Origin of the sequence: Shewanella sp. AC34-MNA-CIBAN-0136, from assembly GCF_040309945.1 — a bacterium.
Classification (GTDB): domain Bacteria; phylum Pseudomonadota; class Gammaproteobacteria; order Enterobacterales; family Shewanellaceae; genus Shewanella.
The window spans coordinates 346,028-403,698 of sequence record NZ_JBEOPJ010000001.1; the positions used below are offsets into that span (position 1 = coordinate 346,028).

Annotated in this window: 51 protein-coding genes and 1 other RNA gene (2 of these 52 running past the window's edge); 19 read left to right on the forward strand and 33 right to left on the reverse strand. The window is 41.1% G+C overall.

Annotated features, from left to right (window positions below; all coding sequences use genetic code 11):
- From AAEY94_RS01485 to AAEY94_RS01495, 3 genes are all read left to right on the forward strand, one after another.
- Window positions 1–1,159 carry the 3' portion of a bifunctional metallophosphatase/5'-nucleotidase gene (locus tag AAEY94_RS01485; protein ID WP_101085525.1) on the forward strand. It extends 578 nt beyond the left edge of the window, so the window shows 1,159 of its 1,737 coding nt (coding positions 579–1,737); the start codon falls outside the window, past its left edge; the stop codon is at window positions 1,157–1,159.
- 174 nt (window positions 1,160–1,333) lie between these two features.
- Window positions 1,334–1,636, forward strand: coding sequence for a hypothetical protein (locus tag AAEY94_RS01490; protein WP_059747853.1), 303 nt, complete (start codon window positions 1,334–1,336; stop codon window positions 1,634–1,636).
- Window positions 1,637–1,693: 57 nt separating this feature from the next.
- A complete protein-coding gene (locus AAEY94_RS01495; protein ID WP_350976739.1) occupies window positions 1,694–2,251 on the forward strand; it encodes a GNAT family N-acetyltransferase in 558 nt (185 codons plus the stop codon).
- 226 nt (window positions 2,252–2,477) lie between these two features.
- On the opposite strand, the gene AAEY94_RS01500 is transcribed toward AAEY94_RS01495, so the two are convergent.
- Window positions 2,478–2,690, reverse strand: a complete 213-nt coding sequence (locus AAEY94_RS01500; RefSeq protein ID WP_041413444.1) for a DUF3820 family protein — start codon at window positions 2,688–2,690, stop codon at window positions 2,478–2,480.
- A 747-nt stretch (window positions 2,691–3,437) separates the two neighbouring features.
- Between AAEY94_RS01500 and AAEY94_RS01505 the strand changes: the two genes are divergently transcribed.
- The 4 genes from AAEY94_RS01505 (at window position 3,438) to AAEY94_RS01520 (ending at window position 6,439) form a co-directional block, all read left to right on the forward strand.
- Window positions 3,438–4,184 carry an AAA family ATPase gene (locus tag AAEY94_RS01505; RefSeq protein ID WP_162022602.1) on the forward strand — a complete coding sequence of 249 codons (747 nt, stop codon included), beginning with the start codon at window positions 3,438–3,440 and terminating at the stop codon, window positions 4,182–4,184.
- On the forward strand, window positions 4,144–4,530 hold the full coding sequence (locus AAEY94_RS01510; protein ID WP_350976744.1) for a hypothetical protein: 387 nt from the start codon (window positions 4,144–4,146) through the stop codon (window positions 4,528–4,530). Before AAEY94_RS01505 ends, AAEY94_RS01510 begins: the two co-directional genes overlap by 41 nt.
- Window positions 4,531–4,926: 396 nt before the next feature.
- Window positions 4,927–5,751: a M90 family metallopeptidase gene (locus tag AAEY94_RS01515; protein ID WP_162022600.1), complete on the forward strand. Its 825-nt coding sequence runs from the start codon at window positions 4,927–4,929 to the stop codon at window positions 5,749–5,751.
- Between the two features lie 82 nt (window positions 5,752–5,833).
- Entirely contained in the window at window positions 5,834–6,439 is a 606-nt protein-coding gene (locus AAEY94_RS01520) for a nuclear transport factor 2 family protein (RefSeq protein WP_101085535.1), read from the forward strand.
- Between the two features lie 145 nt (window positions 6,440–6,584).
- On the opposite strand, the gene AAEY94_RS01525 is transcribed toward AAEY94_RS01520, so the two are convergent.
- From AAEY94_RS01525 to AAEY94_RS01550, 6 genes are all read right to left on the reverse strand, one after another.
- A complete protein-coding gene (locus tag AAEY94_RS01525) occupies window positions 6,585–8,039 on the reverse strand; it encodes an HDOD domain-containing protein (RefSeq protein ID WP_162024296.1) in 1,455 nt (484 codons plus the stop codon).
- 523 nt (window positions 8,040–8,562) lie between these two features.
- Window positions 8,563–9,879, reverse strand: a complete 1,317-nt coding sequence (aceA, locus tag AAEY94_RS01530) for an isocitrate lyase (protein ID WP_192114485.1) — start codon at window positions 9,877–9,879, stop codon at window positions 8,563–8,565.
- Window positions 9,880–9,969: 90 nt separating this feature from the next.
- On the reverse strand, window positions 9,970–11,622 hold the full coding sequence (gene aceB, locus AAEY94_RS01535) for a malate synthase A (RefSeq protein WP_350976748.1): 1,653 nt from the start codon (window positions 11,620–11,622) through the stop codon (window positions 9,970–9,972).
- A 1,331-nt stretch (window positions 11,623–12,953) separates the two neighbouring features.
- Window positions 12,954–14,699 carry a GGDEF domain-containing protein gene (locus tag AAEY94_RS01540; protein ID WP_350976751.1) on the reverse strand — a complete coding sequence of 582 codons (1,746 nt, stop codon included), beginning with the start codon at window positions 14,697–14,699 and terminating at the stop codon, window positions 12,954–12,956.
- A gap of 7 nt (window positions 14,700–14,706) precedes the next feature.
- Complete coding sequence (locus tag AAEY94_RS01545) at window positions 14,707–14,919, reverse strand: hypothetical protein (protein ID WP_101085543.1); 213 nt, start codon at window positions 14,917–14,919, stop codon at window positions 14,707–14,709.
- Window positions 14,920–15,232: 313 nt separating this feature from the next.
- Complete coding sequence (locus AAEY94_RS01550) at window positions 15,233–16,069, reverse strand: SAM-dependent methyltransferase (RefSeq protein WP_350976754.1); 837 nt, start codon at window positions 16,067–16,069, stop codon at window positions 15,233–15,235.
- Between the two features lie 318 nt (window positions 16,070–16,387).
- Between AAEY94_RS01550 and AAEY94_RS01555 the strand changes: the two genes are divergently transcribed.
- A complete protein-coding gene (locus AAEY94_RS01555) occupies window positions 16,388–16,897 on the forward strand; it encodes an outer membrane protein assembly factor BamE (protein WP_101085547.1) in 510 nt (169 codons plus the stop codon).
- A 115-nt stretch (window positions 16,898–17,012) separates the two neighbouring features.
- Here AAEY94_RS01555 and AAEY94_RS01560 read toward each other — a convergent pair whose 3' ends face one another.
- Entirely contained in the window at window positions 17,013–17,348 is a 336-nt protein-coding gene (locus AAEY94_RS01560; RefSeq protein WP_101085549.1) for an RnfH family protein, read from the reverse strand.
- Window positions 17,341–17,775, reverse strand: coding sequence for an SRPBCC family protein (locus AAEY94_RS01565; protein ID WP_162022595.1), 435 nt, complete (start codon window positions 17,773–17,775; stop codon window positions 17,341–17,343). Before AAEY94_RS01565 ends, AAEY94_RS01560 begins: the two co-directional genes overlap by 8 nt.
- A 252-nt stretch (window positions 17,776–18,027) precedes the next feature.
- Here AAEY94_RS01565 and smpB point away from each other — a divergent pair, with 252 nt between their 5' ends.
- From smpB to AAEY94_RS01580, 3 genes are all read left to right on the forward strand, one after another.
- The gene (gene smpB, locus AAEY94_RS01570) at window positions 18,028–18,516 is read left to right on the forward strand and encodes an SsrA-binding protein SmpB (protein WP_011636568.1); all 489 of its coding nucleotides are present in this window, start codon (window positions 18,028–18,030) and stop codon (window positions 18,514–18,516) included.
- Window positions 18,517–18,661: 145 nt separating this feature from the next.
- Window positions 18,662–19,017: a transfer-messenger RNA gene (gene ssrA, locus AAEY94_RS01575) on the forward strand.
- Between the two features lie 593 nt (window positions 19,018–19,610).
- Complete coding sequence (locus AAEY94_RS01580; RefSeq protein WP_335690106.1) at window positions 19,611–20,378, forward strand: hypothetical protein; 768 nt, start codon at window positions 19,611–19,613, stop codon at window positions 20,376–20,378.
- 289 nt (window positions 20,379–20,667) lie between these two features.
- Here AAEY94_RS01580 and AAEY94_RS01585 read toward each other — a convergent pair whose 3' ends face one another.
- The 4 genes from AAEY94_RS01585 to AAEY94_RS01600 all read right to left on the reverse strand — a co-directional run bounded on the left by AAEY94_RS01585 (window position 20,668) and on the right by AAEY94_RS01600 (window position 24,292).
- Entirely contained in the window at window positions 20,668–21,012 is a 345-nt protein-coding gene (locus AAEY94_RS01585; RefSeq protein ID WP_011636566.1) for a zinc ribbon domain-containing protein YjdM, read from the reverse strand.
- 285 nt (window positions 21,013–21,297) lie between these two features.
- A complete protein-coding gene (locus AAEY94_RS01590) occupies window positions 21,298–21,489 on the reverse strand; it encodes a ribbon-helix-helix protein (RefSeq protein WP_101085561.1) in 192 nt (63 codons plus the stop codon).
- 196 nt (window positions 21,490–21,685) lie between these two features.
- Window positions 21,686–23,008 carry a leucine-rich repeat-containing protein kinase family protein gene (locus AAEY94_RS01595; protein ID WP_350976810.1) on the reverse strand — a complete coding sequence of 441 codons (1,323 nt, stop codon included), beginning with the start codon at window positions 23,006–23,008 and terminating at the stop codon, window positions 21,686–21,688.
- Window positions 23,009–23,248: 240 nt separating this feature from the next.
- Window positions 23,249–24,292: an alkene reductase gene (locus AAEY94_RS01600; protein WP_162022573.1), complete on the reverse strand. Its 1,044-nt coding sequence runs from the start codon at window positions 24,290–24,292 to the stop codon at window positions 23,249–23,251.
- Window positions 24,293–24,437: 145 nt separating this feature from the next.
- Here AAEY94_RS01600 and AAEY94_RS01605 point away from each other — a divergent pair, with 145 nt between their 5' ends.
- On the forward strand, window positions 24,438–25,034 hold the full coding sequence (locus AAEY94_RS01605; RefSeq protein WP_350976760.1) for a TetR/AcrR family transcriptional regulator: 597 nt from the start codon (window positions 24,438–24,440) through the stop codon (window positions 25,032–25,034).
- Between the two features lie 100 nt (window positions 25,035–25,134).
- On the opposite strand, the gene AAEY94_RS01610 is transcribed toward AAEY94_RS01605, so the two are convergent.
- Window positions 25,135–25,392 carry a TIGR02922 family protein gene (locus AAEY94_RS01610; protein ID WP_101085570.1) on the reverse strand — a complete coding sequence of 86 codons (258 nt, stop codon included), beginning with the start codon at window positions 25,390–25,392 and terminating at the stop codon, window positions 25,135–25,137.
- Window positions 25,393–25,999: 607 nt separating this feature from the next.
- On the opposite strand from AAEY94_RS01610, the gene AAEY94_RS01615 reads away from it, so the two are divergent.
- Both AAEY94_RS01615 and AAEY94_RS01620 read left to right on the forward strand, forming a co-directional pair.
- A complete protein-coding gene (locus AAEY94_RS01615) occupies window positions 26,000–26,725 on the forward strand; it encodes a YebC/PmpR family DNA-binding transcriptional regulator (RefSeq protein ID WP_350976762.1) in 726 nt (241 codons plus the stop codon).
- 506 nt (window positions 26,726–27,231) lie between these two features.
- Window positions 27,232–28,284, forward strand: coding sequence for a GGDEF domain-containing protein (locus AAEY94_RS01620; RefSeq protein ID WP_350976764.1), 1,053 nt, complete (start codon window positions 27,232–27,234; stop codon window positions 28,282–28,284).
- A 339-nt stretch (window positions 28,285–28,623) separates the two neighbouring features.
- Here AAEY94_RS01620 and hpf read toward each other — a convergent pair whose 3' ends face one another.
- Window positions 28,624–28,980, reverse strand: a complete 357-nt coding sequence (gene hpf, locus AAEY94_RS01625; RefSeq protein WP_011636558.1) for a ribosome hibernation-promoting factor, HPF/YfiA family — start codon at window positions 28,978–28,980, stop codon at window positions 28,624–28,626.
- A gap of 425 nt (window positions 28,981–29,405) precedes the next feature.
- Between hpf and AAEY94_RS01630 the strand changes: the two genes are divergently transcribed.
- A complete protein-coding gene (locus tag AAEY94_RS01630) occupies window positions 29,406–30,056 on the forward strand; it encodes a DsbA family oxidoreductase (protein ID WP_162022571.1) in 651 nt (216 codons plus the stop codon).
- A gap of 69 nt (window positions 30,057–30,125) precedes the next feature.
- Here the strand turns inward: AAEY94_RS01630 and AAEY94_RS01635 are convergent, their stop codons facing one another.
- Entirely contained in the window at window positions 30,126–30,404 is a 279-nt protein-coding gene (locus tag AAEY94_RS01635) for an early set domain-containing protein (RefSeq protein ID WP_350976767.1), read from the reverse strand.
- Window positions 30,405–30,710: 306 nt separating this feature from the next.
- Here AAEY94_RS01635 and AAEY94_RS01640 point away from each other — a divergent pair, with 306 nt between their 5' ends.
- The gene (locus AAEY94_RS01640) at window positions 30,711–31,148 is read left to right on the forward strand and encodes an OsmC family protein (protein ID WP_101085578.1); all 438 of its coding nucleotides are present in this window, start codon (window positions 30,711–30,713) and stop codon (window positions 31,146–31,148) included.
- A gap of 147 nt (window positions 31,149–31,295) precedes the next feature.
- Here AAEY94_RS01640 and AAEY94_RS01645 read toward each other — a convergent pair whose 3' ends face one another.
- The 4 genes from AAEY94_RS01645 to AAEY94_RS01660 all read right to left on the reverse strand — a co-directional run bounded on the left by AAEY94_RS01645 (window position 31,296) and on the right by AAEY94_RS01660 (window position 38,112).
- A complete protein-coding gene (locus AAEY94_RS01645; RefSeq protein ID WP_350976770.1) occupies window positions 31,296–34,592 on the reverse strand; it encodes a S41 family peptidase in 3,297 nt (1,098 codons plus the stop codon).
- A 203-nt stretch (window positions 34,593–34,795) separates the two neighbouring features.
- The gene (locus tag AAEY94_RS01650; protein ID WP_350976773.1) at window positions 34,796–35,644 is read right to left on the reverse strand and encodes a hypothetical protein; all 849 of its coding nucleotides are present in this window, start codon (window positions 35,642–35,644) and stop codon (window positions 34,796–34,798) included.
- Entirely contained in the window at window positions 35,641–36,258 is a 618-nt protein-coding gene (locus AAEY94_RS01655; RefSeq protein WP_350976813.1) for a sigma-70 family RNA polymerase sigma factor, read from the reverse strand. Before AAEY94_RS01655 ends, AAEY94_RS01650 begins: the two co-directional genes overlap by 4 nt.
- A 21-nt stretch (window positions 36,259–36,279) precedes the next feature.
- Complete coding sequence (locus AAEY94_RS01660; RefSeq protein ID WP_350976775.1) at window positions 36,280–38,112, reverse strand: vWA domain-containing protein; 1,833 nt, start codon at window positions 38,110–38,112, stop codon at window positions 36,280–36,282.
- Window positions 38,113–38,416: 304 nt separating this feature from the next.
- Here AAEY94_RS01660 and purE point away from each other — a divergent pair, with 304 nt between their 5' ends.
- Together purE and purK are read left to right on the forward strand one after the other, a co-directional pair.
- Window positions 38,417–38,908 (forward strand): 5-(carboxyamino)imidazole ribonucleotide mutase, encoded by a 492-nt coding sequence (purE, locus tag AAEY94_RS01665; protein ID WP_101085588.1) that lies wholly within the window; start codon window positions 38,417–38,419, stop codon window positions 38,906–38,908.
- Entirely contained in the window at window positions 38,908–39,993 is a 1,086-nt protein-coding gene (gene purK, locus AAEY94_RS01670) for a 5-(carboxyamino)imidazole ribonucleotide synthase (protein ID WP_350976778.1), read from the forward strand. The genes purE and purK overlap by 1 nt, the downstream gene beginning before the upstream one ends.
- A gap of 298 nt (window positions 39,994–40,291) precedes the next feature.
- On the opposite strand, the gene AAEY94_RS01675 is transcribed toward purK, so the two are convergent.
- The 5 genes from AAEY94_RS01675 to AAEY94_RS01695 form a co-directional block, all read right to left on the reverse strand.
- Window positions 40,292–40,909, reverse strand: a complete 618-nt coding sequence (locus AAEY94_RS01675) for a transglycosylase SLT domain-containing protein (protein ID WP_350976781.1) — start codon at window positions 40,907–40,909, stop codon at window positions 40,292–40,294.
- Window positions 40,910–41,095: 186 nt separating this feature from the next.
- On the reverse strand, window positions 41,096–41,530 hold the full coding sequence (locus AAEY94_RS01680; protein ID WP_162022563.1) for a hypothetical protein: 435 nt from the start codon (window positions 41,528–41,530) through the stop codon (window positions 41,096–41,098).
- A gap of 2 nt (window positions 41,531–41,532) precedes the next feature.
- Window positions 41,533–43,170, reverse strand: coding sequence for a glutamate--cysteine ligase (gene gshA, locus AAEY94_RS01685; RefSeq protein WP_409085809.1), 1,638 nt, complete (start codon window positions 43,168–43,170; stop codon window positions 41,533–41,535).
- A gap of 327 nt (window positions 43,171–43,497) precedes the next feature.
- Complete coding sequence (locus AAEY94_RS01690; RefSeq protein ID WP_350976816.1) at window positions 43,498–46,341, reverse strand: M16 family metallopeptidase; 2,844 nt, start codon at window positions 46,339–46,341, stop codon at window positions 43,498–43,500.
- 65 nt (window positions 46,342–46,406) lie between these two features.
- Entirely contained in the window at window positions 46,407–46,835 is a 429-nt protein-coding gene (locus tag AAEY94_RS01695) for a YqaA family protein (RefSeq protein ID WP_101085598.1), read from the reverse strand.
- 577 nt (window positions 46,836–47,412) lie between these two features.
- Here AAEY94_RS01695 and AAEY94_RS01700 point away from each other — a divergent pair.
- Window positions 47,413–48,660 (forward strand): dicarboxylate/amino acid:cation symporter, encoded by a 1,248-nt coding sequence (locus AAEY94_RS01700; RefSeq protein WP_101085600.1) that lies wholly within the window; start codon window positions 47,413–47,415, stop codon window positions 48,658–48,660.
- 213 nt (window positions 48,661–48,873) lie between these two features.
- On the opposite strand, the gene sugE is transcribed toward AAEY94_RS01700, so the two are convergent.
- The 8 genes from sugE to oadA all read right to left on the reverse strand — a co-directional run.
- On the reverse strand, window positions 48,874–49,194 hold the full coding sequence (gene sugE / locus AAEY94_RS01705) for a quaternary ammonium compound efflux SMR transporter SugE (RefSeq protein ID WP_101085602.1): 321 nt from the start codon (window positions 49,192–49,194) through the stop codon (window positions 48,874–48,876).
- 144 nt (window positions 49,195–49,338) lie between these two features.
- Entirely contained in the window at window positions 49,339–49,821 is a 483-nt protein-coding gene (locus AAEY94_RS01710) for a DUF3465 domain-containing protein (RefSeq protein ID WP_350976788.1), read from the reverse strand.
- A 358-nt stretch (window positions 49,822–50,179) separates the two neighbouring features.
- Window positions 50,180–51,343, reverse strand: a complete 1,164-nt coding sequence (locus AAEY94_RS01715; protein ID WP_162024291.1) for an alginate export family protein — start codon at window positions 51,341–51,343, stop codon at window positions 50,180–50,182.
- A 179-nt stretch (window positions 51,344–51,522) separates the two neighbouring features.
- The gene (locus AAEY94_RS01720; protein WP_192114462.1) at window positions 51,523–52,395 is read right to left on the reverse strand and encodes an ABC transporter ATP-binding protein; all 873 of its coding nucleotides are present in this window, start codon (window positions 52,393–52,395) and stop codon (window positions 51,523–51,525) included.
- A gap of 10 nt (window positions 52,396–52,405) precedes the next feature.
- Window positions 52,406–53,338, reverse strand: a complete 933-nt coding sequence (locus AAEY94_RS01725; RefSeq protein ID WP_197708419.1) for an ABC transporter permease — start codon at window positions 53,336–53,338, stop codon at window positions 52,406–52,408.
- Window positions 53,339–53,410: 72 nt separating this feature from the next.
- Window positions 53,411–54,796, reverse strand: a complete 1,386-nt coding sequence (locus AAEY94_RS01730) for a CmpA/NrtA family ABC transporter substrate-binding protein (RefSeq protein ID WP_101085610.1) — start codon at window positions 54,794–54,796, stop codon at window positions 53,411–53,413.
- Window positions 54,797–55,189: 393 nt separating this feature from the next.
- Complete coding sequence (locus tag AAEY94_RS01735; RefSeq protein ID WP_101085612.1) at window positions 55,190–56,320, reverse strand: sodium ion-translocating decarboxylase subunit beta; 1,131 nt, start codon at window positions 56,318–56,320, stop codon at window positions 55,190–55,192.
- A 9-nt stretch (window positions 56,321–56,329) separates the two neighbouring features.
- Window positions 56,330–57,671, reverse strand: partial view of a sodium-extruding oxaloacetate decarboxylase subunit alpha gene (gene oadA, locus AAEY94_RS01740; protein ID WP_101085614.1) — the 3' portion only. 437 nt of this gene lie beyond the right edge of the window; only the last 1,342 of its 1,779 coding nucleotides appear in the window; its start codon lies off the right edge, out of view; it ends in the stop codon at window positions 56,330–56,332.

Genomic DNA, 57,671 nt, shown 5'->3' on the forward strand with positions numbered 1-57,671 from the left:
TGTTAATGCTATCGACACTACCCGTAAAACAGTTCAAAAACTGAAACAGCAAGGCATTAATCATATTATTGTACTAAGCCACCTAGGTTTAGACCAAGACCAAGAACTTGCTGCCTGTGTCGACGGCATAAGTCTAATTGTCGGCGGACATTCTCATACTCTCCAAGGTAATATGAGCAACATTGGCTTAAGCGATATTCCTTACGCAGAAACCATAAACTCAACGCCTATTTTGCATGCCGGAAAATATGCAGAAACGCTGGGTATTGCCCAAATCAATTTTGATTCAAATGGCAAAGTAACCGAACTTATCGGTAATAACTATTTTATGCTTGATGACAATATTCATGTCAGCACCAAAGACGGACAGCCTGCCGATAGTGCTATTGCCGCAGATTTAATCGAGCAGTTGTTCAATCACCCAAGCATAAAAGACGCTAAGCATGATGATGCTATTCATCAGGTGATTCACAGCCAATACCGCCCATCATTAGATGCGCTAGAAAACCAAATACTGGCTCATATACCTCGAAACTTTGTCCACACTAGGTTGCCCAGCAAACAGCTGCCTCATGGCAGTGAAATAGCCCCTTGGGTGAGTCGTAGCATGTATAAAGCGGCTAAATACATTGAGCCAAATATCGATTTTGCACTCCATAATGCGGGAGGTGTAAGGCAATCACTCAATAAAGGGCAATTATCACTTGCCGATGTTATTGGCCGCATTTTGCCATTCGAATTACCCCTAACCTTGTATCAAATTATGGGTAAACATATTATTGAAGCTTTAGAATCGTCCATCAATAGCGCTACCAATAATGGTATTGTCGGCACAGGTGCGGGCAGTTTCCCCTACCCCTATGGATTACGCTACTTCTATGATGGTAAGCGAGTTAAAGGCCAGCGGATCACTCAAATTGATATCTACAAGCAGGATCAATGGCAAACTCTTGAATCTAATAAGTTGTATATTGGCGTATCAAGTTCTTATACCGCAGCGGGTAAGGAAGGTTATGATGCGTTATTGCATGCCCACTGGCAGCAACCGATGAGCAATCAAACGCTGCCAGAAGCCTTTATCGATTTTGTTAGTCAACATGGCCATCTCATTACGGGACAACTGTTTACAAATGTACATTACATTAGCCATCGCGATTAAACGGCAACTTCATATATTTAGAAGACAATACCTAAAAGAAACCACCTAACAGCAGATAGAAGACAATAATTCGCGGTAGATCACAGACCATAATGAGCAGAGATGGTTAAATAGTTCAAAGGTTGAATTAATATCCTCATTAATTATCATTTTTGGCAAAATAGGAATACATACATGAAAGCTAAATTAATTGCATTTGCTGCCGCTGCCACTTTGGCTATGGGTGTTTCTTCTGTATGGGCACAAGGTGCTTTGCATCAAGGCGAAGTACTCGACACCATGAATGGTGGCGGTTATACCTACGTTCAACTAAAAGAAGCTGACAAAACATATTGGGCTGCGGGTCCGCAAACTGAAGTGGCTAAAGGCGATAAGGTAGAAGTGTCGGAACAAATGTGGATGAGCGACTTTAAAAGCTCAAGCCTAAACAGAACCTTTGATAAAATCATGTTTGTTGGCAATATTAATAAAAAATAGTACGTTTTATCGTAAAAAACTTACATAATTGGCCAATCTTATCGATTGGTCTTTTTTATGAAAAACTCAATAAATCAACCTCATCAAATCGTTGATTTTTCTGCATCCTATGCAACTCAAATAAGTGAATTATACCATACGGCTGTACAAGGCATTATTCATCCAAGATACCCGACCTTAAAACTCAATGCGTGGTCATCAGTGCCCCGTTCGGCCAAATTTTGGCAACTACGATACAAACGAAATAAAGCCTGGTTAGCACTTGATAACCAACAGGTCATTGGTTTTATTAGTCTAGAAACTCATTTTAAACACCAGGGGTATATTGACTGCTTATATGTTCACCCCGACTATCAGCAGCAAGGCATCGCCCGCGCACTCTATAAACACTTACAACATTGGGCTCTTCAGCAACCATATCCTTATCTCAGTGTTGATGCGTCATACTTATCTAAACCGTTGTTTGAAGCTATGGGATTTGTTTTGCAACAAACAAGCTATCAACAAAAGTGTGGCCAAACGTTTACCGGCTTTTACATGAAAAAACGGTTAATAGACTCGCTACTAGGGCAGGACTTAGTCCTGCGAGAACGCTATAAAAGCGATAAAAAGTGATAAAAAACGATAACGAGCGTTAAAGCCTAGGTGCTAGGACGCTTCGCGGCTAGATTCTATAACAGCGGTAGAGCTAGGACGATAACGAGCGAACGCTTCGACCGCTTTATTTAGCAGCGTAGCGATCTAGCAGGACGCAGTCCGCGCTAGCCTCTAGGCTCTAGGCTGTTACGTTCGTTATCGCTTGTCATCGCTTGTTACCAGCCTCATCGCTTACTACCTAGCTTCACCGCTTTAACAGAGGTTGTAGCATTTCTTCCAATCCGTTGAGCTTCACTTCATACATTAATGCTAGTTGCTCACCAAGTTTGCCTTCAGGAAAACCTTTAGAGTGAAACCAAACCAAATAAGGTTCTGGTAACTGCAGTAATTTACGACCAGCATATTTACCAAATGGCATGGTTTGATTAATCGCTTCTAACAATTGCTGCTCATTCATCACTTATGGCTCCACGCCTTTGTTTATCGATTAGGTTAATGTAATACCGATTACATTAACTATTTTATCAGTTCAAAGCCTTTATCAAAACTGCTTTAAGTTAAGCAAAGTGAACTGACAATGCACGCGATTGACATTACGGGCCATCCAAAAAGTACAACGAGTGAAATGCACAATGATTGATACTGGGTTAATTAATGAGAGGTTAGCGGCTCATTAATCAACCAACCCTGAGTAAACTCATGCTGAATGAATCGTCGCCTCTATTCAAACTCACCCCAGGCTCAGTTCAAAAGCGATTGTAACTGACTATATCGGACAATAATAAGACCACTGGTTAGCGTAAAATAACCGATTGAATCAAATTTAAGCTTAAAATAACTCGTTTTGCTGCATCCCTAAAATATATCAATTAGCTATATCAAAATAGATTTATAGTCATTTAAAGCATATGAAACACGTATTCATATTTTATATGCATTGAAAACACCTCATAAAACAACGATGTTATTTGCACATAACAGCTGCAAGTCATTATTAAATTTAACCTTTCACTAACATTGGCGGATGCAAACCTTTGCTGTCAATTTTCTGCCTTTATGGTCAAAACAGTCAAATTATCGCCTCAAAGACATTAATAAAAAACCGTCAAAAATCAGCTAATTGACTAAATCTATAACCATTATTACAGTGTAGTATCAATTACATTTAACGGTGTAAGTTAGTCATATTGAGAGGGCAACATCCATGATCATATTAGTTGGTGGTGAAAAAGGGGGGAGTGGTAAAAGCTGCCTTGCGCAAAATATTGCAGTCTTCCTAACCAATGAAGTTCAAGCCAGCGTGATTATGGTCGACTGCGATCCGCAAAGAACCACATCAGACTGGATCCAAGCTCGGAACAACAACCCAAAACTGCCGGCCATTAACTGCGTGCAGCTGTATGGCAAAATTCGTAATGACTTGCTCAGCTTAGAGCAACATTATGACTATGTTATTGTCGATTGTGGTGGCCAAGATAATCTAGCGCTTAGAGCAACCATGTCAGTTGCATCCTATGTATTAATGCCATTGCGCCCAAAACGACGAGATTTAAAAACCGTCAGCCATATGGACGATATCGTCTCAACTTGTTTGATGATAAACCCAAAAATGAAAGCATCATTTGTGATCACTCAATGCCCAAGTTTACCGAACCAGGCAAGCAGAATTACTGAAGCAAAAGATGTCTGTCGTACCTATGACATTAATGTATTAGATGCCGTTAACTACAGTCGCAATATTTACGACGACAGTGAAGAATCTGGCTTATCAGTATTTGAGTTAGAACCCCAAGGTAAAGCTGCAGAAGAAATGCGCAGTATTGCCTGTGAATTACTCGACATTACTGATGCAAAGCAACTCATTGAACAGCGCAATACTGCATCGAACGTGACCACGATGAGAGGAAATTATGGGACTAGCCGATCTCAAGAAAAACGCTTCGTTATGTAAAAGCACCAATAACATTGCAGTATCAATTGATGACTTTATTGCAGCAGCCGATTTATATGCTGCTGGTCAAGACCGTCCTCAACATGAGGAAAAGCAAACGCTAATGACAAGCGATGCAAGTAAGCAAAACAATATAATCGATTTTTTACAACGAAAATATCCACAGCATGTAGAGCCAATAAAATCGGTCAATAAAAGTAAACAGCAACCTTTTAGACGTTGTACCTATACCTTAAGTGAAACGGCAATAAGCCAGCTCGCATTACTCAGTCAGCAGGGAGGAATAGCAAAATCAAAACTTATCAGGCAGTTGATTTCACAATATTTTAGTCTATCTCCACAATAACAAAAACGGTTAGATGTTAGCTTTACAGACCAATAGTTAATTTTGCAGACAAATAGTTAATTGAACATAAATTTAACCAAACACAACGACGACCACTTTATCCCCGCCCTTTCACTGGCAGTAAATATGAGACTAATATTTGCTAGCCAGTGCTTTTATTTAACCAAAATCCCAACCTACACGTTAAGCAAACTACGTTATCACTTATGGCTCCCATTGCTATTTAGTTTTTCCTAAAGCTTGAATTTGCTAACAAACTGCCCCATTAAATACTCATGGAATTAAACAGCGACTAGCGAATGAATTAAATGAGTCATGCTAAAAATTGCAAGCTCAGATAATACATAAGCTTAAAATAACAATCTTAACGCCCTCTTCGACTACCAGGACACTTCTATGATCGCGATTGTAATATTACTCGTTATATCAATAACAGCTGTGGCATGGATTGTCAGTAGCCAATGGCGCCTCAACCGTCAACGTAGCATTGTCGCCAGCAAACCATTTCCCACTCAATGGCGTCATATATTAAAAAAGCGTTTTCCTTATTTCAAAGCCATGCCGACGGATTTGCAACTTCAACTCAAAAAGCATATTCAGATATTTATTGATGAGAAACAATTTATCGGTTGTGACGGATTCGAAATCAATGACGAAGTAAAAGTGACGATTGCAGCCCAAGCGTGTTTATTATTACTCAACCGTAAAACTGACTATTACCCAAAACTTAAACAAATCTTAGTCTATCCAAGCGCATTTATCGTTGAGAAAAACCGCACGGATCTCGCAGGGGTACAATCAAGCCAACGCAATGTGTTGCTGGGAGAATCTTGGGAATATGGCAAAGTCGTATTGTCATGGAACAGCACTATAGAAGGCGCTGCCGATCCGTTTGATGGTAGCAATGTTGTTATACACGAATTCGCTCACCAGCTTGATCAAGAAGATGGAACAGCTAATGGTGCACCACCACTGCGCGATATCACTTCATATCGTTCATGGTCTAGCACATTGGGGCAAGAATTTAAGCAACTTCAGTATTGCGCTCAACACCATATCCCGTCATTATTTAACTATTACGGCGCGACCAATCCGGCGGAGTTTTTTGCAGTGATAAGTGAAACGTTTTTTGAACGACCCGTGGAGTTTTACCAACAGCATCAACAATTGTATAAAGAATTGAGCCAGTTTTATCAGCTAGATCCAATAAATTGGCATTAAAAAAGTATTAAAAAAGTATTAAAAAAGTATTAAAAAAGTATTAAAACACATAATAATAATTTACTAGGTTAACAGGAATACTATGCAATCAATCATTCACCGACTCGGTTTTATTGCCGTGTTAATGACGACAGTGGCAGCCTTCGATCTACACGCAAGTGAAGCCGAAGAATCAACACTTGAACAGAGCCAAACTGAGCCTAAAAACAAACAAGTTAGTCAGCAAGTGAGCTCCGAAAGTGAAGCTGTTATAAAAGACATTAGCCAAAAAAATGAGTTAATTGATAGCCAAGGCTTATCAGAAAAAGACAACCAAGAAGTCAGCGCCTTGCTAAATTTATTACATGAAAGTGCAGCTGCTGCTGACTGGACCACTTATTTTAGCCTTTATCATCCACAAGCGGTGTTTATTGGTACCGATGATTCAGAGCGTTGGAATATGGTTGAATTTGAGCATTATGCCAAACCCACTAAAGGCTGGCGTTATGATTTAAAGTCACGTCACTTGTTACAAATTGACGATACCATTGTATTTGACGAGCAGCTCTATAGCCCGGCGTATGGCATCAGTCGGGGTACTGGTGCGTTGGTACAAACTTCTGAAGGATGGAAGATAGCGCAATATCATTTGAGTTTTCCAATTCCAAACGATAAAGCCAAACGTATTACCAGCTTAATTATGCAATAGCCATTAAACAATATGGTGGCCATTGTCGAGTATGATGACCGCCATAATAGTGAATAGTTAACGCTTCACTATTCACTATTCACTATTCACTATTCACTAGACACTAGACAGATTGTAGCGAATTGGAAACTATTCAATAGCCACCTTATGTCATCGACACCCCAAAACACACGTTAGCGAGTTCACTAAAGTGAGTAAAACTGTCGAAATCCTCTTGCTCAAAACAACGTCCAGATCCCTGCCTATCCGCATAAAATAATCCCAACACTTTATGGCCAACAAAGAGTGGTGCTAATAAAAAGCCATTTTGAGAAAAGCGTTCAACTAGCACATCATCAATTTGTACTTTGCATTCTTTACTGGTGGGAGCATTGACCCACACACTCTTTTTTTGCCCAATACATTGAGTGAAAACCGATCGAGGATCGTCTAGTTCAATCACAAAGGCTTGTTTCAACAATTCAGCGCCATCCCCCATCATCACCCTAGGTTGTAATAATTTACGGCTTGGAGAGAGTAACAGTACACCACAACGGTCTAGGCCAACTCCGGTTAACATCCCTTCTAATGTGGTTTGCATTATTTGATTAAAATCAGTTTTAACCACTGCATAGTGGGTTAATTGTCTCAATTTACTTAACTGATAACCTTGATTGGTTAGCCGAATTTCAGTGGGCTCAACAGGAGAGTCGACATGTTCTAATACGTCTGCGGTATTCGGTAAATAAGACACTATGGCTTTGGCACCATATTCAATGGCTAATTTATGGGTTATTTTACTGCAATCGATAAATTTTTCAGTAAATTCATCCACACTGATGTCTAGCATTTCTGCGGCTTGAGATAGGCGCTTATGCAGTTCTTCAGGGTTAACTTTAGGCTGCGACACAATTTCTGATAACTTATCGGCTAAAAAAATACAACGGATCTCAGGCATGCGCTCATCGGGTTGTGCTAAAGACTTAATCAGCACTTCACCTAAGCCCCAGCTTCTGGCAATACTTTGGGTCAGCTGGGTAAAAGAGGTGCCTAGTTCAGCTCGAATCAATGAGTTTTGTTCAATTTTATTGTCAATGGCTAACAGCTTATTATCAAGCTGTTCGGTCAATTCACCGCCCATACTCCAAAAAGCGCTTTCGCCTATTCGATACAATAACGAGGCAATAAACACCTCTTCACGTAGCGATTCTCCACGGTCGCTCATCATCATTCTGGCGAGCATCGCCGCTTGAAAAGATTGCGCCATCAGTTTTAATAAACGTTGATAGACACCTTCACTCAGGTGCTTATTTTCAAGTAAACTGGTGAGTAGTTTTGCGGTAATGCATATGTTGCGGATAGTATCAAAACCTAATACTACCGCTGCACGGCTAACGGTCGAAACAGGATTAATACCTTTATTGTAAGTGGCGCTGTTTGCCACTCGTAAAATACGCGAGGTGAGTGCATTGTCGTGCATGACACTTCGACCTAACAAAGATAACGAAGACACATCGTCTTTTGCCAACTTTTCTAAATCACGCACAGTTGAACATAATGCAGGCATTTCTTGATCACTAATCCGCTTGGTCCAGTAATCAGCCCCTTTTTGCTGAGTCATCGCCTTCAAAAATTAACCTAAATATAACAAACATTGTTTTCAGTATACTCAATTTCATCACAGTGTCTTGTAGATATTGCTATTCACTCAAGCTAGCTCACGTATCAAAGCAAAACAACAATACTCATATCCTAGCGCCTACTGGTTGATGAATTAATCTCGCTGATGCTAGTACAACAAGTAAGCGACATGTTACATCGCTATTACATCACTTTATTCAGGAATATCGATTTTTGAGCAAGTGTGGTTCGAAATAAATGGGATTCATCTGGGCGCAAAAGTGACATCTACATAAACGATAAATATTGGGCAAAAAAAAACGGCTCACAAGAGCCGCAATCACAATAGTGTGGTTGGAAAAAACTTACGGGTAGGAAGTATCCAAACAATCAGGTTTAACAACTAAGCATTCGCTTATAAACCATCATATGAGGATAAAAATCCCGTACGACCTGTAGGTGAGCCGCACGGGGTTACAACAGTCACAAAGTGACCAAACTTGTAAAACGGTTGGGACTAACGATTAAAACTGTTCTTCTTCAGTAGAGCCCGTTAGCGCTGTTACTGACGATTTACCGCCTTGAATACACGTTGTCACTTGATCAAAGTAACCTGTACCCACTTCTTGCTGGTGCGATACGAAGGTATAACCTTTCTTAGCAGCAGCAAATTCAAGCTCTTGTACTTTTTCAACATAATGCTTCATGCCTTCACCACGTGCATAGTCATAGGCTAAATCGAACATGTTGTACCACATGTTATGAATGCCTGCTAACGTGATGAACTGGTACTTGTAGCCCATGTTAGACAACTCTTGCTGGAACTTAGCAATAGTGACGTCATCTAAATTCTTCTTCCAGTTGAACGAAGGTGAACAGTTATAAGCAAGTAGTTGATCTGGGTACTGTGCATGAATGGCATCAGCAAATTTCTTCGCTTCTTCAAGACAAGGTTTAGCTGTTTCACACCAAATTAAATCAGCATAAGGAGCATAAGCAAGACCACGTGAAATAGCTTGGTCTAAACCAGCTCTAACGCGGTAAAAACCTTCGTTAGTACGTTCACCAGTAACAAACTCACGGTCATATTCATCACAATCTGAAGTCATCAAATCTGCAGCATTGGCATCAGTGCGTGCAATAACCAAGGTATCAACACCACTAACATCTGCCGCTAAACGTGCAGCAACTAACTTTTGCACCGCTTCTTGAGTTGGCACTAAAACTTTACCGCCCATGTGACCACACTTCTTAACAGACGCTAATTGGTCTTCAAAGTGAACACCTGCAGCACCAGCATCAATCATCGACTTCATTAGTTCAAATGCATTCAATACACCACCAAAACCGGCTTCTGCATCAGCAACAATAGGTAGGAAATAGTCAGTGTAATTGTCATCACCAGGATTTACTTCTTTGCCCCATTGAATTTGGTCAGCACGGCGAAATGAGTTATTAATACGGCTCACAACAGCAGGTACTGAGTTTGCTGGGTAAAGTGATTGATCTGGATACATAGTGCCCGCTAAGTTAGCGTCAGCAGCTACCTGCCAGCCTGATAAGTAAATAGCTTCAATACCCGCTTTTGCTTGTTGTACTGCTTGACCACCAGTAAGTGCGCCCAGTGAGTTTACGTAGCCTTTTTTAGCGCCGCCGTTAACCAGTTCCCACAATTTTGCAGCACCCATTTTAGCAATGGTATTTTCTGGCACAACAGAGCCACGTAATGCAACAACTTCTTCAGCAGTAAAAGGACGCTTAACCGATTTCCAACGTGGATTTTCAGCCCAATCTTTCTTAATTACATCAACCTGTTGCTGACGAGTAAGTTGTGTAGTCATAGTGTCGCTCCTTACTGTATGAGGGTGGTAAAGTGAATCATTCAACTTTGCCTAATTCAGTAGTGTTGTAATTAATATCGTTATCCGACATTACGCCGTTAACAGTTCATATCCTGGTAATGTTAAGAAATCGACTAGCTCATCAGAGGTAGTAATTTGTTCAAATAATGCTGCCGCTTTGGCGAACTCACCTGCTTTAAAGCGCTCTGCACCAAGTTCCTCTTTCACGTTGGCCATTTCTTCTTTCAACATGTCTTTAAACAATGCTTTAGTGACCAGTTTGCCGTTGGATAAACTTTTACCATGCTGGATCCATTGCCAAATAGAAGTGCGCGATATTTCAGCCGTGGCAGCATCTTCCATCAAACCGTAAATCGGTACGCAACCATTGCCCTGGATCCACGCTTCGATGTACTGCAACGCAATACGAATGTTCAAACGCATGCCTGCTTCAGTTCGCTCGCCTTGACAAGGCTCAAGTAACTCGCTGGCTAAAATGGGTGCATCGACATCACGAGTAATGTGTAATTGATTGGTTCTATCGCCACCGATGTAATCATTGAAAATTTTCATTGCGGTGTCGGCTAAACCAGGATGTGCGACCCAAGTACCGTCATGGCCATTGCGAGCCTCTAACTCTTTATCGCCACGCACTTTTTGCAGTACCAGTTCGTTAGTCGCTTCATCTTTAGCAGGAATAAATGCTGCCATACCGCCCATGGCCAGTGCGCCACGTTTATGGCAAGTTTTTATCAATAGACGTGAATAAGCACTTAAAAATTTAGTATCCATCGTTACCGCTTGACGGTCGGGTAGTACACGGTCCGGATAGTTCTTTAAGGTTTTGATGTAGCTGAAGATATAATCCCAACGACCACAATTCAGCGCGACAATGTTTGAACGAAGTTCATAAAGAATCTCCTCCATTTCAAATACCGCAGGTAATGTTTCAATTAAACAAGTACATTTAATCGTGCCAGGCTGTAAGCAAAAACGCTCTTCTACAAAGGCAAACATTTTTGCCCACCAACGCGCTTCCACATGGCTTTCTAACTTAGGAATATAAAAGTAAGGTCCAGATTTTTTAGCTAAAAGTTGACGATAATTATGGTAAAAGTACATAGCAAAATCGACTAACCCACCAGGAATAGGTTTGCCTTTGTATTCAATGTGCTTTTCAATAAGATGCAAACCACGTACACGAGCAATTAACACTGCAGGATCAGGGTTTAACGAATAATGCTTACCGGTTTCAGGAACGGTTAGTTCAATATCGCCACGAACGGCATCACGAAGGTTAATTTGTCCTTCGACAATTTTTTGCCAACTCGGTGCTAATGAATCCTCAAAGTCGGCCATAAACACTTTTACATTGGCGTTTAAAGCATTGATGATCATTTTACGGTCAACGGGGCCAGTAATTTCAACACGTCTGTCGGTGAGATCATCAGGCATGCCACGGATAGTCCAATCACCATCACGTATTGCACGAGTTTCAGGTAAAAAATCAGGCAACTCACCATTATCAATACGAGCTTGTTTTTGTTTACGCTTAGCTAATAGCTCAGGTACTTCATCAACAAACTTTGCACATAACGAATCAAGGAAAGCCACAGCGCCAGAGTTAAAAACGTCTTCTTGGCCGTTGACAGTGGGACCAATAAACGTGAGATCGGTTTTAATCGAATCATCAGCATTTGCTGTGGACTTACTGTATTGAGCTACTAATTGTTCTGCCGTCATAATAATGGCTCCCTAAATGCTGTCTGTTTTGATATCGGTTGTCATGCTTCACTGTAGTGACGTTATCTACTGTCTACTTATCACGCTTATCTATACCAACTCATCGGCGTATATATTCGCGTTCAAATAAACCATTTCTAATAACATTTAACTGAAGCTGACTGTTTACCAAAAACTTTCAAATGTCTGTTTCGTACTAAAAACTAACCAAAAACGTTTGTAATTGCAACAGTCTTCACTTTACCAAAACGACTTAAAAATCAGTGTTACAGATCACATAAAATGGTCTTACCAACCGAGAAAAATACACTTAAACACATGATATTAAACGCAATAATAAAATATAGCTTATACTTTAAATTGGCCATCTGAAATTCATCTTACCAATTGACCAGCAAATGATAGTGGCAAAATAGCTTGTAATATTATTACTTTATGTAAAATTATATTTACTAAACTTTAGTCTATGCCATTGAATTAAACAATTTTGTAACGTTTCTAGCTTACCTACACGTAACAAGGTTTTAATCTTTAAAAACAGATAGTTAAAACTAGGTAATTAATCACTAAATTTAAACAACTGTTTTAAATTTACGTTTACGTAAACGGAATAAAATAAGCCGCCGCAACGGCTTAAAATGTGAGTTACGTCACCCGATCAACAAGCTCAAGTAGATTGGTTTTATTTAAATAAAATTCAATTTTTTTAAAAATAATTGAAAGAACTTCATAAATGGGGCAATAGAGAACCAAAATGGTGCCGCAACAAGTAACAAACGGTGATCTGCTCTGGGCGGAATATGCCAATAATAACCAAGCTTCGCTCACAGTATGTTAATTGTCGTTTATTGATAAATAGTTAATGATTCAGCTCTAGCTCAAATAGAGTGGCCAACAAGGTAACGCAAACGGTGATGAGTGTATGGAGTTAACACATGTTGTAAGTGACAAATGAGACGAACATAGCGTTAGCATTTGTGGCGGAGGATTTTACCTTGAAGCTATTTGGTGCAGACCATAAATGCATAATATTAACTCAGAATAAACGATGGGGTTGCGCGATAAAAAGAGATTGTTTCAAATCTGCACTATCCAACTTACTCGTTGCTCGACTAACAAGGCGCACTTATAGCGTGTCTGTGATAAATTAATAGCGCAAATTACGCTGATAAAAAAGCTTTGATTAACTTTCCTTGTCCAGTGCACTGTAACGTTCACAACTGCCGTAGTGTCAGCGTTTAGCTGCTATCACAAGCTGGTTTAGCATATGTTGATTTACTTTACTCAAGGTAATACACGGGAGGGATATACAGTCAGCTAGAGGGTTATCGTTATTTGATGGCGTCGTTATAACAGATGACGCAATTTCGACCGTTATGTTTAGCCTTATAAAGCGCTAAATCGGCACGGCGAATTAACGGGTCGAGGCTTAGGTCATCCTTATCGACGCTACTCACACCACAACTCACTGTGACAGTAAAATCGTGCCCTGAGAAACGGGTGTTAATATTGGCAACGGCATGGCGAACCTGTTCGGCAAATTCAACCGCGATATCTTCAGTTTGCTTTGGCATAAAAATAGCAAACTCTTCCCCACCCATTCGGGTAAATATATGGGTCGGCTTTAACATTTCACCAATCACATGAGTGACCTTTTTTAATACCCAATCGCCCGTAGCATGACCATATTGATCATTAATATTTTTAAATAAGTCTAAATCCATCAACAGCACAGAAAATGACTCGCCAAGCATTTGAGCTTGAATAAATTCATTTTCTGCCATTTCTTGCCCTGTACGGCGATTAAAGATACCTGTTAATCCATCTCGCTGCGCTTGCTTCATAAATTGATTACGCTGCATCCAAGCAGATATTAATAACAATAATAAACCAACAGAAAGCCCAACTAATAATGTTGAAAACATAATCGATGAACTTTTCTCTTTCATGAATAAATCTTTTTGTTTCATCAAAAGTTCATGGTCTTGAATTAAGCTGGTATTCTCACGATTTTTTTCAACGCTATCAAAGCGGGCCATTTGGTAGGCATTTTCTTTTACTTTCTGTTCATCAAGTAATTGCTGACCAAGTGCAGAAGCAACAACTTGATATTGGTATGCTTTATCGAACTGACCACGTTTACCCGCAATTAAAGACAGTATTTCGCTAACACGTTTTTTTACCTGCATATTACTGGGCTTATTGGGTAAAGCATTAACTAACTGCGCAAACATATCGGCTTGTTGATAATCACCCAGATGGAAATATATCGAGCTCAAATAAGACTGTATTTCGTTAATCTCAATTTGAAATTTAAACTTCTGGTAGCGCTCTAAAGCCACTAGATAAAATGGTTCTGCTTCAGCATATAAGCCCTTATCAAACAAAACATTACCTTGCCCCTTAATTGACATAATCTCAATCAATGGAAAACCATGATTTTTACAATAAAGTTGAGTGTCTTTAAAGAACGTCTCGGCTTGATCAAAGTGGGCTAGCTTTAAATGAGCAACTGAGTGATATAACATCGAAAAACATTCACTTTTTGGGTCTTTACCTTGGTTTAAACTCAGTGCTAATTGCGCGATACGTAGCATTTCCTCATAAGCATTAAGCTGTAAATACACATTCATCAAGCGAATATAGGACATTATTTTGATACTTTGATCTTGATAACTGTCGATACGAGAAAGGTTATCCTCTAAAAGAGCAAAAGCTTTTTGATAATTACTCAAGCCGATATTTGCAGTGATTTTCAATAAATAAATATTGGTGAGTTCTTCACCAAGTGGTCCGTATGTCAGTGCTTCATCGAAAGCTTTATCTGCTTCGACAAAATGACCTAAATAAAGATCTTTTGTACCTAGCAACATATACAGACGGCTATGCTGTGGTGAGGTGAGTAACGATTCAGAGGATAACGCGGTATCAATCTTTTCAATGGCATAACCAATATCAGTCTTCAAAGATTGTTCAATAGTGTCGAGTTCTTTATCATAATCGATGTTGTCAGCTATCGCCGCGCGGCTAAAAAGCAACACGATGATAATAAAAAAATACATCAATATTTGAGGCAAAAAATAATTACTCTGTCGGATTACTTATAATCATATACATGGCCATTTCTTTATCACCAGACAACTGGCTAACACGTGCTTTATCTCCTGACATCACAGCTTCAATCTCTTCTTGTGTTAATCCATTTGATTTCATTACACCACGTGGATCAAGCTTATATGCTTCCAATAAAGCGGCGTCCGTTCCAAGCTTAGTAAAAAATGTATTCATGTTAGACATATCGTAACCTTATATTCTAGATTATATTTGTAATTAGCGACTTAAATTTACATCTATGTGATTATCATTTGTAACAACTTTAACTTTACTGGGTCGTTCCGTCGACAAAAAACGTCGTAACCAATTGTTTTATCGAAAATCTCTACACAAAATTACCCATTAACATCTTTTTATCAATAAAAACTGTATCAATTTCGCTAAGATTGAATCATTTACATCCAATAATCACCATTAATAGCTTGTCGATAAAAGTACGGCGGTTTAAAGCATACTATTACTTTATTACCTCATTTGTGAACAGCCATAAAAATACTTAGCCAATATCTGCTTCGGCGATACCTAATTTGGCTAACATCTCATGGTTAAGCGTCATTGGACGCGCAGGAGGAATTAACAATGTGCTAATCGTCGTTAGTTTAGCCTCTGGCAATACATATAACGGCATGCGCTCTATAACAGGTGATTGAAATGGCAAATTTGCTGCTTCATATATAATCACTTCATGATTCAGCGGATACCACTGATTTAAGTGTTCAACCAAAATCTGTAATTTATCTTTAGTGCTACTAAATTGAGTTAAGGTATGTTCACCCGCAAGAGCAATCTGCCAAAGTAAAAGATGCGTTGTAGGATCCGGAACATGGTGATAAAGCATGAACTGAGTCGCTTCAAAGCTTTGATGACCACTATTGCCTGGGTCAATGCCTAAATCAGCCCACAAACAAGCTTCAGCTGAAATACCCGGTAACATGCTAGCGTCCAAACCTTCACTGCGGGCCTGTTTAATCGACCAATGCGCTACGCAAGAAAATACCCCAGGATGGCCATATAAGGCACATACAACTAACTTGCCTAAGCGAACTTCGTCTAAGATAGCGTCAACCATTTCGGCATAAGTATCACGACGATTTTTTACCTCATCGTGTTGAGCATAATAAGGTTGAAGCGAGCGAACATCAGAATTAAGCGACATTAACCAACGTTCAGAAAAACCATCGGGCACTAACGAAAAGACCACATCAGCATGCTCTATATAACTTAAACTTAATGCACCTATTTGCCCTGCAAGCTGTAATCCCGTGCCAACACAAACAAGGTTACCTTTCTTTGCACTGGTTAATGTTGCTATCGGTGATTGTTGTCTCGTCATCGTGGTTTCTTATTTTGAAATAATTACAACGCTAAATAAAAGCATAAAATAAAATTATCAGTAACTTATGCATTAATAGCACTTGACATTATTAAAGGTTAACTAGGGCATCTAAATCATAAATTGAGCAACATCCTACCAACATTTTTTGTACAATGTTAAATAAAAATGAAAATTTACTCCAAATTTATTTATCGAAGAAAATGGAACTTCAACCGCTAAATTGACTCAAAACCACAACATCTTCTAATAGACCCTTGTCAGCATAGGGACTGCTTGGGTATGATGACCGACAGAATTTAGGAAGTAGCGCAGACAATGATAAACAAAAAACAAAGTCTTACCCTTGTAAGCGCAGTAGCGCTTTCATTATCTCTTAGCGGATGCAGTGTGTTTGATTGGTTGATTTACAAGCCAGATGTGCCACAAGGCAACTACATGGAAACACAGCAAGTTGAAAAACTTCGTGTCGACATGACTAAAGAGCAAGCAGAATATATTTTAGGTCGTCCAGTATTGCGCGACAGCTTCTCCGATGACACTTGGTATTATGTGTACCATTTTAAAAGTGGACGAGATGCTAGCATTACTCATAAAGAGTTGATCATTCACTTTAATGGCGACAAGATTTCAAGTGTTGCTGGTGATTATGACCTAAGTGCAGAATTTAATACTCCACTTGATGAAAGCTCGCTGCCGTCAGTTAACGAACAGGATCTTAAGCCTTTATTACCAGAAGTTCGTCCAGATGCGAAACCTTTAGTTGAAGAGCTACGTCCTGCGTTAAAAAACCAGGCCGAAAATGATAATGATAATGCACCAACATAAGCCACACGATAACATGTGATTTATGCCAATAAAAAAGCAGGACCTCTAACGAGAGTCCTGCTTTTTTATTATATAACCACCTAAAAACTTAATCCATCACCTTACTGGTGGTAAGTTAATTGACTTTAGCACCGGTGATTTTATTAATACGACCTTCGTCTTTGGCTTTTTCGGCACGCTTACGACGAACATCTTTAGGATCTGCAATTAACGGGCGATATATTTCAACACGTTGCCCAGGAACGAGTACCTCATCATGTTTGGCCTGGCGACTAAACACCCCAAGCTTAACCTCTTCAAGGTTAATCTCCGGAAAAAATTTAACAATATCACTTTGCTTAACGGCTTCAATGAATGTAGTGCCTGGTGACACCATCACCGAAATAATTTTCTGCTGTTTTGGCAATGCATAAATAACATCTACCGAGAACTTTTCTGTTTCATTAATCACGATAAATCACCTTTGCCCTGTCAGTAAATGCCATTACCATCGACGACATCAAATCTTTAAACACTTTGCCAAAAGCCATATCAACCAGCATGTTTGAAAATTCGAAGTCTAAATCAAATTCAACTTTACAGGCATCTTCGGTAAGCTCAGTAAATTTCCACAAGCCATGCATATACTTAAACGGGCCATTTTCCAATTCAAGTGAAATCGATTTAGCTTGGATCACTTGATTGCGGGTGGTAAATGTTTTACTGATCCCCGCCTTACTAACATCAACCGACGCCACCATGGTTTGACCATCAAACTCAAGCACCTTACCACCGACACATCCCGGTAGAAAAGCATGATACGATTCAACATCATTGACTAAATCATACATCTGTAAGGCACTAAATCTAACCAGCATACTTTTGGAAATCTTGGGCATCTGACATCACTATCGTTAATACAATAGTGCGATTTTATCACGTTAAATAAAAAAGGCATCTCCGAGAGCGTTAAATCACGTTGGAAATAACACAATCACCAAGAAACTGGGTATAATCGTTGAAATATCAAAAATCTCCCCCATATCTATTAGTTAATAGTATTAGCATAATAGAGTTTATCAAATGGGCTCACTGCGGGTTGTCCAGCACCATCCTTCAGGTCAATAACGGCAATCAGAACGGTAATAATAATGGTAAAAAAGAAATCAGCAAACGCCTCAGCGAGCATCGCACGCAATAAACGCGCGACCTTTGAATACCGCATAGAAGACAAAATCGAAGCGGGATTACAACTTATGGGCTGGGAAGTTAAGTCCATTCGCATGGGTAAAGTAAATTTATCTGATTGTTATGTCTATATTAAAGAGGGTGAAGCCTTTATGCATGGTTGTACTATTCAACCACTTAATACCGCTTCAACCCATGTAATATGCGATCCAATCAGAACCAAAAAACTGCTATTAAAGCGCAGTGAAATTGACAAACTTGCCGGCCTAATTGAACGTCAAGGCTACACCCTGGTACCATTATCAATGTACTGGCGCAAAGGTGCTTGGGTAAAAGTCGAAATTGGCTTAGGTAAAGGTAAAAAAGATCACGATAAACGTGAAGATACCAAAGAACGTGAGTGGAAAATTGAAAAAGCTCGCGTAATGAAAAAAGACAAAGAAAACGCTTAATCTCGTTAGTAGGCCACTGAAATGATTAAAATTGATAAGTTGTTATTGAACATAGGCCTATAACGAACAGATAGTGAACAAACGATTATATTTTGTTAATGGATACTAGGTATTCATCTAACAAAGCGTTATAGTTAACTCAATTGGGGGCGATTCTGGATTCGACAGGATTCACGAAACCCAAGGAGCATGTCGAGGGGCGGTTGGCCTCGTAAAAAGCCGCACCGTTATAGTTGCAAACGACTCTAACTACTCTCTAGCAGCTTAGGCTAGCTAGCCATCAACCACACGTTTCGCACGTGGACAGTGGATCCTGATGGTCATATTACAGTGTGCTAGCGAGGGAACTCCGTCCGGGGGTGAACCGCGAAACAGTACCGGACTCACCAAGTAGCATCCTGTCTTTCGGAGACTGCTTGGTTAAATAAAAGAGAGACTAAACATGTAGTGCCGAGGATGTAGGCTTTCTGGACGCGGGTTCAAGTCCCGCCGCCTCCACCAATTACCGAAAGGGCTTAGCAGAAATGCTAAGCCCTTTTTCTTTGTCTGCTAGCTCAGTTTAATCCGCTTTATTTTTGTGGTTGGATGAGTTTTATTATCCAATTAGTTAATTCGATACCAACACTTCATTGATACTTATTGCCTAGGCAACATTTACATCGTTAATGCCAATGTCAATCTTCATATTAGACAGTTATGAGTATGATAATATCGCTTTTTGAATATAAGCAACGTCGTGGCGCTTCGCCCACACCCGACCAAGAAGGGAAAAACTGCTTTCCCCTCTTGGATCACCCCAGCAGCTCCGACAAAGTGTTGATCCTCATAGCGATAATAAAAATCGCCTAACGGCTCAGATGGTACATCCATGTACCCCTGAGACTGTGCCATCATCCATGATGTCACTACGGCATTTTCATCACGCTATTTCGGACACTTCGGACGGAGGACCATTGAGCCTGCGGGTTAATTTCAAATCGATGAGTTACTATGGTTAGAGCTTTACTTTAAAGTATCTTATTTAGACCATATTCAGTTAACAGCTATACAATATTTGACTAAATGGACGAATTTACATTATTAGGAAGATAACTATGCAGATTGAAAACGCTAAAGAATGGCGACAAAAATACCAGCTAAATAGAGACGATAACATAACGATATGGCGATATCTCAGTCTAGAAAAATGGTTATCCATGCTAACTACCCAAAAAATGGTATTTTCAAAATTAGCAGAGTTTTCTGATAGAAATGAAGTTGAATACCTAATTAATATTCTTACAAAAGATAATAAAAAGCAGCTTGGTAAAAGTTTAGTAGACCATATTGCGCATTTAAAACATGATTATTATGCTGTGTGCTGGAATGCTAAAGAAGGTGAATGCCGCTCACTTTGGTATGCATATACTGGGAATGCTAGGCTTGGAGTTGCAATAAAATCTTCTGTTAAGTCATTTTGTAGCAGTGTTCAATTTACGAAAACCTTACCTAATTGCTACAAAGTTGCTTATGGGGTAATTACAGAAGATCCTGAAAATCTGCAGATGGATGAAATATCACTTTGTTGTAAATCAATAGCCTATGAAAGTGAGAATGAAATAAGGTTCTTACTAAACAATAGTACTGCTAGATTAAGTGGGTTTGATAGTAATCCAAATATGCCTCTAGTATTTAGCCCTCCAGAAGAACAGCCTCGTTTTATACAATTTGATTGTGACCTCAACAAACTTACTGAAGGATTTATGATTTCTCCTTTTGCTTCTGAGTGGCAAAAAGAAGCCATACTTGAAACCACAAGAAAACTAGCACCTGAAATTATGGATAAATATATCAAATCAAGTATTAATGAGCATAATAGCTAGTAGGCTAAAATTTAGTCACGTAACGTGCAAGTGTTAGATTCAGTGTAACTGTCACTTGAGTTACACATTTTTTCCACGTCAAACTTTTCCAAGACTATATAATCAACAACAGCACTTCTAGTCATGCTGTTGCACATAGTCAAATTTATTGACTCTGGTTACATTACTAATAAAAGTAGGCAAAAGCGTCCATAAAAAAATCCCTGCTGGCATTGCTGCCTGCAGGGATTTTTTGTTAATCAGCCTAAAGCTGATTAATGGTCACTTATAACAATTAGATTACTCGTTATTAGCTTTGTTTTTTAACAAACTTCGATTTCAGCATCATTTGGCCGTTGCCATCGACTTTACAGTCGATGTCGTGGTCGCCGTCGACAAAGTGGTTGATCACTGCTTTAGTGCCGACTTTAAGCACGAGTGATGAACCTTTTACTTTAAGGTCTTTGATTAAGGTGACTTTGTCGCCTTCTGCTAATAAGTTGCCGTTGGCATCTTTTAAAATGATGGCGTCTGGATCAACCACTTCTTCATTTGGGTTCCACTCATTGGCGCATTCTGGGCAAATTAATAATGTGCCGTCTGAATAAGCGTACGGAGACTCACATTTTGGGCATGGCGGGATTACATCACTCATATCTTTACTCTCTGTGTTCTTTGCAGTTGTCGAACAAATAAATTGCGCTAATACGCAGTTCGACAGGCTTTATCGATTGGCGTGAGATAGAAAAGTATCTATCCTGCCGAATATTGTAATGACATTATAATGCCATTATCACAAATTGACTACCCTAGGGTGGTAAACCAGTTGATCCACTTGCCCGCTAATGTAACGGCTAGCGTAACGACTAGCGTAGTAATTTGCATAGCCACTAGGTGACTAATAGTGTCACCAATAGCCTAACAATAGGCGAATTAAAGCTTAGCTTTTTACCTGTGGGTTCGGACGACTTTGATTGTCAGCAAAACTCACATCATGCTTTTCGAGGTATTCGCGAATAAGCTGACGGGTGACTTGTGATGGGGTGAGATCTTGCGCAGCACACAGTTGTTCAAATGCCTGCTTTTTTAGCGGGTCCATTAATACAGTAAAACGTGCAGTTTTATTTTCCACAGTGGCTAGCCTTTCATTACGACATGATAATTTGATTATAATCCAGTGTGTGGCTAAAGACTATATTCTGGATTTTTTATTCGCCGTACTATTAGCTCGAGCCATTCACTCAGGCCATTAAATAGATCTATTCACTCGAGCTAAACAACTAGGCTGGTTAAACCTAATCATGTCTTAGCCCGAGTGTGTTTATCTGTTAAGCAATGCTCGCTAAACGGGGTAACAGCGCTTTAAAACTCGGTCTTGTTGATGAACTATGCTGCAAGCAATCTTGCACTAACTGGCGCAACATTGCCGCTTGTGGTGTGTTTGGGTTATCGATGAGGTTTAGCATGTCATCGACCAAATAACCAAACGCCCTAACCTCAATCGCTTGCATTAATTGCAAATGCTGTGGGGTAAACTGCTTTAAATTTGAGGCGGCACCAAAGTCACCAAACAACACGTTATCGTGGGTATTTATCATGATGTTGTGGGCATAAATATCACCATGGCTTATACCATTTTGGTGTAAATGAGCCAAAATATCAGCCATTTGGCTGGCAATATGAGTAATGCGCGCCCAGGTAAATACCGTTTGCGCTTCAAAAGTGTCACGGCTACAGGTTTGCAACGACGGCGGTAAACCTAAATTACCGTAGCTTGGTGGAATAAGTTGCATCACTAAACCCAGTTGTTCTGGTTGATTAATTTGTGCCACCACATTAATCAGATTAGGGTGCTCGCCAGCGGTTAAGCAACAATCAAGCTCATCTGCTGGATAACCATCACTGGTCACCATGCCCTTAAACAACTTAATTGCGACATCAGCGTCGCTGCTAAAGTTTGCCTCAACTGAGTTTTCTGTATGGTGAGTCGCTTGATAAATCAATCCTGATGCACCCTGCCCGAGTAACTGACCTAAGGTAAACTGGGTTAATGGCACGATAGGTACGCGAGTATTATCGCAATGTTCTACATGACTAAACGCGTTACCTGCAAAAGCCAACCAGGCTAAGTTAGGTAGCTCAAATAACCAATGTGGTAAGGCGGTAAGCTGGTTAGCCGATAAACGGATAAGAGCCAATTGATGACAATTAGCCATGCTATTAGGCAGTGCGGTTAATCGGTTACCCGCTAACGCGAGTTTTTCCAGACGATGACATTGACCTAAACTGTCTGGCAACTGCTCAATGTGGTTATCGGTTAATATTAACCAACGGGTTTGCTTTGGAATGGATGCTTCGGGTACGGTGCGAATTTGATTAGCTTTAAAACCTATCATTTCGAGCTTTGGACACTGGCCTAATACTACTGGCAGATGATCAAATAGGTTATTCGACACAAACAAGATTTTAAGTTGATGCAAGTCAGCAAAGTTATCGGGCAATGACGATAATTGGTTATTGCCAAGATCGAGCACTTCTAGGGTATCGGCTAACTCAAACAGTTTTACAGGAAATTCCGTCAGTTGCTCTGCGATACTGACCCGTTGATAACCCAGTAACAAACCATCATTTAATTGTTGCAGTGTTTGCATCATGTTTCTCTTTGCCGAAAATTGTCGACATAGTAATAGAGTGCACTCACTGAGACAAATTTCTGCCAAAAAAAAGACCACAGCAAAAGCTGTGGCCAAGACGGATGCTAAAAAATACAAATTGGGGTTGATAGTTTTAGCGCCATTTCTAGCATAGAAAATACTGCTTAGAAATGGATTCCTACAAACTACGTTTTACTAACCTCTGCTGAAATCAGTAACGTAAAACAACAAACTAGGTTAAATCAATTCCGTTAACATGGTGTCAGCGTATGCCACTAATTCGCCGCCATCACGCACTTTTGCCACATAATCTGGATTAGCAATAAATGGACGGCCAATCGCCAACAAATCAAACTTATTGTCGCTAATGGCTGCACTGCCCGTTTCGGCGGTATAGCTACCCACACCCACTAACGTGCCAGTGTAAACACTGCGTAGGTAGGTCGATATGCTGCCACCTAAGTAATCAAACTGCATTGAGTCGTCAAAAATACCGCCATGTAAAAATGCTAAATTGCGTTTAGCCAACTCAGGTAATAAATAGTCAAACACGCCACGGTCGCGAGGATCGGCTGCCATATTAAAATAGGCACCAGGAGATACTCGAATAGCGGTGCGATCTGCGCCAATTCTAGCCACAATAGCGTCAACTACTTCTAAGGCAAAGCGTGACATATTTTCAGGAGTTTGGCCGTATTCGTCTTCACGACGGTTACTGTCATGATGTAAGAATTGGTCAATCAAATAACCATTTGCAGCATGAATTTCGACGCCATCAAAACCAGCATCAATCGCATTTGCAGCGGCTTGAGCATAGTCAATCACTAACTGCTTAATATCATCTAATGTGGCAGCCTTTGGCGTTTGGTAAACTAATTCGCGCATTCTAGGCACAGTACCTTCTACAGCTTGAGCAGAAGCAGATAACACGTCGCCACCATCAAAAAAGTGTGAGTGTGCGACACGGCCAGTGTGCCAAAGCTGAGAAAAAATTTTGCCATCATTTTTGTGCACCGCATCGGTCACTACGCGCCAGCCGTCGATTTGAGCTGGAGTAAATAAACCAGGGGTATTTGGGTAGCCTTGCGCATCTGGACGGATAATTGTCGCTTCACTGATTATTAAGCCTGCTTCAGCACGGCGAGCATAATAGTCTGCAATAGCTTGAGTAGGAACAAGATCATCATCCGCCATACAACGCGTTAATGGTGCCATTAAAATCTTGTTTGATAATGTTAGGGTGTCATTGAGTTTGTATGGTGTAAATAAACTTGCCGTCATGTGACGATCTCCTTTCTTGAATATACATTCAAGATTAATCTTAATTGAATACACATTCAAGTATTTTTTGAATAATCGATCAAATTTAGTTAGACTCGAGCGTTATGAGTTATCACGCTTTGATGTTGACCAGAAGTGACCAGATATGAGACACGCTGAATTTAATAGAGAAACGGTTTTACGTGCTGCCATGAGCACCTTTTTAGTGAATGGATACGCTAAAACCAGCATGCAAGATCTCACTAAAGCAACGGGGCTACATCCGGGGTCAATTTATTGCGCTTTTGACAATAAAAAAGGCTTGTATATTGCGGCTATTGAGCAGTACCAACAAGATCGCAATGAACAGTTTCAGCAATTGTTTGCTAATGACCGCTCAGCAGTAGACAACTTAGGGGCTTATTTAGCCTTAATTGTACAAGAATGCTTAAGTTGTGATGCTACTCAGGCGTGTTTACTGACCAAGTCACTCAGTGAGATGGGCGAGCAAGATGAGCAAATTAAACAAATGACTTGTCAGTTTTTGCAGCTATGGCAGCAGTCATTAGTAATGGTGTTCGATACAGCAAAAGCGCAGAAGCTAATAGCTCAAGACTGTGACAGCCAATTTTTAGCACAGTATTTAGTGATGGGAATTTACGGTTTACGAACGGTAGCTCACACCCAGCCTCATGAGCAAGTATTACAGCCTTTAGCAGATAAACTGTTAGCCGACTTATTACGCTGCGAGACGGTAAACTAGCATGCCTAACTCTTGCCGTTAGCTCATGCGTGAAAGGCAACACATACAAAAATTACAAAAAAAAAGACACTTTACGTGTCTTTTTTTACTTAAGGTTCATTTAATTGTCTATTTTGCTCATAACTCGTTGCGAATACACTCGCTCACCCAGTGAGTTAAGTATTTTGCACTCGCCTTCTAATACCGCAATAATAGATTTACCTCGACGAAATGATTCAGGGATCATTACACGCCCAGTTTGGCTGATTTGCAGATCGGTCATCACAGCATTATGCATTTCTAAACCAACTGGGGCTTCGTAATACAAAATAGTCACCGTCGCATTTGACGTTTGACCTTCAGCAGATTCAGATTTCATATTTGGACTCTCATTTCTAGCATACTAATTAAGTGTAGAAATGATATTGATCATCTAACTCATCAATTCATCTCAGGATAAAATGGATCAAACTATGGACTTTCAATATTGAGTTAACCCAATAGAGAAATCCTTTTTCTTATTTTTATATTTAGGCTTTATACGCTAATACTCTACTAAATTGTATTATCGATTGAAGCTTCATGATACATAAACTTAACACATCTGATGTGTAAATATGAATACTTATGTCCTGTAAGTGCGAAGCACTAGCGCTTTATTTTACCGTATTTACAATGTAAACAAACCGACTAAACCTCATCTCGGGATGATAAATAGGCCCGTTCAAAAAGTCAGATGATTTCAAGTAGATCATCGACATCGTTTTTGTTGTCTTACAAACAGTGCAAATTTACTTGGCAAAGGCAGGTCTATGGTAAGTGAATCCAACTAGTGACCAGGGCAAAGGACTGTTTGATAACCTTTTATTATTTTGCTAAAAGATTATTTATGCAAAATTTAGAACCAGCACCTAAACAGCACAACTTATTCCTGCTAGAATCGATGACAATTTTTAGCCTTAAACATTTAATAAAACGAGATTAAGATGGGCAGAGCATATCAAAATAAAAAAGAGTCCATGGCGAAAACCGCTGGCCAAAAGACACGAATTTACTCACGTTACGGTAAAGAGATTTATATTTGCGCTAAAGGTGGCGTCGACCCAGACGGCAACCTAGCACTACGTAGCTTGATTGCCCGCGCGAAGAAAGATCAAGTTCCGGCACACGTTATTGAACGTGCCATTGAAAAAGCTCGTGGTGGTGGTGGTGAAGATTATGATACCGCCCGCTATGAAGGTTTTGGTCCTGGCGGCTGCATGGTGATTGTTGACTGCTTAACAGACAACGGTAACCGTACCTTTACTCAGGTTCGCCAAGCATTTGTTAAAAATGATGCCAAGTTAGGTAGCCCTGGTACTGTTGGCCATATGTTCGAACATCAAGCCGTTTTTGTGTTTGAAGGCGAAGACGATGAAGCTATTCTTGAATTGCTTATGATGGCTGATGTCGACGTTGCCGATGTAGAGCTAGAAGATGGCATCATCAGTATATTTGCACCCGTATCAGAGTTTAACAATGCGCGCACTGTGTTAACTGAAGCCTTTCCAGAGATTGATTTTAAGGTAGAGAATTTAGCATTTGTGCCACAAACCATGACTGAACTTACTGGTGAAGATATTGAAAGTTTTGAAAAGTTCTTAGCCGCTCTTGATGATTGTGATGACGTTCAGAACGTTTACCACAATGCAGATATTAACGACGACGAATAACTCAAACTTAGGCTGTTAAAGTGTTCTAAGCCTACGTACTAGAACACTTTTCAGCTTGTTTCTATTAAAGCCGTCACGTCATTTTGTCACTCTCAAGATCCACAACCTAAACGCCTCAATGTTAAAATGCCAAAACGCTTCGCTGATAAATTCTATAAAAACGATAATGCTGAAACGCTAAAAGTTCAACAGTCTAACCGAATCCCCTTCCCGCTTTATGTTGCTATAACTTTTTAGTGATCGACGTAAGTGAAGCATGCGCTTTTCATCGTTGTTATCTGCCTAATAATCAACCGAACACTTTATTAGCAATGCATTAGGGGTTATCACCCTTACCGATGTTACCGCTTTGATTACTTTAAGCATGATCAAAAAAGATCATTGGATAATAGCTCATTTCATGTCACTCTAAATAATACTCTTTATACATGTTATTTTTGAATAGCTAACATCGCTAAAATCAATTCAAATGTCATATCGGCACCAAACATTTAAAGGATGACCCATTGCTAACATTCATTAAAAATGAAAGTAAAAGTAACGGAGAACTTCAGCAAACTCACGTTATATCCCTGTTTTCATTGGTCGGAATGTTGATGACTTTTGTGATGGGAGTAATAAGCTTATTTAACAGTAATTATGTATTAACCATCACTCTATTTGTCTCCAGCATTATTTATTGTTTGGCTTACGTGGCGCTAAAAAAATACAACAAGCTTAACCTGAGCTCTTTTATTATCATTTACTCGTTATATATACTGATGTTCTACTTAGTCTTTACTGGCGGGGTGGAACAAACAGGTCCATTGTGGATATTTATTGTGGCGCCAGTTTCCGTTTATGTACTGGGATTAAGTTATGGTCTGGTTAACCTGCTATTTTTCATAAGTGTTGTCGCTATTATTATGTTTTCACCGATAGAGATGCCTCAATATGCAACTTACTCAACTGAGTTTAAAGTCCGGTTAATATTGTCATTTTTAACCACTACCTTCCTCTCCGCGTTATATGAATATTCAAGAATGTTATCCTACAATAGTGCGCTGAAGCTCGGTAAAAAATATCAACAACTCGCGTTATCAGATCCATTAACGACACTGGCTAACCGACGTAATGCGTTAACTATTTTACAGCAGGAAAAATCAAGAGTATCAAGAAACAACGAATCATTATCCGTTTTGCTGTGCGATCTTGATCATTTTAAAATGGTCAATGACAAATACGGCCACAATTGCGGCGATATCGTGCTTACCGAGCTAGCGCAAGTGTTTAAACAAAGTGTGAGGCAACAAGATTGCGTTGCACGCTGGGGTGGCGAAGAGTTTCTGTTTATTCTGCCGCAAACCTCGGCTGAACAAGCTTTTATCATTGCTGAAAAAATTCGTACTAATGTACAACATCATAAGGTGCTTTTTCATAAGCAAGAGATTAGCCTAACCATCAGTATGGGTATTTCACAGTTAACCGATAACCAAACTATTGATGAGCTTATCAACAATGCCGACAGATATTTGTATCAAGCGAAAAAGAATGGCAGAAACCAAGTATATCCTCAGTAAGCAGGCTCTATCGACCTATGAGCCGATTGGAGTGTTTTCCATCACATAAATGTTGTACTGTTTTATATCCAACAATAAATGCTAAATGCTAGAACGCTTCGCGGCTAGATTCTATAAAAGCGATAGCGCAGATGCTTTACAAACTTAACAAGCTGCAACGAATGTATTGATACTTTACTGCGCTTAGCTTTTTAGCAATGCAGCGTTCTAGCAAGTTGAAGTTAGCTTGAGTTGCTAGGTTGTTATGACTGGACAAGGTTAGTTTTTATGATGCTTTAACAAAAAACGCAGCCTAGGCTGCGTTTTGGATATCGTTGAATAAACGACTAGGGTTAACGGTTAACGTAAGTCCATTTCTTGAACTTTTTCGTAAGCGATTTCAGGTGCAGTTACATCTGGTTTTTCATGTAAATCTGCTTTTAATTGGCCTTTACGATGCTTTAGTGCCGCATCTAATTTTTTAGCGGCGCTCGTGATAGCGGGATACATGACTAAGTCAGTACCTTTGGCAGCAATGCGAGTTCCTTCATAGTTAGTTCTAATTTCAACATCATATTCACCATGCTCTTTAGCTATGATGATATCTAGCGAGATAAGCGTCGGGAAATGGCTAGCTATTTTAGCGAATTTTTCATCTACGTGTTGTTTGACAGTATCAGTAACATCAACATGGTGACCAGAAAGATTTATTTTCATAGATTATCCTTAAAAGAATTTACTTGCCAAATGTATTGCGTATTACAATTGCATGCTGACATAAATAGTGTTGTTGTACAAATGCAGGCTGACATATTTAGACATGGAACGTGTGCTTTGTATCACAAGTGCTCAAGCCTATAATGTGTTTTATATCTACTTGTATACTTTAACAGCGACAACATTGATAAACGTGCATGGGGTATATCTAATTGACCTAACCCTTACATTGATTAAACATCAGATTACTGATTAAGTATAGACACAATTTAGTCCCAAAGGTTGCAACTTTTGTGTTGTTTACACAAGTGATGGTAAACCAATCAATTAACCGCTAAAAACAGTTAATTTATAAGCAACTATACTCATTTTATTTTTGTAGACTTAGCTAAATTAAGTCGAATTAATCATTAACAGGAACATTTATGACCACTAATCAGCTCCAAATTGACATTATTTCCGACGTAATGTGTCCGTGGTGCATTGTCGGTTATCGCCGACTTGAACAAGCATTGAGCAAATTTGATGATTTAGAAGTTACATTGCAGTGGCATCCGTTTGAGTTAAATCCAGCAATGGGGCCTGAAGGGCAACATTTAGGCGAGCACATTGCTGAAAAATACGGTTCAACACCTGAGCAAAGTGCTCAAAATCGTCAACGGTTAACCCAAATGGGTGCCGATTTAGGCTTTGAGTTTAACTTTTCCGACTCATCACGTATTTACAACACGTTACTGGCCCACCAGCTACTGTATTGGGCTGCCGAGTCTGGTAAGCAAACTGACTTGAAATTGGCGCTGTTTAGCAGCTATTTTACTGAGCAGAAAAACCCAGATGACATTGAAGTACTCATTGAAGCTGCAACAAAGGTAGGGTTAAATGCTGATGAGGCTCGTGCTGTGCTCACCGACAAACGCTTTGAAGCTGCTGTAAAAGAGGAAGAGCAACTGTGGATCAGCCGCGGAATTCAAGCCGTACCTGCCATTGTGTTTAATCAACAATATTTAGTCTCTGGCGCACAAGATCCCGACACTATTGCTGAGTTGATTACCAAACTGACTACAGAAGAAGCTTAAGGCGTTTTCATTAAACAAACAAAACCCAGCTTTAGCTGGGTTTTGTTTTTACGAGGCAATCACTTAAGCCTAGTTCAACTTGGTAACTAATAAGGTTGGCGATTCAGTGCTTGAACCTGTCACCGTAAAGCGATAGGTACCGACGCTTGTAGCATTAAAGTGCATGTTGGCGCCTTTTTCCACTAAGGTTTTCAACACCCCTTCAGTCACAGCGTCATCACTGGCTATTGCGCCAAAGTCAATTGTCGACCAATCTGCTGTCGCTATTTTAAATTCATTATCATCGGTAGCTAACGAAATATCGACGTGGTAGATGGCATAACACAGCACATACGCATTGATTACCAATAGATAGTCTTTCGTTGTTTTAAAACAGATAGTTAAATAGCAATAAAGCCATCTAAAAAGCTGATTTAAATGGTATTTAAATCGCTTTAATTGAAAAGGCTTTATCAATTTTGTTTGTATCGATTTCGCCACATGTAGTGGTCGTTTCGGTTTGACTATTTAGCTCAAATTAATGGACATTAAGGTACGCTTGGTGTTGAATCAATAGAGATGTGTTACCGTTTGGTGAGTGACCGCTTTTCAGGGTAATACACGCTAAATTAAGTTGTTATAAACACCACTTTTATGTGGTTTGGGGAGTACAAAATGGGCTTTAAATTAACGGTAAATTGGCAGTCTTCACCAAGTGAGGAAGGTGAATTTAATCGCGACCATGAGGTTAAGTTTGGTACAGGACAAACGATTCAAGCGTCATCAGCCCCTGAATACAAAGGCAATGCCGATAAAGTGAATCCAGAAGAAAGCTTACTGGCTGCTTTGTCTTCTTGCCACATGTTGACCTTTTTAGCGATTGCCCATTTAAAGCGACTGCCTGTTGCCAATTATGTTGATAATGCTACTGCTGATTTAGGTAAAAATGAAGCAGGTAAAGTCGCCGTGGTTAAAATGACATTAGTGCCTAAAGTGACGTTTGCAGAAGGGATTGAAGTTGACGCAGAAACGTTAGCGAAGATACATGAAAAAGCCCATGCAAATTGCTTTATTGCTAACTCGTTAGCATGCGAAGTTGAAATAAAGCAGTAGGCTTTTTACTGTTTCGCTGTTTTAATGTTTTAATGTTTTAATGTTTTAATGTTTTAATGTTTTAATGTTTTAATGTTTTAATGATAACCCTCTCAACATGACGCTGAGAGGGTTATTTTTTATTGGTTTACTGAAGCCAATTTAAAGTTATTTGGCTTTTATGTCAGCTGCTTTACCTATTTTTGGCATTGGCAAGCCTTGTAATGGCGCAATAGGTTGTTGTACTAGTTCATCTTTCAAATAACTGATAGCAGCATCAAGTTGTGCATCTTTACCGCTAAAAGTGGCATAAGGTAAGTTATCGACTTCAATGTCTGGCTCAACCCCGTGACCTTCAACAACCCAACGCCCATCGATGGCATATTGTGGGTATTCTGCCACTCGTGCCATGCCTTTATCGGTCACCGAATTGCGACCCGATAACCACACTCCAGCGCCCGCAGTTTGCTTACCGATAATAGGCGCAATGTTTAGCGCTCTAATTCCGGCAGAAAAAGTCTCACCATCTGAGTAGGTCATTTGATCGGCTAATATCACTAAATGGCCTCTAAAGGTTTGCTGCATGTTTGCGTTGGTGCTGCCATGAGTTGGCTGCCAAAATGCCCATGCACGGCGTAACAGTTTTTCGATAATCCAACTGTCGATATTGCCACCACGATTGCGACGAACATCGATGATTAAGCCATCTTTGTCGTAATTGGTATAAAACTCGCGAGCAAAGCTTTCGACATCACCGCTGCCCATGGCATATAAGTGTAAATAACCAATATTCCCTTTAGAGGCTTTAGCCACTTTGTCGCCGTTATGCTCAACCCAATCAAGGTAACGCAGCTTGGCATCGGTACCTATATCATGGGGAGTTACTATGGTATTGATGGCTGTTTTACCACGGACTAAACCGAGCAACACTTGCTTGTTGCCTTGGTTTCGCAGTAGTTGAGTCACATCAGCAATGTTAGTGATTTTCTTACCATTGATGCTCGCAATCACATCACCTTCTTTCGCATCAACCTCAATACGGGCCAGTGGTGAGGCTGATAACGGCAACTCAGGGTCGGTTTGATAAATATGGCTTATGACCACGCCTTTATCGGTTTGTGTCAGCCTAGCTCCTAACGCAGCGGCTTTGGCTGCATCGGCATCTTGGGCAATATCTCCACCTCGTACTTGTGAATGTAATGAGTTCAGTTCACCCATCATTTGGGTGAAAATATCATTCAGCTCATTACGATCGGTCAGTCTGTCTACCAAAGGTTGATATTTAGCTTTAGCTGCTTGCCAATCTACGCCGCGCATTTTTGGATCAAAAAACGAATCGCGATGCATTAACCACGCATCTTCAAAAATTTGTTGCCATTCTTGCTGCGGAGAAATACTTAATTGCCATTGGTCGGTGCTGACTTTGGCGCGCGATACATCGCTGGGCAGTTTGTCACCGGCATCGACAATCATAAGGCTTTTAGGATCAGACTGTTTGCGCAGCATGATTTTACTGCCATCTTTTGATAACGAATATTGGCCGACATCTTCACCAAAGGTGTCGACTTTAATATTGAGCGGGTCAAACTTAATCAGTTTTAGTTCGCTTTTATCTTGGCTGCCATCTAATAAATACAGCTTATCTTTGGTTGCGGTTAAGCTATTGTAGTTACCTGCATCAACTGGCACTTGCCATAAGCGTTGGTTTAATCCGTCCCACTCTACTTTGACTTTTGCTGGGGTGTCTTGGTCTTTACTGTCAGCTTTTTTAGCGTCTTTGTTAACGGTAAGCTCGGTTGGTTTGGCAAACGGAAATGATGCTTTAGCATCTAATGCTAAGGCAAACACTTGAGTGCGTTTATCAAATATCGGCCCCATGTTACGGTCGCCCCAAGGCGAACCAGGGTTGGCTTTAAATTCGCGGTTAGACAAGAAATACAACCATTTACCGTCGTGGCTAAAACTAGGCGAAAAAGACTCGTATTTGTCTGTAGTCAAGGTTTGTGATTTTGACTCGTTAATGGAATACAACACAATTTGCGGACGTTGTTTGCCAATCTCAGCCTTGGTTAGCGCAATAAATTGACTGTCGCCAGACCATTTTATGTCTTGGTAAGGGCCTAAACCTTCGCCATTTTTAATGATTTTTTGGTTATTGTTGCGGCTTAAATCAAGTAACCACACATTACCCATGTAATCGTCATGCACTAAATAACGGCCATTTGGTGATAACGATAAACTGGTGCGTAAAGTGCTGCCATCTTTAGTAAGTTGCTTAGCACCGGCAGAACCGTCGGCAGGATATTGCCAAATTTCTTGTTCGCCAGACGCATCGCTAATGCCATAAACCCATTTGCCGTCATCACTTAATAGTGCATCGCGTAAACGACTATCGGCGGGTGAATCTATTTGCACTAAACGACGACCGTCGTTGCTGGCAATAGCTACATGGCTACGGGCCGTTATTACTACGTTATCGCCTTGATGAGAAAATACTGTCGAGGTGGCGTAATCCATTGGGTCGTTAACCCACTGTTCGCGGCGATGAGTAAAGTCGCTGGTAAGCTCAATGGCTACTGTTGATTCCGCAAGATCGGCTAGATTAAGTAACTTAATGTCGGCGCCCTGCTGAAACACAATACGGCCATTATTAAGCTGGGCGTCACGCACTTGCCAGTCGCTGTATTGAGTGTGTTGCTTAATGTCTTTGCCATCTAGGGTCATTGACCAAATGTTGTCATTGCCAGATTGATCACTGACAAAGTAAACACGTTGGTTCCATAGCATTGGCTGTTTAACCGAGCCTTCATGGGCGTTGGTTAACTGTTGTGCTTCTTGTTTACTGCCTAACTTATAACGCCAAATTTCGCCTTTAGCGCCGCCGCGATACACTTTGACATTGTCGCCGCTAACTTGCAGACCAAATTGGGTAAAATAAACATATTCACCTTTATCATCAATGGTGCCTTCGACTGCGTCAGCTAACGGTAAATCGGTAATGGTTAAGGATTGTGGGTCAACGGTTTTAAGCACCCAAAAGTTAGCCGGGCCAAAGGCGTTGTCGGTTGAATACAATACTTCGCCAGATGCCGTCCAACCTTGCAGACGTACTCGGCTGTTTTCAAAGCTCACCCGTTTAGCTACGCCGCCTTGAATCGGCATCACATACACTTCGGTAGCGCCTTCATAATTGGCAGTATATGCCACCCATTTACCGTCTTTAGAAATGGTTGCGTCCAACTCTTCAGCCGCTAAACTGGTTAAGCGGCTGGCTTTAGTTTGGTTATTTTTTTGACTGAGTTCTGTGGTCCAAAGATCGCCTTCGGCAGTAAACACTAAGGTTTGATCGTGTAATGCAGGAGCGCGGTAATAGCCTTGATTAGAGGCGTTGGCGAATATCAATGATGAACACGCTAAAGTGCCTAGTGCCAACATACAATGCGCAACGGAGCGACGAAGTTTCATGGTGAGGAGCTTCCTTATAAAGTCGATAATTAGAGATAACGCGTTATCGAGTAGGCTATTTTTATTGATTGATTCACGTTATCAGAGTTATGCCAATTGTTGCAGTACAAAAATGTAACGAACCTCTACAGGGAACAAAAAACGGCTAAGCAATCATTGCTTAGCCGTGGGTATTTTACCGTCTTAGTATTCTGGTATTTTGCTTACTGCGAAGTCAGTTGCAGTACAATTTTATGGTATTGCTCATAAAGTGGATGCGACGGATCTGATAACTCAGGAAAGCGTTGATCTATGGTGATCATATAACGCTCAGCTTGAATCAGTTTATTGTCGACCATTAATACTTTTAAACGAGCCAAGGCAACATCAGCAGTATCTAACTCAATGTCCCCTTTTAACGAACCATTAAATGACTGTTTCACTTGCTGTACCTCCTTGGCATTACTGCGTGATTGCAGCTCTAATGCTTTCTTTTGTGCTTCTGCATTTACTTTGGCAGGTGCTGGCGCGGCACTCATTACCGCGGACGATTTATCTGCCATTTGAGATTCAATGGATCCATTGCTATCAGACCGATTGTCATCAGATGCTTCACTAATTGCATCGCGATTTCTTGACTGATTATTTACAGGTGCCGATTTCATCGACAATCCCTGCACTGCAATGGATTCTGCTGCTGCGGCATCTTCAACTGGTGATTCAGTTAGTTTAGATACATCCGATGTCGATTTGGCCTGCTTAAATGATGGCTGCTGAGCAGGTACGCTTTGCTCCGAGTCAGTACCAAGGTTTTTTTGCAAACTTGGATTTAATATAAATAATCCCGCCACCAGCAACACTGAGGCAGCACTTGAGTACACCCATGCATTGCGTTGCCAGATTGATTTTTTAGCTGAACTGGCTTTAGATACATTAGCCTCCGAACGCGCCTTGGTTAATATGGCTTCATCCAGTTTTGCAGAAGGTTGCTCTAATGGTTGTTGATGATAAGCATCTTTGATTTCAGTTTGTAATGCAGTGAACTCTGCATCATGATCTTGTTGCTGACTCATAATGTTGTCTCCTGCCTTTGATTAGCAACACATTGCTTAATACTCTGATAAGCATAACGAATACGACTTTTAGTTGCTTCTAAAGTCACATTGGCAATGTCACTTATCATGGCGGCGGTCATGCCCATTTCAATGTTGAGCAAAAAAGCTTCTTTTTGCACTGGCGGTAACTTAGCAATGCAACCCTTCATCATATCGGCTTGTTGCTGCTGCTCAACTTGCGGCTCGGGCGAAGCTTGATCGTCGGCTTGTAAGCTGTCCATGGTTTGATCTTCGCCAAGCGGGGTCACTTTATCGAGAGGCTTAACGGCTCGCACATGGTCAATCAATAAGTTATGGGCAATTTTATATAACCAAGTGGTGAATTTGGCGGTGACTTGATATTGCCTCGCCGCATTAATCACCTTACCCCAGGTGTCTTGATACAAATCTTCGGCGAGCTGCTGGTCATGTAATTGACGCACAAAATAACGATACAAAGGGCCTTTGTGTTTAAGGTATAAGGCCTCGAACGCGCGAACGTCACCCGCTTGGTAGTCGAGCATCAGTTGCTCGTCACTTCCCACTTGGGGAATTAACGACTCATCCTTAGGGTGTATTGATGTTGGCACCATTTTATCCTTTTTGTGACGCATTTATTGGCTAACCCAACGAGTATCAGGTTCAGTCATCATAACCTGACCTTCGAGTACACTTGCGGTTTTTAGTATTTGTACAAACTCATGGCGATAGCCAAAACGGTCTTGGCCCATTGCAGACTCAGCAAGTGTAATTAACTTAGCATAATCAGTATCGTGGACATAATTATTCTGGTTAAGCAGCTGACCAAAACCTGCAACTGCCGCAGCAAATCTAAAATCGTCACTGGCTTGATGCAAATGAGTCAGCTGCTGCTCACGGTTAATGGGATAGGCGATTAATTGACTGGTTTGTTCGCCAATCGCTTTATAACGCAGCTTTAAATAAGCCACTTCATTTACAGTGTGTTGATGAACTTTAGCATCATCTATTTGCGTTGATTCCGTGGCGGCATAACGCAGCGGATCAACTAGGCGATTATGGCTGTCGTTATAACGGATTTCGTACAGTGCAGTCACAGTATGACCCGCACCAATCTCGCCAGCATCAACGGCGTCGTTATTAAAATCACTGCGATTTAACAAGCGATTTTCGTAACCAATCAGTCGATATTCTGAGACCACTGCGGGGTTAAATTCAATTTGCACTTTAACATCGTGAGCAATGGTTAACAGTGTGGCACTGAGTTGATCAACTAGTACTTTTCGTGCTTCATTTAAGGTGTCGATAAAGGCATATTGACCGTTAGCTTTATTCGATAATTGCTCCAACAAATGGTCGTTGTAACTTGCAGTACCCGAACCTAGGCCAAAACCAAGCGTTGATAAGCCAATACCCTTTTTACTTTGACTGGCAACGAAATCGACCAATTGCTGATGATCTGTTATTCCCAAGTTAAAGTCACCGTCGGTGGCTAATATGACTCGGTTACTGCCGTTTTCGATAAAGTGCTTTTGCGCTAATTGATACGCCAACTCAATACCTTGGCTGCCGTTAGTGCCACCTTGCGCGTTTAACTGACTTAGGGCTGTTTTAATGGCAGTAAAGTCATTACCTGCGACACCGTCAAGCACTACACCGCTGGCACCGGCGTACACCACAATCGATACTTTATCTTGCGCCGATAATTGCTGACTCAGCATCAGCATGGCTTGTTTCAATAATGGCAATTTATCAGCAGATGACATAGAGCCTGACACATCAAGCAGTAACACCAAATTACTTGCACCAAGCTTATCAGCCGCAACATCAAAGCCTTTAATACCAATGCGCAGTAATTGAGTATCAGCATTATACGGTGATGGTGCTAATTCAGTATTAACCCTAAATGGTTGCTCAGTGGTTGTCGGTACTGGATAGTCATAGCTGAAGTAATTGACTAACTCCTCTACCCTAACGCTATTCTTTGCCGGCAGTTGGCCTTGACTGATTAATCTGCGCGTAGTGCTGTAACTGCCAGTATCAACATCGATTGAAAACGTCGATACCGGCGTTTCACCTGCTACCATATTGCCGTTTTGTACTAGCGACTCAAATTTGTCATTAACATTAGGTGCTAATAACAAGCTGCGATCGCTTGCGCTGACATGCTGAGGACTCACAATACGCTGCGCCATTGACGATGCCATGACTTTAGCGCTGCGATGCACCTCCTTTGATCCTTGGTATGCATCAGCCTGTGGCTCAGATGCCATCACTAAACCTGCTACCTCAGATAACTCGGGACACGCTTGTGCAGAGGAATCCGTTTTACTCGCGGATTGAATTTTAGAAGCGGGCTGACTTTGTTTCGCACTGTCTTTGGATTCTTGCGCACAACCACCGATAATAATCGCACTAATCACGATGGCTAATACACTGCGAGTGAGTTGCTTATGGGTATTGTTCATGGTTATTTTCCTCATCTATCGACTGATTCTTCATTTTGGTCACGTCAACAAAGTGACTTTGCATACAGCTAATAACGAGCGCGATGAGCAAAAGGGTTATTGATATAAAATGTGTTTAAGTAGTTTTCGTATTTAGAAACTGAGTGTTAGCCTCAAGAAACACTGAAATGAAGCCAACAGAGCATGGCTTATGCTATTATCTAGCACCTTTTTTATCGCCTTAATATTGACATTAACCGCCGCTGTACTCTAGTGAGCAAATTAACTAAATATACTAATAGAATAAGTACGTTAAGGAGTTAACATGCAAGCCCTAGTTGCTGTTGTAATGGGTTCGAAAAGTGATTGGCCTACAATGGAAGCCGCCGCTGAAATTATGGATAAGTTACAAGTGCCTTATCATGTTGAAGTTGTTTCAGCTCACAGAACACCAGACAAGCTAATGGAATTTGCAAGTTCTGCTGCAGATAAAGGCTATAAAGTCATTATTGGTGGCGCAGGCGGAGCAGCCCATTTACCAGGCATGATCGCCTCTAAAACGCGTTTACCAGTGTTGGGTGTCCCAGTACAAAGCAAGGCGCTATCTGGTATGGACAGTCTATTGTCTATTGTACAAATGCCTAAAGGGATTGCTGTTGGCACCTTGGCTATTGGTACTGCCGGCGCGTTTAACGCAGGTTTATTAGCCAGCCAAATTTTGGCGATTAGCGATGCCGCTTTGGCTGAGCGTTTAGAAGCATTTCGTGATGAGCAAACTCGCTCGATCCTTGATAATCCCGATCCGAGAGAAGACTAATGACGTTGCCAAAAAATCTTTGGGTATTGGGTGACGGTCAATTAGGTGCCATGCTCAGTCATGCTGGTCAGCCGTTAGGCATTAATGTGCGCCCAGTCGATATTATGACGCCATCAGATGCACAATTACCGCTAGAAGCTGACGACATCATTACCGCTGAACGTGAACAATGGCCTGAGTCGCAGTTAAGTTTACAACTCAGCCAACACCCACATTTTATCAATGGTCCTGTGTTTGGCCGTTTAGCAGATCGTTTTAGCCAAAAAAGTCTACTCGATGAATTAGCGGTCGCCACATCACCATGGCAATTAGTTGATGACAATACCAGCACTGAAGCGTTACATAAGGCTTATGGTGAACGGGTATTGTTAAAACGTCGCACCGGTGGTTATGACGGTAAAGGTCAACACTGGCTTAAACAGGCTGAAGCAACAACCATCCCAGCCGATTGGCGCAACGAAGCCATTGCAGAACAAGCGATTAACTTTGATGAAGAAGTGTCGTTAGTCGGCGTGCGCACCCAAGATGGCCGCTGCTTATTTTACCCACTAGCACTTAACTTGCATCAAGACGGTATTTTAATGGCCTCTATCGCGCCATTAAGCCGCTTAGCGTCTTTACAAGCAGAAGCTGAAGACATGCTAAGCAAGGTGATGCATGGCCTTGAATACGTGGGTGTGATGGCAATGGAATGTTTCCGTGTTGGTGAACACTTAATGGTAAATGAGTTAGCGCCACGGGTGCATAATTCTGGCCATTGGACTCAAGCAGGTTGCCACATTAACCAGTTTGAATTGCACTTACGTGCCTTATGCAATTTACCTTTGCATCAACCACAAGTGAACTTTCAATGTGTGATGGTTAACCTAATTGGTGTTGATAAAGACGACCGTTGGTTAAGCCTGCCAAATGCTGAACTGTTTTGGTACAACAAAGACGTTCGTGTTGGTCGCAAAGTGGGTCACTTGAACCTGTCGGTGCATAATAAAACGATGTTAGATGGCAGTATTAGCCAACTAAAATCGTGGATGCCACAGCAATATCAAGCACCATTAGATTGGATTTTGGCAGAGTTTGCCCAATAGCTGGCTTAAACAGGCTGGTTAAATTAGTTTGTAAAATCAATTAAACAAGTCATCAAATCTGTTTATTAGGACGTTACCTAAAGACACACGAAAAAAGGAGCCTAGGCTCCTTTTTTGTTATTGATTTTTTGTGATTTATTTTTTGTAATTGAATGATTTTTTATGATTGAATACTTTCTTGTCATTGAATACTTTCTTGTCATTGAATCGCTAGGGCTTTCGCTTAAAAATCGCTAACCACGTCAAATGTGTTCGCAGTGGTCAGTAAGCTGCTGCACAAAGCGACTTATACTTAAGCTTAATCAAAGAATACTCGCCATAACCAAGACGAATCTAAATCTTCTTTACATTGAGTGTATTGCGCAGCGTAGCGTTTTGAACGTTTGTCGACTTTATTGGCTACAGGCGTTAACCATTTTTTGGCTTTATAACTACCACGCTTATATCCGCCCCAGCCTTCGTGATAATTTAAGTATTGGTTTTTAGCATCCCACTTTGATACGCCATTAATTTTATGGGTTTTGTAAATAAACCAGCCCATAAAGTCCATCGCATCATCAAAATCACTGCGGCTAGACCAATTGTTACCGGTTTCGCGAACGTAATCGTCCCACGTCATGGTTTTAGCTTGTGCGTAGCCATAAGCATCGCTGGCTCGTCCGGTGGGGATAAAACCTAAAAAGTATTCCATTGGTGGTGCGGCATTGTGTTTGAATGAACTTTCTTGGTACATCATCGCTAAAGGGACATGTACTGGAACGCCCCATTTTTCACGGGTATCTACTGCGGCTTCATACCAAGAACGGTGTTCTTTAAAAATAGCACACAGATTATCAGGCTCTTTCGGAGGCGAGGTGGCACAACCGGCTAATGACAGTAATACAATTGCGCTAACGACACCTAAAAAAAACTTCATAACACCTCTACCAGTACCTAAGATATTGATTCTGGGCTCAGTTTTACATCAATTAAAAACCAATGCAATTATCGTTACATTTTTTGTTGCATTGTTTTATGAGGGAACACCCATTATTTCAACAATGCGCCTCAAACTGAAAAGACTGAGTGACTCTGATTGAGCACATAATGAATGGAGTTGGTATTATCGTTTCATTTCACATTGATGAGATTCTGTTTGCCAAATGATTGGCTGCCAGTAGTCCTGATTCTGACCAATATAGATTTTATCGGTATTGAATTGAGCTGCTATATGATAACGCTGATCGAGTTCAACATTAACAGTCAATACTTTCACTTTACGGGCCGATAATGACACTTTTAATTCTGGTGAGTTAATCAGTTCTGCCACTGTAAATGCATGCTCACCTGGCGATAATAGGTAATTGGGTCTTGAAATAACCGCCACGCCATCTAAGTGAGTGACCACGACACGGTATAAGTTGGCACTGTTATCAGGTGCTAAATAACTCGACACAGTACCGCACTCTACCATTTCATCTGGCGATGAAGCACAGCCATGTAAAGCTAATGCCGCTACCGCTACAAGCAGTGCTCGCCAAGATGAATAAGCTTGCATGATTACTTCGCCTCGAAAGTGCCTGCAGGAACAAGATCACTAAAATAGTGAGCGAGGAAAGTCGCAAAATTATCTTGTGGTTGAGCCTCTAAACTGTGCTGCTCAAGCAAAGATTTTTTAGCCTCGTTTTCATAGCTTTGCTCGACTTCATCACTTAATGGGTAATGGCTTAAAAATTCATGATAATCATTTGCCAGTTGTTTAACCCACACGCTATGGTCGGTGCCTTTAACCACGACTTCGTTGATCACTCGCCCTGATAAGGTTTTATCTGGATCATCGATAGCTTCAGACCAAGTGCTTAAGGCTGTTTGGTAAGCATGGCTATCATCACCGTCGAGTAGCTTCGCGATTGTGTTTAATTGTCCAAATAACTCGTGCATCCATTGCGTTAAGCTAATGGTCTTACCGTTACGTTGTAATTCAAGCCCAGGTTTACGGCCTTCTAATACTACGGCTTTCAAGTTAGCGGCAATCTCTGCGTCGCCGACGGCATCGGTATCTTCAGATGGCGATAATAAGCAGTACAATAAAAATAGGTCTAGGAAACGTACTTGAGTTGCATCTATCCCAACAGGGCTAAATGGATTAACGTCTAAGGCACGTACTTCAATATACTCAACACCTGCACGTGCTAAAGCTTGTGAAGGTTTCTCGCCTTTTTGGGTGACACGTTTTGCACGGATTGGCGCGTAAAATTCATTTTCAATTTGCAAAATATTACTATTGAGTTGGCGGTATTCACCGTCCACATTGATACCAATTTCTTCAAACTTTTTCGATGGCATTTTAATTGCCGCGCCAACGCCTTCAAGATAATCAGGCAATGAGTTATAGCTAATATTAAGCGTGTCTTGTTCTTTATTGGTATAGCCTAGATCACTCATGCGCAATGAGGTTGCATAAGGAAGGTATAAGGTCCCTTTACCGGTTTTTTTAAATTCGAAATCGACGTCTTGATCTTTTATAAATGAACTGCATAATGCTGGCGTTGAACCAAATAAATACGGTAACACCCACACTAAACGACGGTAGTTACGGATCAGTCCAAAATAAGATTCTGAGATAAAGTCTTCAAAGCTGATATTTTTACTGCAACAAGCGGCACCGTTGGTCATCTTGTCATCATACAAACGTTGCCATAAATCTTGCGACACCGAAAAGTTAAAATGAACCCCAGAAATGATCTGCATTAATGCACCATAACGATGGGTTAACCCTTTACGATATAAGGTTTTCATTTTACCGTTATTGGAGCTGCCATATCGTGCGACAGGAATATCACTGACTTCACCTACGTAACATGGCATGCTGACAGGCCACAATTTTTGGCCGTTAAGGTTACGCACACTGTAAGCGTGGGTTTGCGTTAACCCCTCGAGCAAATCATCAATACTGTGACAGACTGGCGTAATAAATTCTAATAAGGCTTCGCTGTAATCAGTGGTAATGCGCGAATGGGTCAGAGCAGAACCGAGCGCTTCTGGGTGTCCGTCTTGTGCTAAATGGCCGTTTTCATCAATACGCAATGCTTCACGTTCAATACCACGTAACATGCCCAATAAAGCCTCACGGCCTTGAGTGTCGCTTAAGTGTTCGACTTTTTCATTGAAAGACTTCAATTTACTACTCTCTTTTATGGATTCGCATTGCGAGTAAACAGCTAGACCTGATAATAAACGAGATTATTACTGAAAACGCGAAAAAAAATGTAACTCAGTATAATTAGCGTGTTTATGGGTGTTAAATTAAAAAACGGCAACACAAGTTGTCACCGTTGATAGAGCCTTAAACATTATCTTTTATTTGCAAAAATAACCAACACCGTATGGTATTACGATTAAAGCACATAATTTAGCTCAACCTATATTTATAATAGACTGAGCTAAGTATACATCTCATGTATATGAGGTTAACACTAGCTTATTTCAAGGCTAGTGTTAACCCTTGTAGTAACAAGTGTTCAACTAGTCGGCAAGTGTCATCATTTCAATCTGATACCCAAGGGCTTTTAATTGAGGTACAACGGTGGTTTTATCACCCACCACCAGCATTACCATATCATTGATATTTAATAACTTACTGGCAAGTTTATTTAACTCATCTGTCGAAATGTTTTTCACAATTTTGTCTTGCTTAGCCGTAAAGTTTTTATCGAGCTGATAACGTTGGATCATTCTTAGAAAACCGGCTTTTTGATACGGGGTTTCATATTCTAATGCCTGGCTTTGCGCAATCGAACTGCGCATAAAGGCACTTTCTTCGTCGGTCATACCCGACGCTTGGTATGCATTAATTTCGTTAACAAACTCAGCTAATGCTAACCCTGTTACATCGCTTCTTACGCTAGCATACGCCATAAACTGACCGGTATCTTCTGCGCCACCAAACTGAGTACGCGCACCATAGGTGTAACCTTTATCTTCACGCAGATTAAGATTAATACGGCTATTAAACGCATCTCCTAATGGGTAGTTCATCAAATAAGCTTTAAAGTAATCGCCTGTTGCATCATACGGTAACGACACTTGGCCGATATTAATCACCGACTGTGCCGCACCAGGTTTATCAATCAAATAAATAGTGTTTTTAAGGTGTGTTGGCAATGCTGGCAGTGCTGCAACCTGAGTCGCCTCGCCTTGCCATTCATTAAATATCGACAACTTAGGCATTATTTGTTGTTGATTTAAGTCTGATACCACAACCATTTGAGCATTACCTGCACGGTATTGCTGTTGGTAAAATTGCTTTACGTCATCTAGCGTTAATGCCGATATTGATTTAATCGTACCATTACTGCTGATCCCTAATGGACTATTGTTGCCATATAACAAGGCAGCAAAACCACTACGGGCTAGATAGTTAGCATCGGACATTTGATGTTGCAAACCTTGCAACTGCTGTTGTTTGACTCGTTCAAAGTCTGCAGCAACAAAACCGGGACTGAATAAACGCTCTTTAACGATGGCAAGCGTGGCATCTAGGTTTGCCGTTAAACTCGACACTTTAAGGTAGCTTTGTGAATCGCTGGCGCCAAAACTAATCGACGAGCCCAGCATATCAAGCGCCCCAGCTAAATCTTCGCTGCTGCGTTGCGCACTCGACTCATTAAGCATAGATGCGGTTAACTCAGCAAGACCCGCCTTATTATTGGGCGTTAAACGATGGCCGCCATCCAAATAAATAAGCAATTCAACCGTTGGTGTTTCGTCACTTTCAGTGCCCATCACTTTAATGCCATTTACCAGCTTGCTGTCCCATAATTGCGGCACTGTCAGTATCGGCGCCGCGGCTGATGCCGGTATTTTATTGCGATCAAATGAAGATTTAGCGAAAGTGATATCAGATAATCCGGTTACCGCTTCTTGCGCGATAGGCAAAGTAGTCGGTTCAAAATTATCCGCGTGGGCGATTAATTGTGTTTGTCCTTCTGGCACAATACTCATCACCACCATTGGCTTATTTTTAATGTAGGTATTAAATACCCGCATTACATCGGCTTTGGTGACATTAGCATAACGGGCTAAATCCGCAGCCACCATGTCTGGCTTACCAAAAAAGGTTTGATTAGCGGCAAGTGTAGAGACTTTACCGGCGACACTTTGCATGCCAAAAATAGTGTTGGCTTCGAACTGTACTTTGACTTTTTGCAAGTCATCGTCGGTTACGCCACGTTGTTCAAACTCACTGATAGTTTGATTTATTTTAGTTTCAAGATCAGCAAGACTGCCACCTTTACTCGGGTTCGCGACAGCGTAAAGAGATAACTGACAAGTAAGCTCTTGGCATGGATGACTTACCGCAGCTTGGACCGCATAACCATCTTTGACCAAATTTTTATAGATAAGTGACGTTTTACCGCCACCGAGAATATTAGCGAGCAAATCGAGTGCAGCTTCGTCTTTATGTTGCGCGTAAACAGTGGGGAATCCCATGTAAATTAGCGGTAAATGTACTTTGTCTTCCATCGATATATAACGGGTTTTATCCAATGTCACCATGGTTTTAGCTTCAGGCTTAACCGTAGGCCCGGCTGGAATTTCACCAAAGTATTTATTTACCCATGCCAGCGTTTGCATCTCATCAAAGTCGCCACCAATGGTTAAGGTCGCATTATTAGGCCCATACCAACGTTGAAAGAAATGTTTCACATCATCAACTGTGGCGCGGTTTAAATCATCTGGCCAACCAATAACAGGCCAAGAATATGGATGACCCGCTGGATAAAATGCTTGGTTAAAACGTTCATTTAAACGGCCATAAGGACGATTATCAATCCGTTGTGCACGTTCATTTTTGACGGTTTCACGTTGCACTTCGAATTTTTCACTCGTGAGGGCGGGCAGTAAAAAGCCCATACGGTCAGACTCTAACCAGAGCATTTTCTCTAGTTGATTACTTGGCACAGTTTCAAAATAATTGGTTCTGTCGGTATTGGTAGTGCCGTTTAATGTTCCGCCCGCTTCAGTAACCACTTTAAAATGCTGTTCATCACCAACGTGTTGTGACCCTTGGAACATCATGTGTTCAAATAAATGCGCAAAGCCACTGCGTCCGGCTAATTCACGGGCTGAACCAACATGATAGGTCACATCGACATGAGCTAATGGGTCTGACTTGTCTTGATGTAAAATCACGGTTAAGCCATTGGCTAACTGATATTTTTTATAAGGAATGCTAACTTGATTTTCTATCGGCGTGGCGTTTTCAATTAAGGTAACGCCTTGGGGCAAACTCGACGACTGGTACCCATCATATGCGCAGCCACTTAACGCTGCACTGATGGCCGCTGCTAATATCCATTTATTCAAATTTAATTTCAAAATCGACTCCTTCCTTAAAACAAAAAAACCATCGTTGCAGAAGTAACGCGGTATCAATACTCAAACGTATACGTCATCAGCAATACAATGACGCTATAACGTAATAATTTACCCATAAACATAAATAATGAGGCGGGCAAGATAGGTATTTTTAACCATCCAGCCAGTAAACATAGCAAATCACCGATTATCGGTAACCAAGATAATAATAGGGCCCACATACCATATTTTTCTATCCATGCGAGTGCATAGCGGTATTGACGACGTTGAATATCTTGTGGATTTTTAGCTAACCGCCCTGCTCGACCAAGACCATAACTGGTTATCGCACCAAGCGTGTTACCAATAGTGGCCAGTATTAATAATTCGAACCATAAAGATGGCGTTTGATTAAGTAATGCCACCAGTAACACTTCTGAGCCGCCAGGCAAAAGCGTTGCAGCGAAAAAGGCGCCGCTGAACATTAACCATAAACTCGTCATCGATAAATCTTATTGTGCACTAGCATATTCATTCCAATGACTATTCATTTTATTTTTATCGTACCTTCACAATGAATATCTGCACAGTACAATATGAAGATATTGAACGCGATAAATCTTAAATTAACTCACCAGTATCTCAAGAGTGCTTTAAACACTATACAGATACACAATCACGATACCGTTCATTGTGACGTAAACATGCAAGGTTACCCCACTCAATATACAAAAATTGAGCAACAACAGCGCGAATACGTTAATGAATAGTGAAAAAACTTAAAGTTATAATAACAAATTTAGTTATTCATATAAGTTATAATAAAATAACGTTGTTTGTCATTCGCTCACTTCATACAATGCGATTAATGTTTATTAACCTCAACGGGTTTATTAGGACATTATTTAGCGTAAATACTTCGCATAGTCCTAAAAAACTAGACAGTAATACAGCGTCACATCGCCATTGTAGGGTTTAGCTTTTAGTAATTAATCACTCATTAGTGAACTAATGGGTCACGTACAACGATGTTGCCTAATCATATTTAGCGACGTCACAATGACATAATTTGGAACTTTCATGATATTGCAAACGCTCAAACGCATCCCTTTTTGGCAGAAAGTCATTGCAGGTTTTGTTTTAGGAACACTCACTGGTGTCGGATTAGGCGAGTCAGCCGTGATGTTAAAGCCTCTTGGCGATCTGTTTATCAGTGCCATTAAAATGCTGGTTGCTCCTTTGGTATTTTGTGCCATTGTGGTGAGCATTACCTCTCTGGGCTCGCAAGGTAATTTAAAGCGTTTAAGCTTTAAAACCTTAGCCATGTTTATGTTTACCGGCACCGTTGCTTCATTTATTGGTTTAACTGTCGGCAGCCTTATCGACATGGGCGGTAACCTAGCCTTAGCCACATCGGAAATCCGCGAACGTGATATCCCAGGCTTTGCTCAAGTTTTGCTCAATATGATCCCAGTGAATCCATTTGCCTCGCTAGCCGACGGTAATGTGCTTCAAATCATTGTCTTTGCCGCGTTAATTGGCATTGCCATTAATGCTGTAGGTGAGAAAGCAACGCCGTTAAAAAATGTCATTGAAGCCGGTGCTGAAGTGATGTTTCAATTAACGCGTATGGTATTAAAATTAACACCAATTGGTGTATTTGGTTTAATGGCTTGGGTTGTGGGCGAGTACGGCTTAAGTACATTATTACCATTAGGTAAGTTTATTATTGCGATTTATATTGCCGCGTTAATTCATATTATCTTTGTGTATGGTGGTTTAGTTAAATTTGCTGCGGGTTTAAGCCCACTGCAATTTTTCCGTAAAGCCATGCCAGCCCAGATTGTGGCCTTTAGTACCGCATCAAGCTTTGGTACTTTACCTGCCAGCACACGCAGTACCGAAGCGATGGGCGTGTCCAAACGTTACAGTGCTTTTGTACTTCCACTCGGCGCAACCATGAACATGGACGGTTGTGGTGGTATTTATCCTGCTATTGCGGCCATTTTTATTGCGCAAATTTATGGTATTCCGCTCGATATGACGGACTACATGTTGATTGCGGTAACGGCAACGGTAGCGTCTGTCGGCACAGCAGGAGTTCCTGGTAGTGCGATGGTGATGTTAACCGTGACTTTGGGCGTGATAGGCTTACCACTGGAAGGTATTGCCTTTATCGCAGCCATTGACCGTATTATTGATATGATCCGCACGGCAACTAACGTGACTGGCGATATGATGACTGCGGTTGTGATTGGAAAATCGGAAGGCCAATTGGACGTAGAGCAATTTTACTCAGATGAAAAACCGGTTGAGCAAGCCGCTTAACAATATTTTCATTGTATGGTTTGACCTAAAATACCTTGATCATTTTTAAACAAGCCAGCACTTTTTAGTGCTGGCTTTTTAGTGTCAATCGTCAAAAAAGATAAACGCCCATAAATGAGTGAAGGCTATTGAGCTAACGCTGGAATGACTTAAATTGGAAAAGTGCTCCACATCCAAAAATCTAGGTCAACAGTCGTCTACATCAGAAACGATCTACGTTGAACCCGACAGTTTCAATCCGATAATGCCAATAACAATTAACAGTAGACTCACTAATCGAATCAATGTGACTGACTCATTAAACAATACCATTCCTAGTATTGCAGTCCCTACCATTCCCACTCCAACCCAAATAGCATAAGCCGTTCCAACGGGCAACGATTTCATCGCAATGCCCAGTAGCCCAACACTAATCAACATGGCGACAATAGTACCGACGCTTGGCCATAAACGAGTAAAACCTTCGCTATATTTAAGTCCTATCGCCCATACAATTTCAAATAATCCCGCTACCACCAAAATAAACCAAGACATACACACCTCTGTGTTACGGGGCCGTCCCCGGATGAAATAGAGAGGTAAGGTCGTCCTCACGTCACATAAACAGATATCGGTATCACAAAAACAACCTAAGCCATTATCTTGTGATTAGGGCATTCACTAGTAGGTTGCGATCTACTATTGGTACGTTTTACCCTGATGCATCAACCAACCATTAAGGTGGCGGTCATTAGGATCGTCATGAGTCCAATGCACTACGCCGCCTTTGTTATTCCATTCATACACACCGTAAAATTGTATCTCATCACCGACCGATATCGCATCAATCCGTGGCGCCAAATCAATATTATGTGCAATTAATACGGTGATCGAAGAAGATATCTTAACAATTAATCTTTGATGTCTAGCACCTTTATTGTCATCTGGTAGCAGTTTAACCACGGTTCCCAGACCTTGTACCTGAACATTTTCCTGCCGGTGCTCAAATGCTTGCTGGATGAGTGCATTGTTATTTTGGGCTACAGAATATTGCACTGTGGAGTTAGATTTGAGTGCGGTGGTTGATGTATCGGTGAATGATTCAGCCACACTATATTGCGGTAAAACGAACCATTGATATGACGAAAAAATTATAACGAGTAACGCGAACCATTTTTTCATGTGCTGTGCTTTCCTTAGCCTAATTAACAAGATAGTTAAACAGATATTATACGATAACAACCCAAAAGGAACACAAGTTAATGATGATGACGAGTATACTGGATGACTACAAATCTTTAGATTACAAATTGATTATGCAGGCAGTGAATTTTATCTAAGCCAGTCTAATTTAGCACCGTTAGAGACCACGGATTAGCAGCAATTTTAGGCTCTACATAAGATAGTAGCAGGAATAGTTAACTGACTTGGTTGAGCTTAGGAGGGTAAATAGATTTCAAAACTGGACACAAAAACGCAATGTAAAAAAAGATTAAAGCGAGTATCAATTGATACTCGCTTTTTTCACTAGCTTGCCAAATTAGAACTTCGCGTTTGCCCAAAGCCACACTTTATCAGTATCAACTTTACCGGCTCCAGCATCGCCTGCTGAATAAGCGGCGTATTTAACACCTACGGTATAATTTTTATCAATTGGTAAACTGAATACGGCGTCAATTTCGTCGCCTAAATCGTTTACCGTAGCGCTAGATTCGTCAGCTTCAAAATCATGGTAAACCAACGCCCAATTACCACCAACAATACTACCACCAATAGACACATAGGTATCGGCTAGCCCTTGGGCTGGCGTCCCTAAAAATTGATCAGACCAACCATTAAATGCGTGTAAAGTGGCAAGCGGTGTTGCAAAACCATATTCACCATTATCAGACCCAAGTAGCTCGTATCCTAACTTGACGGTCAGCCCGCTAAAACCTACGCCAACTTCGCCCAATAAATAATCAGCAGAATAAGATGTGGTTGCGGTATCGGCATCTTGTGTGGCGTATTCTACCGTATAAAGTAGTTTGATTTTGTCGATATCTTTAGCACCAGCAAAGCGCACTCCATAGGTGTCAACGCCGTTATCAAGGTTGGTATCTTCCTCAAGCAGATAACCGTAAGCACTTAGCTTACCCAAGCCTAAATTATATGATGCATTGATGATGTGATCTTTTGAATCTATGTCTTTTATTTCTGCAAAAATACGGTTGCGCTTGTAGATATAGCCATAGTCAACGCTAAAGTCATTCATTGCATATTGCATAGTAACGGCATCGAATGTTTGGCGATCTTGACGCCAGCCAACATGGCCGATAAAACGTTGGTTATCGATAGCAATAACTTGACGCCCAGCTTTAGCAGTAAAACCATTACGCTTGTATTGTAAGAAAGCCTGGTCTAATTCAGTTGTTTCAGGGTCTGCAATCACAGAGTAATCAGCATTGTTGCCAATCGCGTCATTATAATCATTAACCCCTGCTAAGCTGCGTGAATCCTCAAACTCAACTAAAGCTGTTAAGCCGTAATATTCAGCGGTAGCAAAGGTTAAACGAGTCCGAAGTGTCAATGCATCAGCATCTTTTAACGCATTGTCTTGATCGACAGATTCATAACGCAAATTCAAATCTACATTTGCTGTTCCCTGAGTCACTGCATCAGCGATTGATGTGACTTTAACATCCGCTGCAGAAGCATTTCCCATAGCCAGTAATAGTGAACAACTAAGTACTGATAAGGCACATTTTTTTGTAAAGGCAGAATTTAGGCAAGCCTTATCCGCAACTTGACTCGCAAGCAGTTTTTTATTCATCTTACATCCCAAATAGTTATTTTAAGTTAAGTTATCAACACGCTGTAAAGCGTAACAGTGCGACTAGCAAACTAACTGTTGCTTACTTTAACGGCTTCATTAATTGGTGTCTGTGATTTATCTTGCATTTTAAATACTTGTTTTGTTGCTGACAGTGATTCTATCTTGCGTTGTTTTTCATACAGGAATTTAAGTACCTCAGAACGCAGTCGGTTGTACTCAGTATCTTGAGCTAACGCTAGGCGGTTTCTTGGCCTTTGAAGGTCGACTGTTAAAATTTCACCCACTGTGGCTTCTGGACCATTGGTCATCATGACAATTTTGTCAGACAACAACACCGCTTCGTCTACATCGTGGGTAATCATAATCACGGTATTATTTAACTGACTTTGGATCTCCATTAACGAGTCCTGCATGTGTGCTCGTGTTAACGCATCTAATGCTCCAAATGGCTCATCCATCAGCAACACTTCCGGTTGCATAGCAAGCGCCCTTGCAATACCGACTCGTTGTTTCATTCCACCAGAAATCTCTCCTGGACGTTTATGCATAGCATGATCCATCTGCACTAATTGCAGGTTATGTTCAATCCACTGTTTCATTTCTGTTTTGCTCATCTTGCCAGCAAACACTTGTTTTACAGCAAGCTCAACGTTTTGATAGGCACTTAACCAAGGGAGTAACGAATGATTTTGAAATACCACCGCCCGTTCAGGTCCTGGCGCTTTAACTTCAGTACTTTTTAAAATGACCCCACCAGAGCTGGCTTGGTATAAACCTGCAACAATATTCAGTACGGTCGATTTGCCACAACCAGAGTGACCAATCAAAGAGATAAACTCGCCTTTATTTATCTTCAAATTCACGTCTTTAAGCGCTGTAAAAGATCCTGTAGGCGTGGGAAAAACCATATCAACGCCGCTAATCTCTAAAAATGTGCTCATGTTGTTACCCTCATTGATCCCAAGATACCCAATGCTGTAAGGCCAGAATGCCTCGGTCTAATAAAAAGCCAATAAAGCCAATCACAACCACCGCGGCCATAATTCGCGCTAATGAATCAGAACTACCATTTTGAAATTCATCCCAAACAAACTTTCCAAGCCCCGGATTTTGCGCCAGCATTTCCGCGGCAATCAATACCATCCACGCGACCCCTAGGGATAAGCGCATACCGGTAAAAATCATTGGGATAGATGCTGGTAAGACGATTTTTTGCACATGGGTTATTGCCGATAACCGCAATACTTTGCTGACATTGATGAGGTCGCTGTCGATACTCGTCACGCCGATTGTAGTGTTGATAATCATTGGCCAAACACTGCACAAGGTGACCGTGAGCATGGAGTTAATAAATGATTTAGACACTAGCGGATCCGGCGAGACATACAGCGCACTGACCACCATGGTAACTAAAGGCAACCAAGCGAGTGGCGATACGGGTTTAAAAATTTGAATAATGGGGTTAATTGCTGCCTGCAAACTGCGGCTTAACCCCATCCAAATCCCCAATGGAATAGCAATAATGGCCGCTAAAATAAAACCACTCATGACGGTAATTAGACTAGTGACAATTTGATCCCAAAAAGTTTCTTTACCTGTGTAAGCACGTACTTTGGCGACATAACTTGGATCGTTAGCAACACGCGCCTCATTTCGTGTTTCTTGACGTTGATAAAAAGCCTCGGCCTTTTCGCGCTCAGTTATATGCTCCTGATACAAATTGTCAAATTGCGACACGACAGCAACCGGTCCCGGAAACTTACCTAGAGAGGTTTCAATACTATTAGCTGTCACCGCCCACAGAGCTAAAAATATCGCAATGCCGATAAACGGTAATAGTATCGCCCTACTTAACTCGGCTATTTTCAGCATAACAACTGCCATGTTGCCTCGCTCAATTAAGCGATTTTGTGCAATAGAATAAAGACTGTTCATCCAAGACTCCTTAACGGTTTGTTACAGCTTGTCGCCTTGCTTTAATCCAATTACAAATGAATTAATGTAAGCATTAGGCTTGCTGCCGTCATAAACTAAGTTATCAATAAAGTGAGTTTGCGGTGCTTTGAAACCGGTTTCTTTACTGAAATCTGGAAAGTCAGCTGCGGGGATGAGCTTATCGTCGATGAGTGATTGCGCGGCTTTAGCATAAATATCTGGACGATAGACTTTTGCGGCGATGTCTTTATACCAATCGTCAGATTTATCTTGTTCAATTTGGCCCCAACGGCGCATTTGAGTTAAATACCAAATCGCATCTGAGTAATATGGATAAGTTGCGTGATGCCTAAAAAATACATTGAAGTCTGGAACCGCGCGCTTATCGCCTTTTTCATATTCGAACGTACCCGTCATACTATTAGCAATCACCTCATAGTCAGCACCAACATAATTAGATTGAGACAGTATTTTTACCGCTTCTGGGCGGTTAGCATTGTTATTGTCGTCTAACCATTTAGCGGCGCGGATCAACGCACGAGTAAGGCGTATAGTGGTATTTGGATATTTTTCGGCAAACTCGGCTGTAATACCAAACACTTTTTCCGGATTATCTTTCCAAATTTCATAATCGGTCACCACAGGTACACCAATGCCTTTAAACACAGCTTGCTGATTCCAGGGCTCACCAACGCAATAGCCATTAATTGTGCCCGCTTCCAGTGTCGAGGGCATTTGTGGGGGCGGAGTTACCGACAGCAAAGCTTGTGCATCAATCTGCCCTGATGTATCTCCTTTATGAGGTGCGTAAAACCCAGGATGAATCCCACCAGCGGCTAACCAGTAACGCAATTCATAGTTATGTGTAGAAACCGGAAACACCATACCCATATTAAATGGCTTACCAGCCGCTTTAAATTCTTCTACTACGGGCTTTAGTGCATCAGCTTTAATGGGATGAACGGGAAAACCGTCTGCCTGTTTAGCAATGTGCGGCTTCATTTTGGCCCAAACGTCGTTTGATACCGTAATTGCGTTACCATTTAAATCCATCGAAAATGGGGTAATAATGTGCGCTTTAGTACCGTAACCAATTGTTGCAGCAATTGGTTGACCCGCTAACATGTGGGCCCCATCTAATCGACCATCAATCACACCATCGAGTAACACTTTCCAATTTGCCTGCGCTTCAATCGTGACGTATAAACCTTCTTCTTCGAAATAACCTTTTTCATAAGCAACCGCAATAGGTGCCATATCAGTTAATTTGATAAAACCAAACCTGAGCTCTTCTTTTTCAGGAAAGCCCACTTCGGCACTTACAGTGTTGATACACAAACTTGCCCCAATACTGACCCCCAGCAATAAAGACTTAATCTGCTGAGTTAACGATATTTTCCAGTTCATATTATTTCCCCGTGATGAAAATTGACAATAAAAAAAGGCGCTTCGGATATCCATTTAGGAATATCTCGATAGCGCCTTTGCTAAAATTGAATTTATTAAATATTATTTATCAGTCAGTTAGTTGTAAAATTGATAACCTGTACTGTCTAAAAAGACTGGATATGGCTCATCAAATATACAACCTTTGCTATCCATTTTTCATGCCAAAACATTAACAGGTTGATTTTGAATAACTTTAATTTTAACAATTAAATAACGTAATGCTACTACAGTGCAATAAAACAGTTTAAGTGCACCAATATGCATCAAAAGAGGTATAAGTAATTTTGTACCAGTAGATAAAAACAAAAAAGCCAACGCAAAGGCATTGGCTTTTGAATCATCTGGTAAGTTTTAGCCTAGTACTGCCAGCAAAACACCTGCAGCAACAGCACTGCCTAGCACACCTGCTACGTTAGGTCCCATAGCATGCATGAGTAAGAAGTTTTGGTTGTTAGCCTCTAAACCTACCTTATTCACTACTCGTGCAGCCATTGGCACAGCAGAAACGCCTGCTGCACCGATAAGTGGGTTAATTTTTCCGCCAGAGAGCTTACTCATTAATTTAGCCATCAATACCCCAGAAGCAGTACCAATACTAAACGCAACCGCGCCAAGGATTAAAATACCTAGCGTTTCGATACGCAGAAATTGATCTGCTGATAGCTTAGACCCAACAGCAAGACCTAAAAAGATAGTCACTATGTTGATTAACTCGTTTTGCGCCGTTTTCGATAAACGATCCACTACGCCCGATTCGCGCATTAAATTGCCCAAACAGAACATGCCAATTAATGGGGTTGCTGCAGGTAAAAATAAAATGGTTAACCCTAGCACCATCAGTGGAAAGATAATCTTCTCTTTCTTACTGACTTCACGCAATTGTTCCATTTTAATTTCACGTTCGGCTTTAGTGGTTAGCAGTTTCATGATCGGCGGCTGAATTAATGGCACTAACGCCATGTATGAGTATGCAGCAACAGCAATAGCACCTAACAATTCAGGCGCTAGTTTAGACGCTAAGAAAATTGCCGTTGGACCATCTGCTCCACCAATAATGGCAATAGCTGCAGCATCTTGCATACTAAACTCAAATCCTGGCACCCAATTTAAGGCAATAGCACCAAGTAAAGTGGCAAAAATCCCAAATTGCGCCGCTGCCCCTAACAATAGTGTTTTAGGGTTAGCAATTAGCGCACCAAAATCAGTTAATGCACCCACCCCCATGAAGATGAGCAATGGGAATACCCCAGTCTCAATCCCGACATGGTAAGCGTAATACAGTAAGCCACCTTCATCGGTAAAACCTGCATTAGGAATGTTGGCTAATATGGCGCCAAATCCGATAGGTAATAACAATAACGGTTCAAATCCTTTAATTATCGCTAGAAATAACAATAAACAACCAACAGCCATCATTAGCAGTTGGCCACCAGTAAAGTTAGCGACACCCGTTTCAGCCCAAAAAGCCAATAATCCTTCCATTTCGACCTCTTATGCTAATGACAACAATGTTGAACCTACAGTTACACTGTCACCCTGCTTAACCGCTAACTGAGTTACAACACCATCTTGTTGAGCACGAATTTCGGTTTCCATTTTCATCGCCTCCAGGATAATGATCACTTCACCGGTTTTAACCGCTTGACCATTACTGACTAACACTTTGAAAATATTTCCCGATAACGGCGCGGCCATGGTGCACTTAATCTCACCCGTAGGCGCTGAGGCGACCGTTGCAGACGCTGCCGTAATAGGTGCAGCTGATGCTGGCGCGATGTGACCAATCTCACCACCTTCACTCACTTCGACCACAAAATGTTGACCATCGACATCGACGGTATAGGTTTGTGGGCCTTTATCGGCTTTCACTTGTAAATCATCTGCACTTGGGACAGGTTCAAACGCATCCGGATTGCCGCGATTTTTAAGAAACTTAAGACCAATTTGATTGAACAACGCATAAGTCATTACATCGTCATCTGATTCTGCAGCTAAACTAAAGCCCTGCTCTTTGGCGGCTTCGGCAAGCTCGACACGTAACTTATCCAATTCTGGTGCAATTAAATCGGCTGGGCGACACGTAATTGGCTGTTCGCCTTTTAGCACTCTGGCTTGTAGTTCTGCATTAACTGGCGCTGGTGTCGCACCATATTCGCCTTTTAGTACACCTTCGGTCTCTTTGGTCATCGACTTGTAACGCTCACCCATCAGCACATTGATCACCGACTGTGAGCCAACAATTTGCGATGTTGGGGTAACGAGAGGCAAGAAACCAAGATCTTCACGTACCCGCGGGATCTCTTCAAGCACGGCATCCATTTTGTCTGCTGCGCCCTGCTCTTTTAATTGATTTTCCATATTGGTTAGCATGCCGCCAGGTACTTGAGCACGTAAAATACGTGAATCAATGCCTTTTAGTGCACCTTCAAAACGGACGTATTTTTTACGCACTTCACGAAAATAGGCTGCTATCTCTTCTAGCAACACCATATCGTAACCGGTTGCCCTGTCGGTATCTTCAACCATTGCCACTAACGTTTCGGTAGCGCTGTGGCCGTAGGTTTGGCTCATTGAAGATATTGCGGTATCAAGCACATCAACGCCCGCTTCAATCGCTTTTTGATATGTAGCGCTGCTTAGGCCCGTTGTAGCATGACAATGCATCGACACCATTAAGTCCGTTTGTGATTTTAAGCGGCTAATGAGGTCATAAGCTTGCATTGGCTTAAGTAAACCTGCCATATCTTTAATACATAAAGAATCTGCGCCCATGTCTTCTAGGCGTTTAGCCATATCAACCCAAGTATCAATGTTGTGAACAGGGCTAGTGGTA

What these genes read in the sequence shown, in the direction of transcription:
- AAEY94_RS01615 (WP_350976762.1), top strand. Translation starts at nt 26,000, where the DNA reads ATGGGCAGAGCATATCAAAATAAAAAAGAGTCCATGGCGAAAACCGCT.
- AAEY94_RS01545 (WP_101085543.1), bottom strand. Translation starts at nt 14,919, where the DNA reads ATGTCTAACATGAATACATTTTTTACTAAGCTTGGAACGGACGCCGCT.
- AAEY94_RS01660 (WP_350976775.1), bottom strand. Translation starts at nt 38,112, where the DNA reads ATGAACAATACCCATAAGCAACTCACTCGCAGTGTATTAGCCATCGTG.
- purK (WP_350976778.1), top strand. Translation starts at nt 38,908, where the DNA reads ATGACGTTGCCAAAAAATCTTTGGGTATTGGGTGACGGTCAATTAGGT.
- AAEY94_RS01510 (WP_350976744.1), top strand. Translation starts at nt 4,144, where the DNA reads ATGGGACTAGCCGATCTCAAGAAAAACGCTTCGTTATGTAAAAGCACC.
- hpf (WP_011636558.1), bottom strand. Translation starts at nt 28,980, where the DNA reads ATGAAAATAAATCTTTCTGGTCACCATGTTGATGTTACTGATACTGTC.
- smpB (WP_011636568.1), top strand. Translation starts at nt 18,028, where the DNA reads ATGGTAAAAAAGAAATCAGCAAACGCCTCAGCGAGCATCGCACGCAAT.
- AAEY94_RS01500 (WP_041413444.1), bottom strand. Translation starts at nt 2,690, where the DNA reads ATGAATGAGCAGCAATTGTTAGAAGCGATTAATCAAACCATGCCATTT.
- AAEY94_RS01695 (WP_101085598.1), bottom strand. Translation starts at nt 46,835, where the DNA reads ATGACGAGTTTATGGTTAATGTTCAGCGGCGCCTTTTTCGCTGCAACG.
- AAEY94_RS01675 (WP_350976781.1), bottom strand. Translation starts at nt 40,909, where the DNA reads ATGAAGTTTTTTTTAGGTGTCGTTAGCGCAATTGTATTACTGTCATTA.
- AAEY94_RS01595 (WP_350976810.1), bottom strand. Translation starts at nt 23,008, where the DNA reads ATGCAAACACTGCAACAATTAAATGATGGTTTGTTACTGGGTTATCAA.
- AAEY94_RS01515 (WP_162022600.1), top strand. Translation starts at nt 4,927, where the DNA reads ATGATCGCGATTGTAATATTACTCGTTATATCAATAACAGCTGTGGCA.
- AAEY94_RS01680 (WP_162022563.1), bottom strand. Translation starts at nt 41,530, where the DNA reads ATGCAAGCTTATTCATCTTGGCGAGCACTGCTTGTAGCGGTAGCGGCA.
- AAEY94_RS01630 (WP_162022571.1), top strand. Translation starts at nt 29,406, where the DNA reads ATGACCACTAATCAGCTCCAAATTGACATTATTTCCGACGTAATGTGT.
- AAEY94_RS01550 (WP_350976754.1), bottom strand. Translation starts at nt 16,069, where the DNA reads ATGACGAGACAACAATCACCGATAGCAACATTAACCAGTGCAAAGAAA.
- AAEY94_RS01715 (WP_162024291.1), bottom strand. Translation starts at nt 51,343, where the DNA reads ATGGGAAATGCTTCTGCAGCGGATGTTAAAGTCACATCAATCGCTGAT.
- AAEY94_RS01555 (WP_101085547.1), top strand. Translation starts at nt 16,388, where the DNA reads ATGATAAACAAAAAACAAAGTCTTACCCTTGTAAGCGCAGTAGCGCTT.
- sugE (WP_101085602.1), bottom strand. Translation starts at nt 49,194, where the DNA reads ATGTCTTGGTTTATTTTGGTGGTAGCGGGATTATTTGAAATTGTATGG.
- aceB (WP_350976748.1), bottom strand. Translation starts at nt 11,622, where the DNA reads ATGACGGCAGAACAATTAGTAGCTCAATACAGTAAGTCCACAGCAAAT.
- AAEY94_RS01735 (WP_101085612.1), bottom strand. Translation starts at nt 56,320, where the DNA reads ATGGAAGGATTATTGGCTTTTTGGGCTGAAACGGGTGTCGCTAACTTT.
- AAEY94_RS01610 (WP_101085570.1), bottom strand. Translation starts at nt 25,392, where the DNA reads ATGAAATCTGAATCTGCTGAAGGTCAAACGTCAAATGCGACGGTGACT.
- AAEY94_RS01710 (WP_350976788.1), bottom strand. Translation starts at nt 49,821, where the DNA reads ATGAAAAAATGGTTCGCGTTACTCGTTATAATTTTTTCGTCATATCAA.
- AAEY94_RS01580 (WP_335690106.1), top strand. Translation starts at nt 19,611, where the DNA reads ATGCAGATTGAAAACGCTAAAGAATGGCGACAAAAATACCAGCTAAAT.
- AAEY94_RS01655 (WP_350976813.1), bottom strand. Translation starts at nt 36,258, where the DNA reads ATGGTGCCAACATCAATACACCCTAAGGATGAGTCGTTAATTCCCCAA.
- AAEY94_RS01700 (WP_101085600.1), top strand. Translation starts at nt 47,413, where the DNA reads ATGATATTGCAAACGCTCAAACGCATCCCTTTTTGGCAGAAAGTCATT.
- AAEY94_RS01725 (WP_197708419.1), bottom strand. Translation starts at nt 53,338, where the DNA reads ATGGCAGTTGTTATGCTGAAAATAGCCGAGTTAAGTAGGGCGATACTA.
- aceA (WP_192114485.1), bottom strand. Translation starts at nt 9,879, where the DNA reads ATGACTACACAACTTACTCGTCAGCAACAGGTTGATGTAATTAAGAAA.
- AAEY94_RS01650 (WP_350976773.1), bottom strand. Translation starts at nt 35,644, where the DNA reads ATGAGTCAGCAACAAGATCATGATGCAGAGTTCACTGCATTACAAACT.
- AAEY94_RS01495 (WP_350976739.1), top strand. Translation starts at nt 1,694, where the DNA reads ATGAAAAACTCAATAAATCAACCTCATCAAATCGTTGATTTTTCTGCA.
- AAEY94_RS01645 (WP_350976770.1), bottom strand. Translation starts at nt 34,592, where the DNA reads ATGAAACTTCGTCGCTCCGTTGCGCATTGTATGTTGGCACTAGGCACT.
- AAEY94_RS01605 (WP_350976760.1), top strand. Translation starts at nt 24,438, where the DNA reads ATGAGACACGCTGAATTTAATAGAGAAACGGTTTTACGTGCTGCCATG.
- AAEY94_RS01600 (WP_162022573.1), bottom strand. Translation starts at nt 24,292, where the DNA reads ATGACGGCAAGTTTATTTACACCATACAAACTCAATGACACCCTAACA.
- AAEY94_RS01490 (WP_059747853.1), top strand. Translation starts at nt 1,334, where the DNA reads ATGAAAGCTAAATTAATTGCATTTGCTGCCGCTGCCACTTTGGCTATG.
- AAEY94_RS01565 (WP_162022595.1), bottom strand. Translation starts at nt 17,775, where the DNA reads ATGCCCAAGATTTCCAAAAGTATGCTGGTTAGATTTAGTGCCTTACAG.
- AAEY94_RS01505 (WP_162022602.1), top strand. Translation starts at nt 3,438, where the DNA reads ATGATCATATTAGTTGGTGGTGAAAAAGGGGGGAGTGGTAAAAGCTGC.
- AAEY94_RS01720 (WP_192114462.1), bottom strand. Translation starts at nt 52,395, where the DNA reads ATGAGCACATTTTTAGAGATTAGCGGCGTTGATATGGTTTTTCCCACG.
- purE (WP_101085588.1), top strand. Translation starts at nt 38,417, where the DNA reads ATGCAAGCCCTAGTTGCTGTTGTAATGGGTTCGAAAAGTGATTGGCCT.
- AAEY94_RS01520 (WP_101085535.1), top strand. Translation starts at nt 5,834, where the DNA reads ATGCAATCAATCATTCACCGACTCGGTTTTATTGCCGTGTTAATGACG.
- AAEY94_RS01730 (WP_101085610.1), bottom strand. Translation starts at nt 54,796, where the DNA reads ATGAACTGGAAAATATCGTTAACTCAGCAGATTAAGTCTTTATTGCTG.
- AAEY94_RS01640 (WP_101085578.1), top strand. Translation starts at nt 30,711, where the DNA reads ATGGGCTTTAAATTAACGGTAAATTGGCAGTCTTCACCAAGTGAGGAA.
- AAEY94_RS01525 (WP_162024296.1), bottom strand. Translation starts at nt 8,039, where the DNA reads ATGACTCAGCAAAAAGGGGCTGATTACTGGACCAAGCGGATTAGTGAT.
- AAEY94_RS01585 (WP_011636566.1), bottom strand. Translation starts at nt 21,012, where the DNA reads ATGAGTGATGTAATCCCGCCATGCCCAAAATGTGAGTCTCCGTACGCT.